The organism is Exiguobacterium sp. RIT594, assembly GCF_003339585.1.
Lineage (GTDB): Bacteria > Bacillota > Bacilli > Exiguobacteriales > Exiguobacteriaceae > Exiguobacterium_A.
Genome location: NZ_QPKF01000004.1, coordinates 115,343 through 170,476 on the forward strand (window position 1 = coordinate 115,343; position 55,134 = coordinate 170,476).

General features: G+C 49.5%; 56 protein-coding genes and 5 riboswitches (1 of these 61 running past the window's edge). Of the genes, 36 read left to right on the forward strand and 20 right to left on the reverse strand.

Annotated features, from left to right (window positions below):
* The 12 genes from DVG79_RS12760 to paaX all read left to right on the forward strand — a co-directional run.
* Nucleotides 1-802, forward strand: the 3' portion of a protein-coding gene (locus tag DVG79_RS12760) for a phenylacetate--CoA ligase family protein (RefSeq protein ID WP_114597063.1). Its footprint begins 494 nt before the window's first position; the window shows 802 of its 1,296 coding nt (coding positions 495-1,296); its start codon lies beyond the left edge, outside the window; the stop codon is at nt 800-802.
* 17 nt (nt 803-819) lie between these two features.
* Nucleotides 820-1,791, forward strand: a complete 972-nt coding sequence (gene paaA, locus DVG79_RS12765) for a 1,2-phenylacetyl-CoA epoxidase subunit PaaA (RefSeq protein WP_114597064.1) — start codon at nt 820-822, stop codon at nt 1,789-1,791.
* A 13-nt stretch (nt 1,792-1,804) separates the two neighbouring features.
* The gene (paaB, locus tag DVG79_RS12770) at nt 1,805-2,149 is read left to right on the forward strand and encodes a 1,2-phenylacetyl-CoA epoxidase subunit PaaB (protein ID WP_114597065.1); all 345 of its coding nucleotides are present in this window, start codon (nt 1,805-1,807) and stop codon (nt 2,147-2,149) included.
* A complete protein-coding gene (gene paaC / locus DVG79_RS12775) occupies nt 2,146-2,931 on the forward strand; it encodes a 1,2-phenylacetyl-CoA epoxidase subunit PaaC (RefSeq protein WP_114597066.1) in 786 nt (261 codons plus the stop codon). Before paaB ends, paaC begins: the two co-directional genes overlap by 4 nt.
* 14 nt (nt 2,932-2,945) lie before the next feature.
* Nucleotides 2,946-3,440, forward strand: coding sequence for a 1,2-phenylacetyl-CoA epoxidase subunit PaaD (gene paaD / locus DVG79_RS12780; RefSeq protein ID WP_114597067.1), 495 nt, complete (start codon nt 2,946-2,948; stop codon nt 3,438-3,440).
* A 15-nt stretch (nt 3,441-3,455) separates the two neighbouring features.
* On the forward strand, nt 3,456-3,779 hold the full coding sequence (locus DVG79_RS12785; RefSeq protein WP_012369301.1) for an EthD family reductase: 324 nt from the start codon (nt 3,456-3,458) through the stop codon (nt 3,777-3,779).
* Nucleotides 3,757-4,533 (forward strand): enoyl-CoA hydratase/isomerase family protein, encoded by a 777-nt coding sequence (locus DVG79_RS12790; protein ID WP_114597068.1) that lies wholly within the window; start codon nt 3,757-3,759, stop codon nt 4,531-4,533. Before DVG79_RS12785 ends, DVG79_RS12790 begins: the two co-directional genes overlap by 23 nt.
* A 14-nt stretch (nt 4,534-4,547) precedes the next feature.
* Nucleotides 4,548-6,056, forward strand: a complete 1,509-nt coding sequence (locus DVG79_RS12795; protein WP_114597069.1) for an aldehyde dehydrogenase family protein — start codon at nt 4,548-4,550, stop codon at nt 6,054-6,056.
* Nucleotides 6,057-6,111: 55 nt separating this feature from the next.
* Nucleotides 6,112-6,981 (forward strand): 3-hydroxyacyl-CoA dehydrogenase, encoded by an 870-nt coding sequence (locus DVG79_RS12800; RefSeq protein ID WP_114597112.1) that lies wholly within the window; start codon nt 6,112-6,114, stop codon nt 6,979-6,981.
* Complete coding sequence (locus tag DVG79_RS12805; protein WP_114597070.1) at nt 6,978-8,186, forward strand: acetyl-CoA C-acyltransferase; 1,209 nt, start codon at nt 6,978-6,980, stop codon at nt 8,184-8,186. Before DVG79_RS12800 ends, DVG79_RS12805 begins: the two co-directional genes overlap by 4 nt.
* The gene (locus DVG79_RS12810; protein WP_114597071.1) at nt 8,183-8,953 is read left to right on the forward strand and encodes an enoyl-CoA hydratase-related protein; all 771 of its coding nucleotides are present in this window, start codon (nt 8,183-8,185) and stop codon (nt 8,951-8,953) included. The genes DVG79_RS12805 and DVG79_RS12810 overlap by 4 nt, the downstream gene beginning before the upstream one ends.
* Before the next feature lie 76 nt (nt 8,954-9,029).
* Nucleotides 9,030-9,914 (forward strand): phenylacetic acid degradation operon negative regulatory protein PaaX, encoded by an 885-nt coding sequence (gene paaX, locus DVG79_RS12815; RefSeq protein ID WP_114597072.1) that lies wholly within the window; start codon nt 9,030-9,032, stop codon nt 9,912-9,914.
* A gap of 51 nt (nt 9,915-9,965) precedes the next feature.
* Here the strand turns inward: paaX and DVG79_RS12820 are convergent, their stop codons facing one another.
* Complete coding sequence (locus DVG79_RS12820; protein ID WP_114597073.1) at nt 9,966-10,484, reverse strand: gamma carbonic anhydrase family protein; 519 nt, start codon at nt 10,482-10,484, stop codon at nt 9,966-9,968.
* A gap of 82 nt (nt 10,485-10,566) precedes the next feature.
* On the opposite strand from DVG79_RS12820, the gene DVG79_RS12825 reads away from it, so the two are divergent.
* The 3 genes from DVG79_RS12825 to DVG79_RS12835 all read left to right on the forward strand — a co-directional run bounded on the left by DVG79_RS12825 (nt 10,567) and on the right by DVG79_RS12835 (nt 12,552).
* Nucleotides 10,567-11,502 carry an NAD(P)H-dependent flavin oxidoreductase gene (locus tag DVG79_RS12825; protein WP_114597074.1) on the forward strand — a complete coding sequence of 312 codons (936 nt, stop codon included), beginning with the start codon at nt 10,567-10,569 and terminating at the stop codon, nt 11,500-11,502.
* Between the two features lie 118 nt (nt 11,503-11,620).
* Nucleotides 11,621-12,049, forward strand: a complete 429-nt coding sequence (locus DVG79_RS12830) for a DMT family transporter (protein WP_114597075.1) — start codon at nt 11,621-11,623, stop codon at nt 12,047-12,049.
* A 23-nt stretch (nt 12,050-12,072) separates the two neighbouring features.
* Entirely contained in the window at nt 12,073-12,552 is a 480-nt protein-coding gene (locus DVG79_RS12835; RefSeq protein WP_114597076.1) for a DMT family transporter, read from the forward strand.
* A 99-nt stretch (nt 12,553-12,651) separates the two neighbouring features.
* On the opposite strand, the gene msrA is transcribed toward DVG79_RS12835, so the two are convergent.
* Together msrA and DVG79_RS12845 are read right to left on the reverse strand one after the other, a co-directional pair.
* Nucleotides 12,652-13,182 (reverse strand): peptide-methionine (S)-S-oxide reductase MsrA, encoded by a 531-nt coding sequence (gene msrA / locus DVG79_RS12840; protein ID WP_114597077.1) that lies wholly within the window; start codon nt 13,180-13,182, stop codon nt 12,652-12,654.
* A gap of 104 nt (nt 13,183-13,286) precedes the next feature.
* Nucleotides 13,287-13,390: riboswitch (SAM riboswitch) on the reverse strand.
* A gap of 71 nt (nt 13,391-13,461) precedes the next feature.
* A complete protein-coding gene (locus DVG79_RS12845; RefSeq protein ID WP_114597078.1) occupies nt 13,462-14,634 on the reverse strand; it encodes a M20 metallopeptidase family protein in 1,173 nt (390 codons plus the stop codon).
* Between the two features lie 77 nt (nt 14,635-14,711).
* On the opposite strand from DVG79_RS12845, the gene DVG79_RS12850 reads away from it, so the two are divergent.
* On the forward strand, nt 14,712-15,005 hold the full coding sequence (locus DVG79_RS12850) for a putative quinol monooxygenase (protein WP_114597079.1): 294 nt from the start codon (nt 14,712-14,714) through the stop codon (nt 15,003-15,005).
* Nucleotides 15,006-15,059: 54 nt separating this feature from the next.
* On the opposite strand, the gene DVG79_RS12855 is transcribed toward DVG79_RS12850, so the two are convergent.
* Together DVG79_RS12855 and DVG79_RS12860 are read right to left on the reverse strand one after the other, a co-directional pair.
* Nucleotides 15,060-17,612: a C40 family peptidase gene (locus tag DVG79_RS12855; RefSeq protein WP_233494600.1), complete on the reverse strand. Its 2,553-nt coding sequence runs from the start codon at nt 17,610-17,612 to the stop codon at nt 15,060-15,062.
* Between the two features lie 176 nt (nt 17,613-17,788).
* Complete coding sequence (locus tag DVG79_RS12860; protein WP_114597080.1) at nt 17,789-18,346, reverse strand: GNAT family N-acetyltransferase; 558 nt, start codon at nt 18,344-18,346, stop codon at nt 17,789-17,791.
* A gap of 263 nt (nt 18,347-18,609) precedes the next feature.
* Between DVG79_RS12860 and DVG79_RS12865 the strand changes: the two genes are divergently transcribed.
* The 3 genes from DVG79_RS12865 (at nt 18,610) to DVG79_RS12875 (ending at nt 20,132) form a co-directional block, all read left to right on the forward strand.
* Complete coding sequence (locus DVG79_RS12865) at nt 18,610-18,939, forward strand: DMT family transporter (protein WP_114597081.1); 330 nt, start codon at nt 18,610-18,612, stop codon at nt 18,937-18,939.
* Nucleotides 18,936-19,253, forward strand: a complete 318-nt coding sequence (locus tag DVG79_RS12870; RefSeq protein WP_114597082.1) for a DMT family transporter — start codon at nt 18,936-18,938, stop codon at nt 19,251-19,253. Before DVG79_RS12865 ends, DVG79_RS12870 begins: the two co-directional genes overlap by 4 nt.
* A 123-nt stretch (nt 19,254-19,376) precedes the next feature.
* Nucleotides 19,377-20,132 carry a general stress protein gene (locus tag DVG79_RS12875; protein ID WP_233494601.1) on the forward strand — a complete coding sequence of 252 codons (756 nt, stop codon included), beginning with the start codon at nt 19,377-19,379 and terminating at the stop codon, nt 20,130-20,132.
* Nucleotides 20,133-20,205: 73 nt separating this feature from the next.
* Here DVG79_RS12875 and DVG79_RS12880 read toward each other — a convergent pair whose 3' ends face one another.
* Nucleotides 20,206-21,030: an aldo/keto reductase gene (locus tag DVG79_RS12880; protein WP_114597084.1), complete on the reverse strand. Its 825-nt coding sequence runs from the start codon at nt 21,028-21,030 to the stop codon at nt 20,206-20,208.
* A gap of 138 nt (nt 21,031-21,168) precedes the next feature.
* Between DVG79_RS12880 and DVG79_RS12885 the strand changes: the two genes are divergently transcribed.
* The gene (locus DVG79_RS12885; RefSeq protein WP_114597085.1) at nt 21,169-22,194 is read left to right on the forward strand and encodes an iron-containing alcohol dehydrogenase family protein; all 1,026 of its coding nucleotides are present in this window, start codon (nt 21,169-21,171) and stop codon (nt 22,192-22,194) included.
* Nucleotides 22,195-22,250: 56 nt separating this feature from the next.
* Here the strand turns inward: DVG79_RS12885 and DVG79_RS12890 are convergent, their stop codons facing one another.
* From DVG79_RS12890 to DVG79_RS12910, 5 genes are all read right to left on the reverse strand, one after another.
* Nucleotides 22,251-23,213, reverse strand: coding sequence for an EAL domain-containing protein (locus DVG79_RS12890; protein ID WP_114597086.1), 963 nt, complete (start codon nt 23,211-23,213; stop codon nt 22,251-22,253).
* Nucleotides 23,214-23,426: 213 nt separating this feature from the next.
* Nucleotides 23,427-23,699, reverse strand: a complete 273-nt coding sequence (locus DVG79_RS12895) for a DUF1294 domain-containing protein (RefSeq protein ID WP_114597087.1) — start codon at nt 23,697-23,699, stop codon at nt 23,427-23,429.
* Between the two features lie 8 nt (nt 23,700-23,707).
* Nucleotides 23,708-24,448, reverse strand: a complete 741-nt coding sequence (locus DVG79_RS12900) for a TPM domain-containing protein (protein WP_114597088.1) — start codon at nt 24,446-24,448, stop codon at nt 23,708-23,710.
* Nucleotides 24,445-25,038, reverse strand: a complete 594-nt coding sequence (locus DVG79_RS12905) for a LemA family protein (RefSeq protein WP_114597089.1) — start codon at nt 25,036-25,038, stop codon at nt 24,445-24,447. Before DVG79_RS12905 ends, DVG79_RS12900 begins: the two co-directional genes overlap by 4 nt.
* 108 nt (nt 25,039-25,146) lie before the next feature.
* Nucleotides 25,147-25,983 carry an undecaprenyl-diphosphate phosphatase gene (locus DVG79_RS12910; protein WP_114597090.1) on the reverse strand — a complete coding sequence of 279 codons (837 nt, stop codon included), beginning with the start codon at nt 25,981-25,983 and terminating at the stop codon, nt 25,147-25,149.
* Between the two features lie 171 nt (nt 25,984-26,154).
* Between DVG79_RS12910 and DVG79_RS12915 the strand changes: the two genes are divergently transcribed.
* Nucleotides 26,155-28,278, forward strand: coding sequence for a heavy metal translocating P-type ATPase (locus DVG79_RS12915; protein ID WP_114597091.1), 2,124 nt, complete (start codon nt 26,155-26,157; stop codon nt 28,276-28,278).
* Nucleotides 28,279-28,339: 61 nt separating this feature from the next.
* On the opposite strand, the gene DVG79_RS12920 is transcribed toward DVG79_RS12915, so the two are convergent.
* The 3 genes from DVG79_RS12920 to DVG79_RS12930 form a co-directional block, all read right to left on the reverse strand.
* The gene (locus DVG79_RS12920) at nt 28,340-29,152 is read right to left on the reverse strand and encodes a ZIP family metal transporter (RefSeq protein WP_114597092.1); all 813 of its coding nucleotides are present in this window, start codon (nt 29,150-29,152) and stop codon (nt 28,340-28,342) included.
* Between the two features lie 69 nt (nt 29,153-29,221).
* On the reverse strand, nt 29,222-29,551 hold the full coding sequence (locus tag DVG79_RS12925) for a YolD-like family protein (protein ID WP_114597093.1): 330 nt from the start codon (nt 29,549-29,551) through the stop codon (nt 29,222-29,224).
* On the reverse strand, nt 29,535-30,860 hold the full coding sequence (locus DVG79_RS12930; RefSeq protein WP_114597094.1) for a Y-family DNA polymerase: 1,326 nt from the start codon (nt 30,858-30,860) through the stop codon (nt 29,535-29,537). Before DVG79_RS12930 ends, DVG79_RS12925 begins: the two co-directional genes overlap by 17 nt.
* A 158-nt stretch (nt 30,861-31,018) precedes the next feature.
* Between DVG79_RS12930 and DVG79_RS12935 the strand changes: the two genes are divergently transcribed.
* Nucleotides 31,019-31,666 (forward strand): pentapeptide repeat-containing protein, encoded by a 648-nt coding sequence (locus tag DVG79_RS12935; RefSeq protein ID WP_114597095.1) that lies wholly within the window; start codon nt 31,019-31,021, stop codon nt 31,664-31,666.
* 58 nt (nt 31,667-31,724) lie between these two features.
* On the opposite strand, the gene DVG79_RS12940 is transcribed toward DVG79_RS12935, so the two are convergent.
* The 6 genes from DVG79_RS12940 to DVG79_RS12965 form a co-directional block, all read right to left on the reverse strand.
* Complete coding sequence (locus tag DVG79_RS12940) at nt 31,725-32,480, reverse strand: MBL fold metallo-hydrolase (protein ID WP_114597096.1); 756 nt, start codon at nt 32,478-32,480, stop codon at nt 31,725-31,727.
* 68 nt (nt 32,481-32,548) lie between these two features.
* Nucleotides 32,549-33,058, reverse strand: coding sequence for an arsinothricin resistance N-acetyltransferase ArsN1 family A (locus DVG79_RS12945; protein WP_114597097.1), 510 nt, complete (start codon nt 33,056-33,058; stop codon nt 32,549-32,551).
* A gap of 142 nt (nt 33,059-33,200) precedes the next feature.
* A complete protein-coding gene (locus DVG79_RS12950) occupies nt 33,201-33,740 on the reverse strand; it encodes a 1,2-dihydroxy-3-keto-5-methylthiopentene dioxygenase (protein WP_114597098.1) in 540 nt (179 codons plus the stop codon).
* Between the two features lie 15 nt (nt 33,741-33,755).
* Complete coding sequence (locus DVG79_RS12955) at nt 33,756-34,376, reverse strand: methylthioribulose 1-phosphate dehydratase (protein ID WP_114597099.1); 621 nt, start codon at nt 34,374-34,376, stop codon at nt 33,756-33,758.
* On the reverse strand, nt 34,373-35,032 hold the full coding sequence (locus DVG79_RS12960) for a 2-hydroxy-3-keto-5-methylthiopentenyl-1-phosphate phosphatase (protein ID WP_114597100.1): 660 nt from the start codon (nt 35,030-35,032) through the stop codon (nt 34,373-34,375). The genes DVG79_RS12955 and DVG79_RS12960 overlap by 4 nt, the downstream gene beginning before the upstream one ends.
* Entirely contained in the window at nt 35,029-36,219 is a 1,191-nt protein-coding gene (locus DVG79_RS12965; protein ID WP_114597101.1) for a 2,3-diketo-5-methylthiopentyl-1-phosphate enolase, read from the reverse strand. Before DVG79_RS12965 ends, DVG79_RS12960 begins: the two co-directional genes overlap by 4 nt.
* 80 nt (nt 36,220-36,299) lie before the next feature.
* Nucleotides 36,300-36,401: riboswitch (SAM riboswitch) on the reverse strand.
* A gap of 208 nt (nt 36,402-36,609) precedes the next feature.
* A riboswitch (SAM riboswitch) is annotated at nt 36,610-36,712 on the forward strand.
* Nucleotides 36,713-36,790: 78 nt separating this feature from the next.
* On the opposite strand from DVG79_RS12965, the gene mtnK reads away from it, so the two are divergent.
* The 14 genes from mtnK (at nt 36,791) to DVG79_RS13035 (ending at nt 54,879) form a co-directional block, all read left to right on the forward strand.
* On the forward strand, nt 36,791-37,960 hold the full coding sequence (gene mtnK, locus DVG79_RS12970; RefSeq protein ID WP_114597102.1) for an S-methyl-5-thioribose kinase: 1,170 nt from the start codon (nt 36,791-36,793) through the stop codon (nt 37,958-37,960).
* Nucleotides 37,957-39,003 (forward strand): S-methyl-5-thioribose-1-phosphate isomerase, encoded by a 1,047-nt coding sequence (mtnA, locus tag DVG79_RS12975; RefSeq protein ID WP_114597103.1) that lies wholly within the window; start codon nt 37,957-37,959, stop codon nt 39,001-39,003. Before mtnK ends, mtnA begins: the two co-directional genes overlap by 4 nt.
* 19 nt (nt 39,004-39,022) lie before the next feature.
* The gene (locus tag DVG79_RS12980; protein ID WP_114597104.1) at nt 39,023-40,105 is read left to right on the forward strand and encodes a sugar ABC transporter substrate-binding protein; all 1,083 of its coding nucleotides are present in this window, start codon (nt 39,023-39,025) and stop codon (nt 40,103-40,105) included.
* Entirely contained in the window at nt 40,102-41,625 is a 1,524-nt protein-coding gene (locus DVG79_RS12985; RefSeq protein WP_114597114.1) for a sugar ABC transporter ATP-binding protein, read from the forward strand. The genes DVG79_RS12980 and DVG79_RS12985 overlap by 4 nt, the downstream gene beginning before the upstream one ends.
* Nucleotides 41,618-42,637 (forward strand): ABC transporter permease, encoded by a 1,020-nt coding sequence (locus DVG79_RS12990; protein ID WP_114597105.1) that lies wholly within the window; start codon nt 41,618-41,620, stop codon nt 42,635-42,637. Before DVG79_RS12985 ends, DVG79_RS12990 begins: the two co-directional genes overlap by 8 nt.
* A 365-nt stretch (nt 42,638-43,002) precedes the next feature.
* Complete coding sequence (locus DVG79_RS12995) at nt 43,003-43,959, forward strand: AAA family ATPase (protein ID WP_114597106.1); 957 nt, start codon at nt 43,003-43,005, stop codon at nt 43,957-43,959.
* Nucleotides 43,956-45,038: a DUF58 domain-containing protein gene (locus tag DVG79_RS13000; protein WP_114597107.1), complete on the forward strand. Its 1,083-nt coding sequence runs from the start codon at nt 43,956-43,958 to the stop codon at nt 45,036-45,038. Before DVG79_RS12995 ends, DVG79_RS13000 begins: the two co-directional genes overlap by 4 nt.
* The gene (locus DVG79_RS13005; protein ID WP_114597108.1) at nt 45,035-47,107 is read left to right on the forward strand and encodes a transglutaminase TgpA family protein; all 2,073 of its coding nucleotides are present in this window, start codon (nt 45,035-45,037) and stop codon (nt 47,105-47,107) included. Before DVG79_RS13000 ends, DVG79_RS13005 begins: the two co-directional genes overlap by 4 nt.
* Nucleotides 47,108-47,144: 37 nt before the next feature.
* Nucleotides 47,145-47,246: riboswitch (purine riboswitch) on the forward strand.
* Between the two features lie 130 nt (nt 47,247-47,376).
* A complete protein-coding gene (guaA, locus tag DVG79_RS13010) occupies nt 47,377-48,897 on the forward strand; it encodes a glutamine-hydrolyzing GMP synthase (protein WP_041261800.1) in 1,521 nt (506 codons plus the stop codon).
* A gap of 301 nt (nt 48,898-49,198) precedes the next feature.
* A complete protein-coding gene (locus tag DVG79_RS13015; protein ID WP_114597109.1) occupies nt 49,199-49,729 on the forward strand; it encodes a hypothetical protein in 531 nt (176 codons plus the stop codon).
* Nucleotides 49,730-50,039: 310 nt separating this feature from the next.
* Nucleotides 50,040-51,014: a YsnF/AvaK domain-containing protein gene (locus DVG79_RS13020; protein ID WP_114597110.1), complete on the forward strand. Its 975-nt coding sequence runs from the start codon at nt 50,040-50,042 to the stop codon at nt 51,012-51,014.
* 183 nt (nt 51,015-51,197) lie between these two features.
* The gene (locus DVG79_RS13025; RefSeq protein ID WP_233494602.1) at nt 51,198-52,214 is read left to right on the forward strand and encodes an acyltransferase family protein; all 1,017 of its coding nucleotides are present in this window, start codon (nt 51,198-51,200) and stop codon (nt 52,212-52,214) included.
* Nucleotides 52,215-52,334: 120 nt separating this feature from the next.
* Nucleotides 52,335-52,436, forward strand: a riboswitch (purine riboswitch).
* 87 nt (nt 52,437-52,523) lie between these two features.
* Nucleotides 52,524-53,876 carry an NCS2 family permease gene (locus tag DVG79_RS13030; RefSeq protein ID WP_012369350.1) on the forward strand — a complete coding sequence of 451 codons (1,353 nt, stop codon included), beginning with the start codon at nt 52,524-52,526 and terminating at the stop codon, nt 53,874-53,876.
* Nucleotides 53,877-53,967: 91 nt separating this feature from the next.
* Nucleotides 53,968-54,879: a proline dehydrogenase family protein gene (locus DVG79_RS13035; protein ID WP_012369351.1), complete on the forward strand. Its 912-nt coding sequence runs from the start codon at nt 53,968-53,970 to the stop codon at nt 54,877-54,879.
* The last annotated feature ends 255 nt before the right edge of the window (nt 54,880-55,134 follow it).

Here is a 55,134-nt window from a genome sequence, read left to right on the forward strand (position 1 = left end):
GATTACATTGATTGAAGATTTTCAGCCACGGGGAATTTGCGGAACACCTTCTTATATGTTGCATCTTGCGGAACGGATGGAAGAAAAGGGACTGGATCCGAAGACGAGCAGCCTGCAGTACGGGATTTTTGGAGCCGAGCCATGGTCGGAAGAATTACGGCAAACCCTCGAAAACAAGTGGGGAATCCGGGCTTTTGACATCTACGGTCTCAGTGAAATCATGGGGCCCGGTGTCGCGATGGAGTGTCAGGAACAAAACGGATTACATCTGATGGATGATTTGTTTATCACAGAAGTCATTGATCCCGTAACGGGTGAACCGCTGCCAGAAGGAATAGTCGGGGAACTCGTTTTTACAAGTTTAAAAAAGAAAGCGCTTCCAATCATTCGGTATCGCACCGGAGACCTGGCATCCGTCACGACAAAACTGTGCGGCTGCGGCCGAACGACGACCCGGATGTCGCGGGTCAAAGGGCGGACGGATGACATGATGATCATCCGCGGCGTCAACGTCTTTCCGTCCGAAATCGAACGGGTGCTGCTGCAACAACCGGGTGTCACACCGCACTATCAAATTCACCGGATTCAACGGGCCGGGCTTGAAGCATTGGAACTGCACATCGAACTTGAACCGGGAACAGTTGCGGAAGAGTTGAAGCGGATCGTCTGTCATGCGATGAAAACAGAATGTCTGATCTCGGTTGACCTCGTTTGTCACCCGCCATACGGTCTTCCGCGCTCTGAAGGGAAGGCCGTCCGGATCATCGACCGTCGCGCAGCGTCTGAGAAGAAGTTTGTTTAAGCAGAGGAGGAACTGAAATGTACGATGCGACGCATCTTTTTGAACCACCTGTCATGACTGAAGAAGAAAAATTGGAACGGTTTAAAGAACGAATTGAAAACGGAGAAAAAATCGAAGCGGACGACTGGATGCCTGATTTCTACCGCGACACGCTGATTAAGCTGATTTCCATGCACGGCATCAGTGAAATCATGGGGGCTTTACCAGAAAAGGAATGGGTGCCAAAAGCTCCGTCGTTACGCCGGAAGCTCGGCATCATGGCAAAAGTCCAGGATGAGATGGGGCACGGTCAACTTCTGCTTCGGGTCGTCGAGGATCTGATGAAGCCGTATGGAAAAACACGGGCCGACTTAATGGATGATTTGTTTACGGGACGCCTGAAATTCCATAACGTCTTCCACATGCCGACCCGTTCGTGGGCAGATGCCGGAACGATCGGCTGGCTCGTCGACGGAGCAGCCATCATTACTCAGACGAATATGCTCGGGGCTTCCTACGGTCCTTATGCACGGGCATTGCAACGGATTTGTGCAGAGGAAGTCTTCCATGCCCAGCACGGTGAGTCGATCATCATGGCACTGGCGGAAGGGACACCGGAACAAAAAGCGATGATTCAGGAATCCCTGGATGAGTGGTGGGAATCCCTCTTGATGTTCTTCGGTCCGGCGACGAAAGAGACGACCGGCACGTCAAAGCAGGACGTGACGATTGCCTACAAAATCCGGACGAAGACGAACGAAGAGTTGCGTCAAAATTTCTTTACGAAATACGTTCCCCGCATCCGTTCGCTCGGACTTGTCATTCCGGATCCGACATTACGATTCGACGAGGAGACAGGACAGTGGATTTACGCCCAGCCGGACTGGACGGAATTCAAGAAAATCATTCAAGGCGGCGGCCCCCGTTCGAAGGAACGGCTCGCCTTACGCCAAACTTCGTATCAAAACAATGCGTGGGTACGCGAGGCACTTGCTGAGACGATCGGCTGAAGGAGGAGAGACCATGACGGAAACGTTTTATCAGGAGTTCGAGATTTTCAGTAAACGGACGCCGAATGCCGCTTTTACGCATCAATTCAGCTTACTGGCACCGAATAAAGAAATGGCCCTGTTGATGGCGCAGGAAAACTTCATGCGCCGGGAGCCGGTCGTCGACATCTGGGTCGTCAAACGGGAAGACATCCGGGGAATGACACCGGATGAAAAACAAATGCTGCAACGGCTGGATAACAAAGATTACCGGACGACGAAAGGGTACGGCTACCTGAAGAAAAAATGGCGTCATTATGAACAACAGATGCTCGACGAAAAAGAAATCATGTCCTGGCAAGGAGGCGATTCCAAATGACGGAAGCAGAACGTTTGGCGTTGGCTTCACTGCTCTATCAATTAGCGGATGACGACTTTTTATACGCCTACCGCGGATCGGAATGGTTGGGACTCGCCCCGCATATCGAAGAAGATGTCGCGTCGTCCTCGATTGCCCAGGATTCGATGGGGCATGCAGCGATGTACTATCAGCTGCTCGAAGAAATCGGCGAAGGAAAGGCTGATGCACTCGCTCACGTCCGGCTTGCGCATGAACGGAAAAACTCGGTCCTCGTCGAACGGGTCAACGGACCGGGCTATTATATGGAAAACCCGGAATACGACTGGGCCTATGCCGTGGTCCGCAACTATTGTTATACGCTTGCGAAAAAGGTTCGGATCGACTCGTTGAAAAAAAGCAGTTATGCGCCGCTCGCGGCCCTCGCCGTCAAGGTCAACATGGAGTTGTATTATCATCTGTTGCACTGGCAAACGTGGTTCACGCAGTTGTATCAATCGACGGAAACCGCCCGTCAGAAGATGGATGCAGCCCTCGAACGGGTGCTCGCTGACTTCGGTGATCTGTTTGACTACGGGGAAGCAGCAGAGATGATTGACGAGATGCGCTTGATTGAAGGTCAAGGGATTTTACTGGATCGTTGGTATCAGGCACTGACACCGGTCCTCGTCGATCTGAACGTCACGTTGCCGGAAATGAACATGACCTACAACGGACGAAACGGGGAACATTCGCCTGATTTGAACGATGCCTTATCGACGCTCGGGGAAGTGTATCTGCTCGATCAGTCAGCGGTATGGTGAAGGGGGAACGGCAGATGACGACAAGTTTAGAACAGGACATCCGGGAAGCACTTGATACGGTCAAGGATCCGGAAATTGATGCGGTCAGCATCCTCGATCTCGGGATGGTCGAAGCGACGGAATGGACGGAGACACCGTTCGGATACGATGTCCGGATTACATTGCTCCCGACATTTTTAGGATGTCCGGCGCTTGATATCATCCAAAAGAATACCGAATTCGCGTTGTTACAAGTGCCTCAGGTCAATACGGTCGATGTCGTTTTTCTGTTTGATCCACCCTGGACATCGGACCGGATTACGGAACAAGGGATTGCCGGTCTGAAGTCGTTCGGGATTGCCCCGCCGCGGGTCGTCGACGGGAAATGGGAAATCGACTGTCCGTACTGCGGATCGACGTTCGTCTCGATTGAAAATCTGTTTGGTCCAACGGCTTGCCGCAGCATTTTATATTGTAAATCATGCAAAAATCCATTCGAGGCGATGAAACCCGTCTCTACTCTCATGTGAAGGAAGGTAATCATTATGGTAAAACTAATCGCGCTTTATACACATCCGGAAAACAAGGAACAGTTTGACGAACATTACTTTAATGTCCATGGCCCACTGACGGCCAAGATTCCCGGTCTGCAACAGATGACGGTCACGAAAATCGTCGGTTCACCGATGGGCGGAGACGGTAAATACTACTTGATGTGTGAAATGGTCTACGAAAGCCATGAAACGATGAAGGCCGGCATGCGTTCACTCGAAGGAAAAGCATCCGGAAAAGACTTGATGGGCTTTGCAGGAGATCTTGTGACGCTGATGATTGGTGAAGAAGTCCATGCTGACGCCACAGTACGTTAAGACAAGTATCGAAGGGCGAATCGGCCGGATTCGACTGAACCGTCCGGAACGTTACAATGCCTTGAACCGGACGATGATCCGGGAAATCGTCGAAGCGATGGAACGGTTTGATCAGGACGAAGCGATTACAGTCATTGTCCTGAACGGGGAAGGAAAATCCTTTTCAGCCGGAGCCGATATCGATGAGATGGTCGACGCAACGCCGATTTCGATGGAATTACTCGATCCATTTGCCGATTGGGACCGGATCAGCCGGTTGCATAAGCCGCTGATTGCGGCGGTTCATGGATTTGTGCTCGGTGGTGGTTTTGAACTGGCACTGGCATGTGATTTGATTTATGCGACACCGGAGACCCAGTTCGGTTTCCCGGAAGTCGGACTCGGTGTCATGCCGGGCGCCGGCGGGACCCAACGCCTGACGAAACGGATCGGGCGGACCCGGGCCCTTGAATGGTTATGGACGGGAGACCGGATGCCGGCATCGGAAGCGGAACGTCTTGGAATCATCAACCGGATCGTGGAAGCAGATCAACTCGAGGCAAGTGTTTTGAAAGTTGCTGAACGGATTGCGGCACAACCGGTGATGTCCGTGCGACTGATCAAAGATGCAGTCGATAAGGCAGGTGACCTGTCGTTGCAAGACGGCATGGATCATGAACGAAGAAATTTCTACTTACTATTCGGGACGAATGATCAGACGGAAGGGATGAAAGCCTTCCTTGACAAACGTCAACCGGCATTCAAAGGAAACTAAAGGGAGTGGGAGCTATGTCAACGGTACATGAAAAAACAATCGAGATGAAACGTTCCGTCTATCATCTGGTCATCAACGGCGAGCAAGTCGAAGGGACATCAGGGGAGACCTTCAAGACCTATAATCCGGCAACCGGCGAAGTCATCGCCGAAGTCGCCAAAGCGTCAAAAGAAGATGCCGATCGTGCGGTACAGGCGGCACGCGAAGCGTTTGATCACGGGAAGTGGAAAATGTGGCCGGTCGGCCGCCGGTCGCAAGTCCTGAACAAAATTGCCGGGATCATGCGTTCACGTTTCAATGAACTGGTGGAACTCGAGATTCTCGATACCGGAAAATCCCTCGCCGCGGCACAAGGGCAGATCACGCAAGCGATTGAAGACTTTGAGTTTTATGCCGGCGCCATCGTCGGTCACCGCGGTGCCGTTAATAACGTGCCGGGACAGTTCCATAACTACACAGAAAAAGAACCGGTCGGTGTCTGCGCCCAAATCATTCCATGGAACTATCCATTGATGATGGCCGCCTGGAAAGTTGCACCGGCGATCGCGGTCGGCTGTTCGGTTGTCGTCAAACCGGCGACACTGACACCGTTGACAGCCATCATCCTCGGCGAGATTTGTCTCGAAGCCGGTGTACCGGCAGGTGTCGTCAACGTCATTCCGGGATCGGGCCGCGAAATCGGCAACCACTTGGTGGAGCACCCGAATGTCGACAAAGTCGCCTTTACCGGTTCGACACCGGTCGGAAAAGATATCATGGGCCGGGCATCGGAAAGCTTAAAACGCGTCACGTTGGAACTCGGCGGTAAATCACCGAACCTCGTGTTTGAGGATGCCGACATCACGGCAGCCGTCGACGGGTCACTGTTCGGTATCTTCTACAACAGCGGACAGTCATGCGAAGCCCGGTCGCGCCTGTATGTCCATGAAGACATTTACGATACGTTCATGGAACAATTCGTCGCCAAAACAAAACAATTGGTACTCGGTAATCCGTTTGATAAAGGGACGCATGTCGGGGCTATCATCGATCAACAACAGCTTGATGTCATCGACGGTTATGTCCAGTCGGCAAAAGCGGACGGAGCTACGATCTTGACGGGAGGTCAAATCGAGAAAGTGGCTGGTTTTGAAGAAGGTTTCTGGTATGCACCGACAATCATTGCCGATGTCACACACGAGATGAAAGTTGTCCAGGAAGAAATCTTTGGACCGGTCGTCGTCGTGATGAAGTTCAAGGATGAAAAAGAAGCCGTTCGTTTAGCAAACGACACGGAGTTCGGACTTGGGTCGGCAATTTGGACAAAAGACGGAGCACGCGCGACGCGGATTGCGAATCAAATCAAAGCCGGTATCGTCATGATCAACTGTCCGTTCTCAGCCTTCCCGGGCACACCGTTCGGCGGCTACAAACAATCTGGTTTCGGGCGCGAACTCTGCATCGAGACACTTGATTTATATACGGAAACGAAAAGTATCCTGTCGTATTACGGCAGTCGTCCACTTAATCCGTTCGGACTGTAAAAACCAAGCGTGCGGACGTTCGTCCGCACGTTTTTTAAAGGAGGAAAATCAGATGATGGTTCAACAGATGGTGGTCGTAGGGTCAGGTGTGATGGGCAGAGGGATTGCATACGTAGCAGCAGCCAGCGGATTTGCCGTGACATTGGTCGATGTCGAGCAACAGTTGCTGACGTCCGCACAACAGGAATTGGAACAGGTTGCCGATAAAGCCATCGTCCGAGGGAAAATGACGACGGAAGAAGTCGGGCAACTGTTCGACCGTTTGCGTTATGCAACGGATTTAAAGGAGTCTGTCAGAGACGCAGATCTTGTGATTGAAGCCGTTCCGGAACGGCTTGAGATTAAGCGGACAGTCTTTGAGACACTGGACCGTTATGCGCCGGCTGGTTGTATTTTTGCGACCAATACGTCGACGATGAGCCCGACCGAGATTGCTTCGTTTACGAAACGTCCGGAACGGGTCATGGCGATGCATTTCTTTAATCCGGTTCACCGGATGCCGCTCGTCGAACTGGCACGGGGGCTTGAAACGTCAGAAGAGACCGTGTCGATTTGTGAAACCGTTGCGCAACAAATGGGGAAAGAGACAGTTGTCATCCGGGAGTTTCCCGGATTCGTCACGTCACGCATCAGTGCCCTTGTCGGCAATGAAGCATTTTATATGTTGCAGGAAGGACTCGGCACACCGGAAGAAATTGATAAAGCAATTAAGCTCGGACTGAACTATCCGATGGGACCGTTCGAACTCGGGGATCTCGTCGGACTCGACACCCGCTTAAACAATCTACGGTATCTTCACGAAAAGTTAGGCGAAAAATACCGTCCGGCACCGCTCCTCGAACAATACGTCAAAGCAGGACGTCTCGGACGGAAAACCGGGCGCGGCGTCTATGATTATTCGGACAGCGGGGTGAAGAGCCGATGAGACGTGTCGCGATCATGGATGCGGTCCGTACACCAATCGGCCGCTATAACGGAGTACTCAAAGACGTCCGGCCGGATGATTTAGGGGCTTGTGTCATCAAAGCGCTCGTTGATCGAAATCCGGAGCTGGATCCGCATTTAATCGAAGAAGTGATTTTTGGAAATGCCAATCAGGCGGGAGAAGACAACCGGAATGTCGCCCGCATGTCTGGCCTGCTTGCCGGTCTGCCGGTCGAAGTTGCCGGAACAACCGTTAACCGGTTGTGCGGTTCCGGACTCGATGCTGTCATCGCCGCAGCCCGGGCGATTGCGATGAACGAAGGGGAGATTTATATTGCCGGCGGAACGGAAAGCATGACCCGGGCTCCGCTCGTCATGGGCAAGCCGGAAACCGGTTTCGCCCGCGGGAATCCGGCGATCTACGATACGACGATCGGGTGGCGGTTCGTCAATGAAAAACTACAAGATATGTACGGAACAGACTCGATGCCGGAGACAGCGGAACATGTAGCGGTCCGCTATGGTATCTCTCGGGAGGCACAGGATGATTTTGCCTATTTAAGTCAGCAACGGGCGAAACAGGCGATGGAGACACATCGTTTTCAAACAGAACTTGTTCCGGTGCAGTATACGACACGCAAAGGACAGGTCGTCGAAGTGAAGACGGATGAACATCCACGTCCCGACACGAGTCGTGAAAAACTGGGCACGCTTAAAAGCCTGTTTCCGAACGGCACCGTCACGGCAGGGAATGCTTCCGGTGTCAACGACGGGGCAGCTGCCTTGTTATTGATGAGTGAAGAAACAGCGGAACGTCTCGGGTTGACGCCGCTCGCCTATTACCGGGCCAGTGCCGTTGCCGGCGTCGAACCGGCTGTCATGGGAATCGGACCGGTTGATGCGACGCGCAAAGCGCTGAACCGGGCAGGATTGACGGTCGACCAGCTGGATTTGATTGAACTCAACGAAGCGTTTGCGGCGCAAAGCGTCGCCTGTATGCAAGAACTCGAATTACCAGCGGAAAAAGTTAATGTCAACGGAGGAGCGATTGCCTTTGGTCATCCGCTCGGTGCCAGTGGGGCACGGATTTTAACGACGTTGATTCACGAGATGTGCCGTACGAATCAGACATACGGTCTCGCGACGATGTGTGTCGGAGTCGGACAAGGCATTGCCCTCGTCGTTGAACGGGAGGGACTCACATGATTCATTTGGAACGATCGGATCACGTCGCCATCATCCGGATTGACCGGCCGGAACGGATGAACTGTTTTGATTATCCGACGCTCGTCGAGCTGCAACAGCTGGTCACGACCGTCCGTCACGATCCGACCATCCGGATTGTCATCTTTACCGGAACAGGGAAGGCGTTCAGCGCCGGCGCTGACTTGAAGGAACGGGTGACATTAAACGAAACGGAAGTCCGGCGCAACGTCGAAGCCATTCGTGACGTCTTCACCGACATCGCCAATTTGCCGCAACCGACGATCGCGGCCGTCAATGGTCATGCGCTCGGGGGCGGCTTCGAATGGATGCTCGCCTGTGATTTCCGGATGATCGTCAAAGGAGCACTGGTCGGATTGACAGAAACCAGTTTCGGCATCATTCCCGGTGCCGGCGGGACACAACGGTTGCCACGGTTGATTGGAGAGACTCGGGCGAAGGAATTGATTTTCACTGCTAAGAAAATTGATGCACAGACCGCTGAACAGTACGGAATCGTCTCGCGGGTCGTCGCAACAGGGGAAGAATTGATGGAAGTTTGTCTTTCGTTTGCGGATGAGATGTTACAAAACGGACCGGTCGCCATCCGCCAGGCAAAAATGGCGATTGATCAAGGACTGGATCATACGCTCGCGGAAGGCTTGGGAATTGAGACAACAGCTTATGAAGTGGTCATCCCGACGGAAGACCGGCTGGAGGCGTTACGTGCCTTCGCTGAAAAACGGACACCGCAGTTTCAAGGGAAATGAGGATGGTCGTCTTCTGAAATAACACGTATACTAACGGTACACAAAAAAACGTTATATTAAAGAGAGAGTGAATGACATGAGTGCGAATACACAATCGATGATTTTTACAGTATACGGAGATTACATCCGCCATTACGGCAATCAAATCTGGGTCGGCAGTCTGATTCGCCTGCTGAAAGAATTTGGTCATAATGAACAGGCCGTCCGGGTTGCCGTTTCCCGGATGGTCAAACAAGGCTGGCTGACATCGCAAAAACAAGGGACAAAAAGTTTTTATTCGTTGACCCCGCGCGGCGTTGAGCGGATGGAAGAAGCCGCGCGACGGATCTATAAATCGACGCCTCATGTCTGGGACGGGAAATGGCGGACCTTGATGTATACGATTCCGGAAGACAAACGGCAAATCCGCGATGAATTACGAAAAGAGTTGTCGTGGAGCGGTTTCGGGAATTTATCGAACGGGGTCTGGATTTCACCGAACCCGCTCGAAAAAGAAGCGGAACGATTGATTGACGCCTACGGTATCACCGAGTATGTCGATTTTTTCGTCGGCGAATATCATGGACCGCAACCGGATCAATCGCTGGTCGAACGCGCTTTCCCACTGGATGAGTTGCAAGAACGGTATGAACGGTTCATCGCCGAATACAGCCGGCGTTATATCGTCCATCAAAGCCGGATTCAGCTTGGCGAGATGGATGAGGAGCAGTGTTTTGTCGAACGGACGACCCTTGTTCATGAATACCGCAAGTTTTTGTTTACCGATCCCGGTCTGCCGCAAGAGTTGTTGCCGGATGAGTGGAGCGGTCATCATGCCGCCTTACTGTTTGAACAATACTACCGGTTGCTCGCGGAACCGGCGAGCCGGTTTTTTGAATCGATCTTTCGTGAAACGCATGATGTGACGCAAAAAAGTGCCGATTATGATGCTTCGCAACATCCCTTGTTCGCAGAACGCTAAAACAAAAACGCTCATCCCGAAGAAACGAGATGAGCGTTTTCGTGCCGATCGTCAATTGTCAGCAAGCTGTTTTCGGAAGGCATACCCTTTATCGACATACGAATCGATCGATTCCTGAATCATCTCAAGATCGGCTGCCGTGAGTTCACGTACGACTTTACCCGGTGACCCGATGATGAGCGAACGAGGCGGGAATTTTTTGCCGGACGGGATTAAGGTGTTGGCACCGATGATACATTCTTCCCCGATTTCAGCATGATCGAGGACGGTTGCTCCCATTCCGACAATCGAGCGCCGACCGATTTTGCAACCGTGCAAGATGGCATTGTGACCGACCGTCACTTCATCTTCGACAATGACCGGTGCACCCTCATAAAGATGGATGGTCGCATTGTCCTGGATACTGCAACGTTTGCCGATCGTAATCGGTCCTTCATCGCCGCGCAGGACGGCATTGAACCAAATCGTCGATTCTTCGCCGACGATTACGTCACCAATCAAAAAAGCACCGGGGGCGACAAAAACATGTGTGGCTAGCTTTGGTGAAACATCGCGGTACGGAATATTCATAAGGACGCCTCTTTTCTAAAAATGAATTAAAATTCAGTCCTACTTAGTATACCATTCTTAACAACGGAAACGGAGGGAGACCATGTCTCGTCTATGTACCACATTACAGATTGATGTGCCGATCATTCAAGGGGGTATGGGGAACATCAGCCATGCCGAACTGACGGCGGCGGTCTCGAATGCCGGAGGTCTCGGAACGATTGGATGCGGAACGATGACGCCTGTCGAGGTCAAACAATTGATTGACGCGACACGAAGCTTGACGTCGCGTCCGTTTGCCTTGAATATCGCCATCCGGGTCTCACCTTATACCGAACAGTTGATTGAGTTAGCGATTGAGGAACGGATTCCAGTCGTGTCCTTGTCAGCCGGTAATCCGGCTCCTTTTTTATCGAAGTTACGGGAGGCGGGAATCCGGACGATTGGTGTCGTTGCTTCCGTCAAACAGGCAATTAAAGCCGAGCAGTCCGGAGTGGACATATTGGTAGCGGAAGGAGTCGAGGCTGCGGGAATCAATTCACCGCTCGAGTTGACGACGATGACCCTGATTCCGCAAATCACAGATCATGTCACGCTTCCCGTCCTTGCCGCGGGCGGCATCGGCGACGGACGTGGTCTTGCAGCAGCTTGGATGCTCGGAGCAGAAGGCGTGCAGCTCGGAACCCGGTTGATTGCGACTCAGGAATCCCGTGTCCATGAGCACTATAAAAAACACCTTGTGCAGGCGGATGATCTCGGGACACGAATCATTGGCCGAGAAGTCGGACAAGTCCGGCGGGTGTTGAACGGACCGTACGTCGAGGCGTTGCAGCCGACATCACTCGCTGCCTTTCAAGAACAGACGAACGAATCGTTTCATATCAAAGGGGCACTGGAAGGCGACGAGACGGCAGGATACGTCAATGCCGGTCTCGTTTCCGGTTTGATTGATGATGTTCCGACCGTTGCGGAACTGTTTAACCGGATGATGGACGATGCGTTCGGGCGGATCGAACGGACATACCGGGCCCTCCAGTAACGTGAATACAAGCGCAGCTGACCGATCAGGTCGGCTTTTTTTGTGTTTCAGGACATTTGTCCTTTAAAAAGATGACAGAATAGGGTCTACTCGTAACTAGAGAAAAAGGAGGATGAAGATGCAAGGAATCGTGTTTGCCTTATTCAGTGGATTGTTCATTGCCTTGCAAGGCATCTTTAATGCCCGGCTCGGTGACGCGGTTGGTCCATGGTTATCCGTGACGATCGTTCATTTCGTCGGTCTGATCGGCTGTTTATTAATTTACGGATTTGTCCGGGACCGGAAAATCGGCGGTTTTCGCACGTTGCCGCTGATTTACGCAAGCGGCGGATTGCTTGGTGTCCTGGTCGTCGTGACGGAACTGACGTCGATTCAATTACTCGGCATGACATGGGCGATGTCGCTGTTGCTCGTCGCCCAGATTTTGTGTGCCTTTGTGATTGATTTGAACGGCTGGTTCGGAGTCATTAAAAAAAGCAGTAATACAGGGCAGTGGGTTGGTGTCGGCTTGATGTTGACCGGCGTCTTGATTTTTTCATTTGCCTGAATGGAATATGAGGAGGAATTAGAATGGGACTCGGAATGTTTTGTGCCATCGTCGCAGGGATGATGATCAGTTTACAGACCGTTTTAAATGCACGGATGAGTCATGCCTTCGGTGCTTGGGCGACGACGACGCTAGTCTTTTTTGTCGGACTGCTCGGGTCGTTGCTCGCATTGGTTTTCTTTCGGGGCGGGGAGGTCGCGGCGCTTACAGAGGTCGAACCGCTTTATCTATTTGGCGGTTTCGTTGGTGTCGGGGTCGTATTTTGTGTCATGCGGGGAATTCAACTGCTGGGACCGTCGATTGCGATTTCCGTCGTCCTGATTTCGCAACTCAGTTTTGCGCTCTGTGTCGATGTCTTTGGCTGGTTCGGTTTACCGAAAGTCGAGTTATCGTTTGGTCAAATCATCGGCCTGGCCGTCATGTTGAGCGGCATTTTCGTCTTAAAACGTTATCAGGTCGTGGACGAGTCAAATCAAACAGATGAAATCAAAGCGATTTCTTAAAAACATCGTCAACCACTCAAAAGAGATCACGGCTTTCACGCAACTTTTACAGTAAAGTGCGTGAAAGGGTGATCTCTTTTAAAAGACGTTTCATTTAAATCAGACGGATACTTCTTCTTTCCAGGCGACGTCGATAAAGGCATCACGGCCGGAGGCTTTCCGGTCTTTTTTGTAGTGGGCCGGATTTTTTTTGTGGAAGTCCTGATGGTATTCTTCCGCCGGATAGAAGGCGTGTGCCGGTTCGATCCGGGTGACGATCGGTTGTTTGAAACGGTTTGTTGCAGCCAGCGCATCACGTGACGCAATCGCTGCAAGGCGTTGTTGTTCCGTATGATAAAAAATCGCCGGAGCATACTGTGTACCGCGGTCCTGGAATTGTCCGCCGGCATCGGTCGGATCCGTTTGAGGCCAGTACAGTTCGAGTAACCGTTCGTATGAGAACAGGGCCGGATCAAATGTAATTTCGACGACTTCGGAATGTCCGGTCGTTCCGGTTTTGACTTGCTCGTATGTCGGATTGTCGACATGTCCTCCTGTATAGCCGGATACGATACTGTGAATCCCCGGCAGTTCCTCAAATGGTGTCACCATGCACCAGAAACATCCTCCTGCAAATGTTGCTTTTTCCATGTCATCTCTCCCTTTCCCTTGGCTTCTTGAGCCGTCATCCTGTCATGTCTGACAGTGAGAAAACGAAAACGACTCCTTTGCTTGGTTGCAAAAGGAGTCGCCGCTTTTTATCAACCAAAGCTTTCGCTTTGCTGGTCGTAGCACCTTGCTGTGCGCAGGTTGCTGGGACGTCATCGATCCAGATCTCTCGGTCCACTCTTGATAAGTGTTATATGAAGTTGATGTAAGTTCGTTATCATTGGGATGATAATACCATTCATAAAAGTGGAAAGTCAATCCTTATGTTTGCAGGGCACGAAGAACGGTCGCTCCTAACGTTTTCGCCCCGATCAGCAAGGACTGCTCATCGATTTCGTACTTCGGATGGTGTTGCGGATAAATCGTCCGTCCATCCGTCTTTGCAGAGCCTGTGAAGAAATAACTGCCCGGTACTTTTTCGAGGTAATAGGCAAAGTCATCCGCTGCCATCATCGGTTTCATCTCGCGAACCTGTGCTTCCGGTAAAAAGCCGGCCGCTTCCCGGACGAGCTGTGTTTCATCCGGATGATTCCAAAGCGACGGATAACCGGTCGTGAAATCAATGGAATACGTGGCGCCAATTCCAGCACACGTCGTTCGCGCGACGAGATCGACCTGTTGGCGTAACTGGTGCCGGAGCTGTTCATTGAACGTCCGGATTTCTCCGACGATCCGGGCTTCGCCGGTGACGATGTTCGGTGCCGTCCCGGCGTGGAACGAGCCGATCGCAACGATAGCCGGTTCAAACGGATCAACGCGCCGGCTGACGAGATGCTGGAGATTACAGACAAGCTGGGCACCGGCGACGAGCGCATCCTGTGTCCGGTGCGGCGCCTGGGCATGACCGCCTTGACCGTGAACGACGATCTCAAATTCATCGATGGCACATAATGTATGACCGCTGTGATAACCGATTGATCCGACCGGAAGATCATTTTCGAGATGCGTGCCGAAGATCGCATCGACACCGTCGAGACAACCGTCCTCAATCATCTGGATGGCACCGCCGGGGAACACTTCTTCACCGTGTTGATGAATGAAGACGACACTACCTGCCAGTTCATCCTGTATGGCATGAAAAGCAGCGGCCAGTCCGAGGACAATCGCCGTATGACCGTCGTGTCCGCAGGCATGCATGACGCCGGGGCGGATCGAACGGAACGATAACTCCGTCTCTTCCTGTAACGGTAACGCATCAAAATCGGCCCGGATGGCGATTGTTTTTCCGGGACGTGTTCCTTTCAGTGTCGCGACAATCCCGCTGCCGCCGACGTTTGCCCGGTACGGAATACCGAGTTCATCGTAAAAAGCAGCGATTTTAGCAGGAGTCCGCACTTCCTGAAACGATAATTCCGGATGGCGGTGAAAGTCGCGGCGTAAACGAATCATTTCGGATTCATACTCAGTTAAGTAGGTGAATAAATTTTCTTGCATCGAAATCATCCTTTTCGGTATGTCTTGAGTAAAAACGGGTACAGATAGAGGTAATCAATCAGAGGAGGAATCAACATATGGGTGAAATTATCGTCAATGCCGTTCTTACAGTCAAAGCAGGGTTAGCTGATCAAGTCTTTCCGATTTTAAGCACAGTCTACAAAGCAGCACAAAACGAGCCGGGCTGCTTGCGTTATACATTACATCAATCGATTGAAAATGAACATCAGTTCATGCTCTATGAAGTCTATCAGGATGAAGAAGCACTGGAAGCCCATATTGCATCGGACCACTATAAAGCATACCGGGAACAAATCGAGCTGTACCTGGAGGACCGTCAAGTGACGAAATACATCGAGATGACATTCTGAAACAAGGAAAGAAGGGCGTATGGATCCGCAAGGATCCATACGCCCTTTTCGTTGTTACATCGATTTAAAGCCGAGGAAATGTTCCCGCCAGCGTGGTTCATAAATCGAATTGATCTGGAGTTGCGATCCGCCCGCATGAATGAAATATTCATTGTCGAGCATGATCCCGATGTGTGACGGTCCGTCCGTGTAGGTATTTTCGAAAAAGACGATATCCGACCGTTTTCCACTGCTGATCGTCGTCCGGCGATTTGTAAAGAAGGCGCCGTACCAGTAGCCGCTGACATTGGTCCGTCCCCCGTACTTCCCGGCTTGGTTCGTTGCATAATGAATCAGTCCTGAACAATCAAACCCGCCGTTGGCTGAGGTTTGCGAACCCCATGTGTACGGTGTACCGAGGTGTTTGGCGGCCGCTTGAATCAACTTTTCTCCGCGAGATGTGTTTTTCTGTGCAATCCGTGTATCCGTCTTGACGCTGACGGCACTAATCGGCAGATAAACAGGTGACCAGCCGGATTGAATGACATAAAAATTGCCGACCCGGTACCGGGGATAAACCCGTTTTCCCTGTTCGATCAATCCAGTGCTTTTTGGACTAGCCGGCGTCGCAAAATAAGACGTCGTTGTTTTGACCGTATAAACTTTTTGCCGGTTAATCGCTTGTTGGGTATAACGCATATCCGGTTTCGTCGTCCCGATGTAGGGATTGATGACATAACCTGTCGTACCGTTCGGTAAGCGGACGTGCCAGAAATCATCGTCAATTGCCTTCAGACCGATCAGCTTCGTGCCTTTATTGAGATAAGCGGCAGGGCGGCTGTACGCGACATCGGCCGAAAACAGCGGAGTCTGATCAAAATGAACATAAAAGACGGTTCCGACTTTAGACGGTGCGACCGGTTTGTTTAAGCCGAGTCTGCTCGAGTCGACAAAGCCAAACGTCGTCCCAATCTTGACCCGTGTGTAGTAGCCGCTTTTGCCGTAAATCGACAGTTGCGTATTCTTTTTCAGGGTGCCGATTTTTCCCGTCAGACTGGCTTTTGGGTGAACGACCACTTTATCATCGAGAACGTAACGGATTCCGGTGACATCATACAAGTCTGGTTTTTTCGTGACGAGATCCGTTGTCTTGACGTAACCGTACACCGATCCGATTTTGACACGTGTATACGCGCCGCTTGTGCCATAAATATCGATGGATTCCGCCCGTTTCATTGTACGGACAATCGTTTTTGCCGTCGTGTCTTTAAAAATCGATGTCGGCTTGCTTGCATACCGGAGACCTGTCTTAGCATAGATTTTTGTTGTGGCGAGTGTACTCGTTAAGACGTACGCATATTGTCCCCGGAATAAAATCCGGCTGTAGGCGCCGCTCGTTCCGTAGACTGTTAACAGGGTGTTCGTCTGATGCTGCTTTAGGACAGGACTGGACGTGTTAGGGGCGGAACGGATCGCTGATGGTGTCTGTACATACAAACGGGCTGTCTTGGCATAGACTTTTAAAGGAGCAAGTGCGCTCGTCAGGACATATGCATATTGTCCGCGGAATAAGATCCGGCTGTAGGCGCCGCTTTTTCCGTAGACCGTCAGCAGGGTATTCGTCTGGTGTTCTTTTAAGACGGGACTCGATGCATTGGGTGCTTGGCGGATTGGAGTAGGAGACTGGACATACAAACGGGCTGTTTGTGCAAAGACCTCCAGATCTCCTAACTGAGCCGTCAGGACAAATCCATAGACACCGTTTAAGCGGACTCGTGTATAAGCACCGGATACACCGTAGATGTCGACTAATTGATTTTGTGCCAATGTCCCAAGCAGTTTCCCGGTCGCCGCAGCGGTTGGGTAGACGTTGGCAAGTTGCTGACTGTACTTTTTGCCGGTTGCTTCATACGAGACGACCGGTTTCGTTCCGAGGTGAGCTGTTAAGACAAAAGCATATGTACCGTTCCATTCGATCCGGGTAAAAGTCCCTGACGTCCCGAACGTCTTGATGGAATCGTTTTGTTTCAACGTGGTGAGCGGTGTTCCAACTGCATCAGCTGTTGGATAAACCGACGTTTTTTCCTGAACGAACCGTTCACCTGTCATCGAGTACACAGGGGTCGTACTTAAATCCGCTGTCAGGACGAACAGATAACCGGTATCCTGTTTAATCCGGGTGAAGAGACCGACCTGACCATAGGTATCAATTTTATTATTTTGAGCGAGTGTCTGAGTGGTCGCCGTTGACGAATCCGCCGTTGAATAAAGGACTGTAACTTTATTCGTATACCGGCTGTCGATTTTCGGATACGTAGGGGTATCCGCTAATTGGTCTGTCTTTACAAAACGATAGACTCCATCGAGCAGGATACGTGTGAAGAGACCTTCGACTCCGAACGTCTCGACTTCAGTTGTTGCGGGCAGGGTAGCGACGGGTTCTTTACTTTCCGGTGTTTCGAAGACCGGGGTATCGGTTTGGGTAAACAATTTGCCGGTCGAAACTTCAGTTTGCTCATCGACGACCGTTTGCGAAACGTCGCCTTCTGCAAGCGTATTAATCGGGAAAGAACTGAACAGCATGACGGAAGCGGCAAGTGTCGTGAACCATTTTTTTGAAAGAGGCATCGTATGTAAAACTCCATTTCTATAGAAATTTAATTTTCGCTCCATTTAAAACTAAGTTTACCATGTTCATTTTTATTGGTGTAAAAAGATATCAAAAAAAGTCAATCATCAACCAAATGATACGAGGAGAGGAGACGAAAAAACGGTACCTCCTGGATAAGGGGTACCGGTCTGGTTTATTTTTGATCGTCTTCGTGATCGACCTGCCACTCCCAATCAAGCATGCCGTAAATGAGGGAATCACGCCAATGGTCTTCGAGATATACCGTTTCGCGAAGCTGACCTTCTTTCGTCATCCCGACTTTCTGCAGGACACGTTCTGAAGCGACGTTTCGCGGGTCACACGTGGCTGTAATCCGGTGTAACTCCAGTTTCTCGAATCCGAATTCGAGTAAAAATGCGGCAACGGATGTCGCATAGCCGTTTCCCCATTCATCCGGCGACAGAATATAACCGATCTCCGCCGTTTTGTGTTCGGTATCGGTGATCACTAGTTCACCGGCTCCAATCACACGATCATCCGGGAAGGTGACGGCGAAGACATACCGGCGGCGCGGATTCTCAAGTTCACTTTCAAGTGCGTCATGAATAAATTGTTTGCTGTCACTTTCGGAGTTGGGTCCCCACGATTGATACTGACTGACAATGGGTTTTGAGGCATAGGCATGGACAGCTTCTAAATCTTCTGGAGTAAAACGACGGATCCGTAGTTGCTCATTGATTTTGTAGCGCATGATGGACTCCTCCTCTATAGTTGACTCTTTATAAGATATTGGCTGTTCAGCCGGATTTTCCTGTTTGACAGGCAAAATCGGGCGTGCTAAAGTCTTGGTATCGAATGAACAGAATAGTAATCCTCTAGGGTTCCGTTCGGCTGGACCAAGGGAGGAACATAAGGGACACCTTATGCAACGGAGGGATAAAAGCCCGGGAGTAAAGCGTTTAGGCGCTTGCTCCCGGGCTTTTTTGTTTGATTCGAAACAGAGGAGGAAACAACATGGCAAAATATTGGTTAAGCATCATCCTGGCATCCTTTTTTGAAGTCGGTTGGGTCATCGGATTAAAACACGCTGCGACCCCACTCGAGTGGGGAGCGACGATTGTCAGCATCATCGTTAGCTTCACGGTGTTAATCAAGGTCAGTAATCATCTGCCGGTCGGAACAGTCTATGCGGTGTTCGTCGGACTCGGAACAGCGGGTACGGTCGTAACGGATATCGTTTTATTCGGTCAGTCGGCATCCATCATCAAGTTGATGTTGATTGCAGTCCTGTTAGTGGGCGTGATTGGTTTGAAATTAGTCAGTGGGGAGGGGGAACAACAATGAGTTGGTTCTATTTGATTCTGGCAGGACTATTTGAAATGTTGGGTGTCGTCCTGATCAATACGTTTAATCAGCAAAAAAACACCAAAAATCTGTTGTTGATGTTCGCTGGTTTTGGTCTCAGTTTTTTATTCCTCACTTTGGCGATGAACGAGCTGCCGATGGGGACGGCTTATGCGGTGTGGACCGGAATTGGAGCAGCCGGCGGGACGATTCTCAGCATGATTTTTTACAACGAAGCGAAGGATTGGAAACGGATTGTTTGTATCGGTTTAATTCTCAGTGCGACGATCGGTTTGAAGCTGGTCGGAGAATAAACATATCATTTAGATTACTTTTCCTGTTCGAGCCGACTGGGTGGCATATTTTAGCTGAAAAAAGGAAATACTCCTTATAAGACAAGTACGTCATTAAAATCGTGCATAAGGGGATGGATGGGTATGAAAACGAAACAGTATATCGGAACGTTTTATAAAGAAGAAGAACTGATTTCTAAAATGGATGAGTTGCATCAGCAAGGTCATCGCGAAGAAGATTTTTATATCATCGTTAAAGAAAAGTCGAATCTTCAACTGGTCCGCAGTCAGATGGACGCGGAAATCGCGACGACGAAACCGTCGTGGATCGACCGGATTCGCGGGAACCAGGGACGTGATCAGGAAGTAAATGATCTGTTTGGTTCACTCGATTTACCGGCGGATCAAGTCGAGGTCCATAAGACGGAAGTCGAAGGCGGCGGATTCGTTCTGTTACTGGAAGTTCAGGACATTCAGTTCGATCCCCACTTAAACACGGACAATACACATCCTGACGTCAAAGTACGTTACGGCAGTTACGAAGAAACGCATACGTCGGACGATGCCAATTCAAATGCCCAACTCGGATCGGGCAATCCGCTTGATGTCGATAAAGACTCAAAAGAAGAACACGCGGAGATTGATTTGCATCGTGCCGGTACCGATAAGATGCCGCAAGACGAAGAGGCCATTCATCATGCCAAGTTAAAAGAAGATCGTGAACCGGATATCGCGATGCGCCGGGACGATGATTTTAAGCGTCCGGAGTGGGAAGAACAAAAAGTCCGTCACGAAGAACAACAGGACGAGAAAAAAAACGACGTCTACCGTCCGAACCGTTCGGCGGATCATTCCGATGATTTGGCAAAACAAGATCACGGAAATGATTTGGACCGTTAATGCACACAAAAAGGCTGACGCTCATGTCAGCCTTTTTGTGTGGGACGATGTTTACATTGATGTGAGCCTCGTCTTATTTTTTATGCATCTCGTCCGGATTCGAGCCTGTCCGCTCATTCCGGTTGAGTTGATCGATTTGTCGCATGTGATCCGGTGATAACACAAAATCAAAGATGTCCAAGTTTTCCTGAATCCGGCTTGGCGTAACGGATTTCGGAATCGCGATGATGTCATGCTGAAGATGCCAACGGAGAACGACTTGAGCAGGTGTCTTACCGTGACGTGCCGCAATGTCTGTGATGACCGGGTCTGTTAAGGCGTCGCGGCCTTTCATTAATGGGCTCCAGGCTTCGACGATAATCCCGTTCTTTTGGCAAAATGCGCGAATCGCTTCCTGACTTAAGAACGGGTGCAGTTCGATTTGGTTGACGGCAGGGACGATGGTTCCTTCTTCCAATATCCGTGTTAAATGCGGGATGTGGAAATTCGATACTCCGATCGCTTTTGTTTTGCCGTCCCGATACAGCTGTTCTAAAGCACGCCACGTATCCATATACAAATCCTCGTCCGGCATCGGCCAATGAATCAAGTATAAATCAACGTAATCGACCCCGAGCTTTTGGAGACTGGTTTCAAACGCGGCCAGTGTCTGCTCATAACCTTGATCTTTATTCCAGACCTTTGTCGTCAAAAAGATGTCTTCCCGTGGAATCCCCGAATCTTTTAAGGCGCGACCGACACCGGCCTCGTTTTCATAAATCATTGCCGTATCAATGGAACGGTAGCCGACCCGTAAAGCTTCCCGCACCGCTTCATATACTTCCTGTTCCGGGACTTTAAACACACCGTATCCGAGTTGCGGCATGACCAGCCCGTTGTTCAGCGTAACAAATTCCATTTGAATTCCCCCTTAAGATGATAATCCTGTCTTACCCAGTTTACGCCTTTCCCTTTCGAAAATCGAATCAAAGGAAGGGTTGAATTGGCGCCAGGAAATCCGTATACTGAGCGTTAACAAATAATGGGAGGGATCAGGATGATTCGTCAAGCCGTTTTACAATACATACACGAAGAACAAGCCGTCGAGCGGCTTTCAGAATTGTTACGGGGGAGAAAAGCGGTGCTGATTCACGGTGAACAGGCATTAAAATCGTCCGCACAGTATTTGCCGGAACTGCCGAAGCTGCTGTTTACAGGACACTGTACCGATCAGCAGGTAGCTAAGCTGGCAGAACGATGTGCCACGTACGAAATGATCATCGCTCTTGGCGGCGGATCCGTTATTGATACGGCCAAACAAGTTGCGGTCAAACGAAATTGCCCGTTGATTGTCATTCCGACGATCGTCTCGAACTGTGCCCCGTGGACACCTCTCAGTGTCATGTATGATGAACGGGGGCGGTACCTTCGTTTTGACACGATTCCTGTCGTCATTGAAGCATTATTGCTCGATCACCGGATTTTAGCAGCTAGTCCATATGATTATTTTGTTGCCGGACTGGTCGATACATTAGCGAAATGGTACGAAGCCCGGGCGCTGAGCGGATCGACTTCTGACCATCCGGTCGTTGAATCGGCCTTACGGATGGCAGAGCACTGTAAACGATTAATTTTGCAGACACCGATCAGTTCAGAACGATTTCAGGAGTATTCGTCCCCGATTCAACATCTGGTGGAGACGGTTATTCCACTGGCCGGAAGTGTCGGTGGATTCGGTGACGAAGCAACACGCGGGGCGATTGGTCACGGCGTTCATAATGCGTTATCTCCGTTCCCGTCGACGCATCGGATTTTACACGGAAGTAAAGTCGGTTACGGCTTGTTGATTCAGGAGTTATTGTTAGGTGAAACAGCGTCCTATAAAGAGTTGCGACAGTATTTGATTGAAAACAAACAACCGACGACGAGTACAGCGCTTGGATTGACGGAAGCGGAGCGAGCCGACTTGGCGCAACGAATTGGTCAGGAACCGCTCTGTCAACTGATTGCGACGGATTGGTCGGAGGCGACCGTTCTTTCGGCCCTAATAAAAAATGATCGGGAAGCAGTACTCATATCTTGATGGACATATAAGATAAAGCCCCTCTCCTCGGTTTCGAGGAGAGGGGCTTTATACGATCACTGTGCTTTTGCCAGTTCTGAGTACGGTGCGGGACGGCCGAGCAGATAACCTTGTCCGAGATCAAATCCAAGTTCGCGGCAGAGGTCGAGTTCTTCTTGACGTTCGATACCTTCCGCAAGAATCTGAATCCCCATCTCTTTTGTTAAATGACGCGCTTTTCGTAAAAAGGCTTCATTTTCTGTGACAGTGTCACAGTTTGAGATGAAGGCACGATCAATTTTGACATAATCCGGTTGGAGTAACGACAACATATCAAGCGTCGAGAAGCCGGCGCCGACATCATCGAGTGCTACTTGGATACCTTGTTTTTTATATTGTTCGAAAACATGTTTCAAGTGATTGACGTCTTCGATTTTTTCCGTCTCGACGACTTCGAACACAAGCCGGCTTGGATCCACGTTATACCGTTCGACGATTTCGAACGTATGACGCAGGCAGTACTCCGGATTGTAGATGGTCGAAGGAAGGAAGTTGATAAAGGTTTTTTGCGTTCCACCGACCAGATGTGTTGCCCGGATCGCTTCTTCACGCGCCCGTTGATCGAGCCGGGAATGAAGCCCCATTTTGGAAGCGGTCGAAAAGAGCAGACCCGGGGACATCGGAATCGATTGATCAGCAGCCCGAAGTAACGCTTCATTCGCAAAAAGTGAGTTGTCTTGAATGTTGAAGATTGGTTGCAGATGACTCGTCATGATACCGTTTTGAATGAAATCAATGGCTTGTCGGCTCTTTAACTGTTCGAGCAAAACAGAAGCTGCAAGTACAGGTGTCACGAGACGTGATCCGTTCGCCCGGCAGGAAACCGGAAAATCCCCAATCTGTAACGTAGAGCTAAGGATTTGTTCCAACTGCTCGAATGAACTGTAAGAAAATACTTCTGGCGTAGGCGATTGAATATGTAAAGAACCGGCCTCGATAAAACGGATTGTTGTTGTACATTCGGCGCAAGGATGCCACATGAATGGGTGTCCACCTCTCTTGGTAAAATACGTCTGTAAAAGATGTATTTATTAAATTAGTTAAAGTCTTTACCCGAAGATAATCTATAAATAAACCTGATATCAACTATTTGTCCTTCTATTGACCAAAGTAAAAAAAAAGACAGGTCCAGTTCATCTTTTGATGAACCATCCTGTCTTTTTTATCGGTTAATCGGTACATAATTTAAAGGATTACGATCGAATCCACAAAATCCAAAGCGTAGCATGCAGTAAAATTGCTAACGGTACAAAGAGTTGGAATTTAGCGGTCCGTGTTTTATGCCGGACGAGTTGCATTGCCAAAAGCGTCCCGAGTGCGCCGCCTAAAAAAGCAATCATCAACAAGGTCGCTTCCGGCGTCCGCCATTCGTGTTGCTGCGCTTTACGTTTATCCCGCCACATCGAAACGAATCCAATGACGGACATGATCCCGTAAAATACAACGATACCTGAAAAAATAGTCATAGCAGTCCTTACCTTTCCGCACCGCCGCCGCCGGAACTTCCGCCGCCGCCTCGGCTGCCACCGCCACCGCCTCCACCACCACGCATGATAGCGGAAAAGATGTTGATGATGGCAAAGAAGAACATCCCGCCGGTGAACTTCATATCGAGGAATAACAAGAGAACGAGACCGGCGCCAATCAGGACTTTTGCCCATGTACTCAAACCGTCGTCCGCACTTTTCTTGACCGGGTCCTGCGATTCAAGCGACTGTTCTTTCGACACGACACTGACGACCGCTTTATAGGTTTCGGACGCTGCTTTGCCGTAATCACCTTGATCCCGGTACGGAACAGCGTACTTGTCGAGGATGCGTCCGGCTGTGATGTCGGTCAGAATGCCTTCGAGCTTATAGCCGACCTCGATCCGGAAGTTCCGGTCTTTTTCGTTTGGTGCCACGACAACGAGAATTCCGTTATCTTTTCCGGCCTGTCCAATGCCTTGAGCCCGGAACGTTTCATTGGCATACGTGCTTAAATCTTGTCCTTTTAAATCCGGCACAGTCTTGAGCACGACCTGTGCCGTCGTATATTGTTCAAGTTCTTGCCCGAGACGAGCGAGTTCCGCTTCTTCCGACGCGGTCAGCAGCTGTGCATCATCCTGGATGAAGAATGCTGCGCCCGTGCGTTCTGACACGGCTTCGGCAGTCGGAGTCAGAAGGAAGAAGACGAGGAACGCGGTAAAAAGCAGGCGCGTTCGTCGCCAAATCATTTCGAATCACTATTGAAGTCGACCGTCGGATTTTCACGGTCACTTTCTGAGATTTCATAATATGGTTTTTTCTCGAAACCAAATGCCGAAGCATAAAGCGAAGTTGGGAAGCTGCGACGTTTTTTGTTATAGACCGTCACGGCATCATTATAATCTTTACGGGCAATACCGAGACGATTTTCCGTTCCTTCGAGTGTATCCATCAACGACTGGAACCGTTCGCTTGATTTTAAGTCCGGATACGTCGTTTGCAATGCGATTAATCCGCGAAGCGAAGAGGTGACTTGTTGATCGGCTTCAATCCGTTGTTCTGTTGAAGCAGCACGTGCTAAGCCGGCTTGTGCTTCAGCGATATCACCATACACTTTTTGTTCCTGACCGGCGACACCTTTGACGGTTTCGACGAGATTCGGAATTAAATCCGCCCGGCGTTTGATTTGATTATCGACTTGCGACCACTTATTTGAAACATCTTCTTCGACATTGACGAGACTGTTGTATTGTCCGATTGCTAAAAATGCAATCAGGACGACGACAGCAATTCCGATGATGAGAGGTAACTTGGAACCTCCACGATTTCTACGAGCCATAACGATGACCACTCCTTTTTTCTGTATCTCAACTATCTATACCCTAATCTGTTGCAATAAGTTTCAAGAAATAAAAAAACCATCAGCGAATCGCTGATGATTTTAAGGTTACATGTAGACGACGACTGCAAGAATGGCTGCTAAGACAAGACGGTAAATCGCAAACGGAACGAGTTTGATTTTGTTGATCAGTTTCAGGAAGAAACGGATCGACAGCAGTGCAAAACCGAACGAAGCGATGAAGCCGACTGCATAAAAACCAAGGTCTCCGACATTGATATATTCCCAGTTCTTGACGAGTGACAAGGCACTTGCACCGAACATGATCGGAACAGCCATGATGAACGTAAAGTCTGCTGCCGTCCGGTGATTCATACCGAGGAAAACCCCTCCGGAAATTGTTGAACCGGACCGTGAGAAGCCTGGCCAGAGCGAGATACACTGGAACAGACCGACAAGGGCCGCCTGACGGTACGAAATTTGATCAAGCGTTGTTGTTTTCGGTTCTTTTGGTCCGAACTTATCAGCAGCAATCATCAAGATCGCGCCGGCGGCAAGACCGATGATGACGGTGTCGATCGAGAAGAGGTTCTCGTCGATGAAGTCTTCGAACAACAAACCGAGAACGGCTGCCGGCAGTAGACCAATCAGGACGTGGCGTAACTTTAATTTGTGTGTACCCGACGCATCATGTTCACCTTCAATTTTGTAAAGACCGATTAAACTGAACAACCGTTTCCAAAAGACGACGATGACAGCTAAAATCGAGCCGAGCTGGATAACGATTTTAAAGGTGTTCGCTGAGTACTTGCCCAGGAAATCTGTTGTCTGAAGCCACATGTCATCGACGATGATCATATGTCCTGTCGAGGAGACAGGGGCGAATTCCGTCATTCCTTCGACGAAACCGAGTAAAAGTGCTTTAAGTAATTCAATGATAGTCATGTTATTCTCCTTCTATATTTTTCTAATTAAAAACATATCATGTTTTATTCTTCTGAGATAGAACTAATCAAAATATCGGGCGCAAGTCTGAGACAAATGTGACTTGTTGAAAAAGAAAAAAGAGAGTAAGCTGTTCTTATAATCAAACAAACGTTTGAATGAGGTGGAGAAATGGAAGCGAAAACAGAACGTCTTCAGATTACAGGAATCGATTGTGCGAATTGTGCTGCGAAAGTGGAGCGGGGTGTTGCGAACGTAACAGGCATTGAACAGGCAGATTTGGATTTTGCCGGTCAGAAACTTTATCTGACGTATGAAAAGGATGCCGCATACGACGAGACGTATCAGGCAGTCGTCGAACGGATTCAGCAACTCGAACCGGATGTACAAGTGATACGGACAGTATCCGCAGAAGCGGTTGATCCGCATCAACAGGCGGAACATGACCACAGTCACCCGCACGAGCATGGTCCATTTTTAAACCGTACGAAAAAAATCCAGTACAGTATCGGGATGATATCGTTCATCGGTGCCTTTTTTGTTCCGGGATCAATTGACCTTCTATTTTTTACGATTGCCTATTTTTTAATCGGTTGGGATGTTCTTCGAACCGCTGTCAGAAATATCCGGCACGGTCAAGTGTTTGATGAGAACTTCCTCATGGTCATTGCGACAGCCGGTGCCTTCTTGATTGGAGAATACCCGGAAGCCGTCGCCGTCATGTTGTTTTATCAAGTCGGTGAGTTTTTCCAACACCGTGCCGTCGATCAGTCGCGAAAATCAATTGCCGCGTTGATGGACATCCGACCGGATATTGCGACGCTTGAAGATGGACGACGTGTGAGTCCGGAACAGGTGAACATCGGTCAGCGGATTCTTGTCCGAGCAGGGGAGAAGATTCCACTGGATGGAACCGTTCTTGAAGGGGAAGCCTTCATTGATACGACGGCTTTGACCGGTGAATCAGTCCCGCGTCGTGTCCGCCCGACCGAGCCGATTTTAGCCGGAACGATCAATACGGACGGTCATCTGTTGATTCAGGTCGATCGACGGTACGGTGAGTCGACCGTCGCTAAAATTCTCGATTTAGTCGAAAATGCGTCACGTCATAAAGCACCGACGGAAAAATTCATCACACGATTTGCACGGGTCTACACCCCGATTGTCGTCGTCATTGCAACACTTCTTGCCATCGTGCCGCCGCTTGTCGTGAACGGAGCGATGTGGAACGACTGGATTTACCGGGCACTGGTCTTCCTTGTCATCAGTTGTCCCTGTGCGCTCGTGATTTCGATTCCGCTCGGCTTTTTTAGTGGAATCGGTGCCGCTTCGAAACGCGGTATTCTTGTCAAAGGCGGAAATCATCTCGAAGCGTTACAACAACTGGATACGGTCGTCTTCGATAAAACGGGAACGTTGACGGAAGGTGTGTTTGAAGTCGTCGAACTGAACGCCGTTCATGGATCAGAAGACGAACTGCTTCGCGTCGCAGCGACCGTTGAGCAACATTCCAATCATCCGATTGCAAAATCGATTCAGCGGATGTATGCCCGGCACGGTTCTGTTTCAACCGCTGTTCAAGACTATCAGGAAGTAGCCGGTTCCGGCGTCGCCGGGCGGTTCGGCACGGATCAGATTCAGGCGGGAAATGCCCGGTGGTTCAACGAACTCGGCTTGACGCCGCTCAATCAGACCGAAGACGGGACTTATGTGCATGTCGCCCGAAACGACCGCTACCTTGGATATATCCGGATTGCCGACCGTATTAAAGATACGACGGTAGCAGCCTTGCGTGAACTAAAAACACTCGGGATTCGCCAGACAATCATGTTGACCGGGGACCGGCGGGAGACGGCGGAACGGATCGGGCAACAAATCGGGATAACGCAAGTAAAGGCAGAACTGTTACCGGATCAAAAAGTGGAACAACTCGAAGCGATCTTAGATCAAGCGAAGGGCCGGGTCGCGTTTGTCGGCGACGGGATTAACGATGCTCCCGTGTTGACGCGGGCGGATGTCGGAATTGCGATGGGGGGACTCGGAAGTGATGTCGCAATCGAGGCGGCGGATGTCGTCCTGATGACGGATGAACCGAAACAGCTCGTCGAAGCGATTCGGATTGCCCGGGCGACACGCCGGATTGTTTATCAGAACATCGCATTTGCACTGGGTATCAAAGGCGTGTTCTTATTGCTTGGTGCCTTTGGTGTTGCGACAATGTGGGAAGCTGTTTTTGCCGATGTCGGTGTAACGGTCCTCGCGGTCTTAAACGCGATGCGGATTTTACGAAAATAAGAATGGATGCACAATAAAACCTCTCCCGCGTAAAGATGGGAGAGGTTTTATTCGTGTTACATCAGCCGAGTGCGACGTCCAAAATCATCATGACCGTGAAGCCGACCATCAGACCGAGTGTTGCCAAGTCGGATCCGTTTTCAGCCTGCGATTCGGGAATCAATTCTTCGACGACGACGAAAATCATCGCGCCGGCAGCAAACGCCAAGGCATACGGCAAGAGCGGCTGAATAAAGAAGACGGCAGCAGCTCCGACCATAGCGGCAATCGGTTCGACGATCGCCGATAATTGTCCGTAATTAAAGGCGCGCCGGCGTGACATGCCTTCTCCGCGGAGCGGAATCGACAAAGCAGCCCCTTCCGGCATGTTTTGAATCCCGATTCCAAGTGCCAGTGTCAAGGCACCGGCAACGGTCGCACCATCCATGTTCAGTGCGGCTGCACCAAAAGCGACACCGATTGCGAGTCCTTCCGGGATATTGTGGAGCGTAATCGCGAGAAACAGTAACGTTGTCTTTTTCAGACCGGTCGAAGGACCTTCAGCGGTTTCGAGCGGAGCGGATAAATGCAGGTGGGGAGTTACGAAATCCAGGAGGCGGACAAAAAAACCACCTGCCAGGAAACCGATTGCGGCCGGCAACCAGGCAATTCCACCATCATTTTCCGTAAATTCAATTGCCGGAGCCAGCAAGGACCAAAACGACGCCGCAATCATGACACCGGCCGCAAAACCGAGCATCATATTCATGACCCGTTTTTCAATCGTCGTAAAGACGAAGACAAGTGCGGCTCCGAGTGCCGTTAACCCCCAGGTCATCATACCGGCAAGCAAGGCTTGCAGGACGACCGGAAGTCCGGTAAACCATTCCATCATACTAATCATTCCTTCTTTCAATTCCCATTCTTAAAATAAGTGCGTGAGGTACAGCAGCTTCTGTCTCTTCTACCCGTTTTCGATCCGGATGATTCGTCCGAGCGGAATCTCAAGCAATGAGGATCCATGCAAAACAAGATAAGCACGTTCCCGATGCACCTGCTCGATGAAACCAGATGTCGTGACATAGCCTCTTTCACTATAGTACGTGATTTCGAGCTCGATTCCTTCTATTAATGCTTGTTCGAGTAAGAACTGCCAAGGATACTGCAGTTGTTCATCGATGATTGGAAAATCGATATGATGTGTTTCAAGATAATAGGCTTTGAGCAACTGGATGTGTTCCGGCATCAAAAAGGGAAGCCACTTGAGATTTCCGCGGTCACGGTAACGTGTCATGTAAATCACCTCCGGGATGGCCGCCGACGAACCGGAGCCGGCGTTTTGCGACACTTGTATCGAGGAAGGAGACAGCGAGCCGGATCGTTCCTTTTCCGTAACGTAAATTGACATGGTCGATGGCTTTTAATAACCGTTTTCGGCGCCAGACCTTTGTATTGTCTTCAAATAAGGACAACTGAAGTGTTCCCTGATCCGGAGTGAGTTGTCCAAGAGCGACGGATAGAAAGCGGACCGGTTCACCGTCCAGCCAATTCGGTTCGAACAATTGGAGGACGTAACGTAACAACAGCCGTTCATCGGATGTCGGATAAGGCAGGCGGAGCTGTTTCGAAAAGCCGTCCCGCGTGACATGGCGCGAATAGCGGACGCCCAGGTGCACCGTCCAACCGACCTGATTGGAAAAACGGACTCGTGCCGCGACATCACTTGCTAATTCAGCCAAAACTAAACGAATCTGTTCGTACTGGTAATAATCGCGCATCAAGGTCACTCCATGGCCGATTGTTCTTTTAGCGTCCGGCGCAGTCTGGAATAAGGTCATCGGATTAATGATGGTCGGAGAACTGTCGATTCCCCAGGAATGGTGCCAAAGTTCTGCCCCGAGGACTCCAAACCGTTCGTGTAAGTCTTCCACCCGTGCTGCGGCCAGGTCACCAATGGTGTTGATGCCCATTACCGACAAGTGTTGCTCCATCATCCGTCCGACTCCCCACATCTTGCGAACCGGAAAATCATGTAACAACCGAGAGACATCTGCATACCCGCATTGTGCGATGCCTTCACGTTTTCCACGTAAGTCGAGCACCAGTTTTGCGATGACGTTGTTCGGACCGATGCCAATCCGGACCGGAATGCCGGTCTGTTGCCAAATTGCTGTCTGGATTTTTTGAGCTGTTTCAACATCTGATCCAAAAAGCCGTTCCGTTCCGCTCATGTCGATAAAATTTTCGTCGATTGAATAGATCCGGATAGCATCGGGCGGGGCAAACTGATGCAAGACATCCAATACTTCAATTGATGTTTTCATATATGCGAGCATCCGCGGTTCAACTAGTATAATCTGCTTTCGCTCCCGGTAAGGCAATTGTTCGATCTGATAGAGTCGACTGGCGGTCTTGATGCCGAGTTGTTTTAAGGCAGGGCTGGCTGCGAGGACAACGGATCCGGAGCGGGTCAAGTCCGATACGACAGCAAGTTTCGTCGTCAAAGGAGGAAGGCTTCGGTAACGGCATTCGCAACTGGCATAGAAGGAGACACTGTCGACACAAAAGATGCGTTGATCGGGAAAAGAGCTTGTCGGGTTCATCGGAAACACTCCTTGGTACTAAAAAGAACATTTGTTCTTATTTTTGATTTGACTATATCATGGTCTCAGTTGGTCTCAAATCAAAAAACCAAAAAAGAGTCAATCTTTGCTACACTAAAAAAGAGAAAAGTGATGTAGAAGGAAAGAAGGGGAAGTACGTGAAAAAACAAATCATTCAATTACCCGAGTTACCACATCAATTGACACCGGAAACCTTTGCGGATGTCGAAATCGATGACCCGTATCTGTACCAAACGCTGTATGAAAAAGAGACATTACCGGTCGAGCTGACAGAGCGGCTCGACGTCAATCAAGTCTGTTTTCGGAACGTCTCGTTTGCAGGACTGGTCTTTGAGCGGGCTTCATTTGAAAACGTCCGGTTTGAACAATGTGACTTCACAGGATGTCAGTTCCAGGACAGCCGTTTTCACCGGGTCATTTTTGAGGAGTGCCGTCTGACCGGAATTCACTTTGAGTCCAATACGGTTGATCATGTAACGATCAAAAACTGTCAGGCGAATTATGCTCAAATTATCCGGACAGCGTTACGTCACGTCGCAGTGGAACAGACGACGATGCGGGAAAGTCATTTCTTTGAAATGAAACCGACCGATTTCCGTCTCCATGAAGTTGATTTATCGGAAAGCCAATGGGTCGAGACGGCGTTAAAAGGACTCGATCTGCGGCACGTCGATCTGTCCGGAATCACGATTGATCCACGTTTCTTACCGGGTGCCGTCGTTACGGAAAGCCAGGCCATCACCTTTGCCCGGTTACTCGGACTCGTCATTCCAAGTCACGATTAACGATTAACAAAATGAAGTCCGCTGTCCAGTACTACCGGGACAGCGGACTTCATTTTGTTTAGAAGGAAATGGTTTCACCGTCATCCGGGATGAGGAAATGCGCGGACAGATGATGAGCGGCCAGAAAATCGGCAATCATATCGCGGCGCAGAAGACAATGGTTGACGGACTCGAGATGCGAGACGATGATCGTGGCTTCAGCCGCCGCCTGATGAACAGCAAGCAAGTCACGCTGGGACATCGTAATCGGTTCGCCGGTCAGGAATTGTGCAGCACCACTGTTGACGATGATGATATCTGGCGCATGTTGTTCAATCGCCGTCGCGACTTCATCACACCAAATCGTGTCACCGGTGATATAGAGCGTCGGTTCGTCCGGATGTTTCAAGACGAGACCGGACACGGTACCCATCCGTTGACCGATTTCACCGACACCGTGCTGTCCCGACGTATGGGAGACACGGATATCACCGAGCGACAGTCCGTCTTCGAATGAAGAGACATTGGTGAATCCGGCTTCGCGGATCGTGGCCGCATCCGTCTCATTTTGCGCATAAAGCGGAATTTGTTTCGGTAACACTTCTTTTGCCGTATCGTCAAAATGATCGGCATGCAGATGGGTGACGAAAATCGCGTCCGGATCAAGTAAGGTCGCGATATCGACCGGTAAGTCGACGAGCGGGTTCGGAACGGCATTCGGAGTTTGACCAAACGGCAGTAAGGTTCCTTTTTCACCGAGAAACGGATCGATTAAAAATACTTGATTGGCATAAGTGACGACGAGTGTCGCATTACGGATTTGTTGAATATCCACGGGCAGTCTTCCTTTCGGGTTGGGAATGTTTCACTGTTCGTTCATTTCCCATTCAGCCGCCGTGTTAATCATATTTGATCATCGATCGTTTTCGGAAGCAATTTTTCCATCGCCAGGACATCGACGTAATATCCGTTCAGCATACCCTGTTCCTTAAACGTTCCGACAATCCGGAAGCCGGACCGGATGTACAGTTTTTGACCGAGTCTGTTAAACGGAAACGTAAACAGAATCAACTTGTGGAACCCTTGCGTAATCGCGTGTTCTTCAATGACATGGAGCAGCTGACGCCCGATGCCTTGTCCGCGGTGGGTCCGGGTGATGTAGACCGACAGTTCACCGACCGATTGATAGACGGGGCGCGGATTGTAGGGGTCAAGTGAGATGAAGCCAAGAATTGTCGTTCCTTCATACGCTACAAACCCGGCATAGCGGGGTGTCCGTTCCTGATACCAGTCCTGCATGAAAGATAATTCCTTGGTATCCGTTTCAAGCGTCGCGATCCGATCTTCGATGCCTTCGTTATAGATGGCGAGAATGTCTTGTAAATCAGCTTCCTGGACAGGACGAATCATCATACACGTGACCTCCAATTCAAAAGAGTCTTTTCTTCATTATATAGGAGGAAACGAAAACAAGCGGTATGTTTGTAAGATAGGAATGAACACTAAAAAAACAGAAAGCCGGATAAACCGGACCATCTGTTTTCAGGAGAATCCTTTAGTTAGTTGTTTCGATCGGATCTTTTTCGTAAATCGGAACCCAACCATCCGTCGTCACGAAAATCCGGACGGCAACGACTTGGCGATCGTCCTGTAGTGTGAAGTAATGCCGTGTATTGACGGGAACGGAAATCAAATCTCCGGGGTTCAGTTCAATGTTGTAATAGCCGACTTCGTCGTCCTGGATCGCAAACACGCCGTGACCGCTGACGATGAACCGGACTTCGTCATCCGTATGGTGGTGCTCTTTCTGGAAGTTGACGAGCAACTCATCCAAGTTCGGTGTCGCATCGGACAGTGAGATGATATCGGCCGTCTGGTAGCCACGGCGTTCCGAGACGTCCGTAATTTCCGGCTCGAACGTATCGAGAATCGTTTGTTTGTCCGCGTCCGTCAACGTATAGGTGTCGACCAGTTCTGTCGGGAGCTTCGAGACATCCCATTGTTCATACAGGACACCACGTGAAGAAAGAAACGCGGACACCTCGTTTTGATCCGTATACCGTTCGTTTGTCTGTTGGAAAAGTACTGTTGCCATTTTAAATTCCTCCTTTTAATGAATCGCCTGTCGGCACGTTTGCAGTTTTAACGTGTAGCTGAATAAAAATTCAAAGGCTTCCAACTGTTTTTTCGCTTCAAAGGCAGTCGGTCCCCAGACGGTGATCCCGTGATTGCGAATCAGGACGGCACCGCTTTCCGTTTTTACATGCCTGGCAAACGTTGCGGCAAGAGTCGGGATATCCGCATGGTTCGCGATGACCGGTACGACGACTTCCGCGTCTTCTTCCCAGCGGCCGAGTGCCTTGATGATTTCCTGACCGGTAAACCGGATTTCCCCGCGGTCTCCGTAGAGTTCTGAAATGACATTGTTGTCGACGGTATGGACGTGAAGCGAGCAGCCGGCCGTCGTCCTGTTAAAAACTTCGACATGAAGTAAGGTCTCAGCAGAAGGATGTCCGTTTTGTTCGCCGATCAATTGACCGGTCGCGTCAACATGGACGAAATCGTCCGGCGTGTCCTGGCGTTTATCTTTCCCGCTGGCTGTCACAAGAAATTCCGTCGGACTGCTGTTCGTTCGAATGGCGAGGTTACCGCTCGTGCCGGGAAACCAGTCGCGTGCGGCGAACTCCTGCTTGATCGCGCGGAGTTCTTCGTATCGTTTCAAAAATGTCATGCATGCACCCCCGTGGTCTGTAAGTGTTTGACGATGTCATAAAACGTTTCAAACGGTGTATAGGGAATACCGTGCTGTTCACAGAGTGTAATCAGATAATCCCGGGCATAGACGTGATCAGCCTGTTTCGCCAGTTCAAAATCCGTCACGGAGTCACCGATGGCGATGATCGTATCGCCGTCCTGCTTCAACTTCCGGGCGATTGACGTTTTGCAACAGCCGCATTGATTGTTGCATGCCGCATCGCAAGCGTGCGGCCATTCAATCCGGACCGTCTCTTCACTGAAGTCACTGCCGTTGCAGTAAATCGTTTCATCTGTCAGTAAACCGGCAAGAATCGGTTCGACAAAAAAGTCAATTCCGCCGCTGACAATCGCAAAGTCGATTCCGTTTGATTTGGCAAAGGCGAGTAAGGTGTCGAAGCCGGGACGGATGACTGCCCGACTAATCAAAAAATCGACATAATCTTGTTTTCGATCTGATGGCAACAATCGGAACATCTGTCCGACCCCGGACCGGATCGACAGCGACCGGTCGAGCACACCTTTTTTTAACGGTTCAAAGCTTTCAGGCGGGGCAAACTCTTTCATTAAGGCGATGATGTTGTCGTGTTCCGTCACCGTGCCGTCGAAGTCACATAAAATCCGAGTCGTCATTTCGTGATCCCCCAGGCGTCAAGGGCGACCCGTAATTCTTCCTGCCGCGTTGCGGCACTTGTCAGCGATTCTCCGGTCAGTGCGGCGTCGAGCGCCTGACGGAATGCAAGGACACCGGCCGCTGCCCCTTGCGGATGACCGTGAACGCCGCCTCCGGCATTGATGACCGAGTCGGTACCGAAATCACGGACGAGCTGAGCGACGAGGCCGGGATGGATGCCGGCGGACGGAACCGGCAGAATCGTCTTCGTTTCTCCAATCCGCGTCGCTTCAACGGCAATCCCGCGGGCTAAATCTTTTGCGAGTGCAACGTTACCATAGGGAGACGGGAACAATGTCAAGTCAGCACCGGCCAGTCGGGGTAACGTTCCAAGCAGAACAGGAGCCGAAATACCGTATTCAGGACTTGCGATCAAGGCACCGCTTAAGGCCGGATGATTAAAAATCGGGACGGAAATGTCCGGATCAGCAGCCAACTCGCGCAGGACATCGAGTCCGTATGTAAATGTGTTGAGCAAGAAAGCCGTGGCACCGGCTTCAATCAGGCGTTTTGCCTGTTCCTTCAAACGAAAGACGGGACCACTTAACGTAATCGCGTACAGCGCCCGTTTGCCGGTCCGTTCATAATGAGCGTCGAGGACTTCCCGTCCGATTCGTGCCCGGTCGAGTGCCGGCGTCAACGGATTGTCATATAGAATCTCATCATCTTTGACGAGATCGATGCCGCCTGCGAGCTGAGCTGCGAGCTGTTCCCGTAAAAAGACGAGGTCCCGTCCGATGACTCCTTTGAATATACTCATCAACAGGGGACGGTCATGGACCTGAATCAACTGACGGACTCCTTCAATCCCGAATTTGGCACCGGGAAAGTCGTTCGTGAATGACGGTGGAAGCTGTAAGTCGGTTAACTTGATCTGTCCGTCGAGCGACAGTTTACCGAAGACCGTCGTTAAGATGGCGGAAAAGTCGCGCGAGACGTTGTGTTCCGGATAACGGATCGTAATGTAACCTTTGCCGTCATGTTCTTCTGTATGAACGACCTGTCCTTTGAAGGATTCGAGCTGTTGTTGTTCCAAGTGATTTAAATCGGTCCACGAACCGACCGTCAGACCGAGCGCGATCTGCTCTGCCCGTTTCGGCAATTGATCGGTCGTCCCGAGTTGGTATGTTGCGGTAATATACGCCATATGAGTTGTCTCTCCCTTATTGAAAAATACAAAAATGGTCCCTCGTCAATGACAAGAGACCATGAAAAATTGCGCGTGGACTCTTATCTGTCAGCGTAATAGCTGCAAGAATTAGCACCGTGCCAAGTGGTCGGTTGCTGCGACATCGTAGGGCTCGTCCCTCCGTCTGCTCTTGATAAGAATTGGATGAAATTGTGAAATCTAATTGCAATTTTTACATGAGATTCGTCACTTGTCAAACTATATTTTGAAAATTTATTTTTTTGAAAATACTTCTTCTATAGACGGTTCCGTTTTTGAATCCGTTTCACTAAAAATTGGAATTGACAGACGGTCAGCAACGCACGTAGTATTCAAATCAACATCAAATCACACGACAACTACATATCACTCTTATCGTGAGTTGGCAGAGGGAATTGGCCCGAAGACGCCGCAGCAACCGACCATCCGGCACGGTGCTACATCCAACAGACATTCGTCTGAGAGATAAGAGGACGGAGTATTCTACTGCGCCTCTTTTCTTTGACGAAAAGAGGCGTTTTTTCGTGTGATCACCAAGGAGGAAACCAAAATGGGATACCAAGCATTTACAGTACAGGACGCGATTGAACGGGTCCGGACACTCGGATTGATCGGCAATGAACCGGTGACGGCAGAGGAAATCGGGGACGGGAATTTAAATCTCGTTTTCCGGATTCAAGCAGGAGAAAAACGGCTGATTTTAAAGCAGGCGTTGCCGTATGCGAAAGTCGTCGGGGAAAGCTGGCCGCTGTCGCTCGAACGGGCCTGGATTGAACAATCGGCCTTAAAAGAATTCGCAAAAGTTGCCGTTCCGTTTGTTCCGCATGTTTACCATGCGAGCAAGGAAGAAGCATTTACGGTGATGGAGGATTTGTCACATCTGACGATCGTCCGGACCGGCTTGCTCGAAGGGGAACAGTATCCGCTGCTCGCGGAACACATCGGTTCGTACCTGGCGCGGACGCTGTTTTATACATCGGATTTTGCCGTCGGACCGGTCGCAAAAAAACAGATTGCCCGTCAGTACTACAATCCGGATCTGTGCGATATCACGGAGAAATTGATCTTCACGGATCCGTTTTATGATGCGGAAACGAATGCGATTGAAGCAGGTCTCGAAGCGGAAGTTGACCGGATTTGGAACGACGCGGAACTGAAACGGGAAGTCGCGAAACTGGAAACCCTGTTCATCACAAAAGGTGATGCGTTATTGCACGGTGACTTACATACCGGAAGTATTTTTGCTTCGGCCGATGAAACGAAAGTCATCGACCCCGAATTCGCATTTTACGGACCGTTTGGTTTTGATGTCGGACAATTCATCGCCCATCTCTGCTTTGCCGCGTATCCGAACTATGCCGAGTTACGGGAATCACGGGTGAAGGATATCGATACGTTTTGGCTGACCTTTGCGTCGACGTTCAAAGCGTTATGGGAACGCGAAGCGGTGGAACCGTTCCGCTCGGCGGACGGTCTTGTCGACGATGTGCTCAGCACGATTTTACAGGATGCACTCGGCTTTGCCGGATGTGAGTTGATCCGGCGGACGATCGGACTGGCTCCGGTCGCGGACCTCGAGAACATCACGGACGTGGGGGAACGACTCGAGCGGAAACGCCATGCGTTACGTTTGGGGACGGCTCTGATCAAACGCCGGACGGAATGCAAGACGTTCACTGATTTACGGAACTTTGATTTGACGGAGGAACTCAGCCGATGAGCCAATTCGTCCAAAGCATCATCTATGACAACGGGGCGGTGACGATCTTGGATCAGACCCGGCTCCCGGAAGAAGAACGATACGAGGTGATCCATGATTTGGCGCAAGCGATCGACGCCATCAAACAATTGCGGGTCCGTGGCGCACCGGCGATCAGTCTGTTCGGCGGCTTCATCCTTGTGCAGGAAGCGTTTCGGACGATAGGGACGCTGGCTGAAGTAAAACAGGAACTGTTGACGGTGTCGGCACAGTTACTCGCAACCCGTCCGACGGCGGTCAACCTGCGAAATGTCCTCGATGAGCTGAATCAGCTGATCGTTTCAGCTACGACGCTGAAAGAACTGCCGGTACGTCTCGAGCAAAAGGCATTGGAACTTTATCAGACGGATGCCAAGACATCCCGTCAAATCGGGGTGCATGCATTGGAATTGTTCGAGTCCGGTGACCGGGTCCTGACGATTTGTAATGCCGGATCGATTGCGACAGCGGCTTACGGAACGGCACTCGCCCCATTTTATCTCGCCAAGGAGCAAGGTATTCCATTATCCGTCTATGCATCGGAAACGCGGCCGCTGCTGCAGGGAGCACGCCTGACGACGTGGGAACTGCAACGGGCCGGAATTGACGTGACCTTGATTACCGACAATATGGTCGCCCATACGATTAAAGAAAAAAACATCACGGCCATCATCGTCGGAGCGGACCGGATTACCCGGAACGGCGATACAGCCAATAAAATCGGAACGTTTCAACTGGCGTTACTGGCCCGTGCTTTCGGGATTCCGTTTTACGTCGCGGCACCCCTTTCGACCTTTGATTTGACGAGCTTGTCGGGAGACGAGATTGAGATTGAAGAACGCGATGCCCGTGAAGTGACGCAACTGGCCGGAAAAGTGACGGCGCCGGCCGGTGTGGCAGTCTTTAATCCGGCGTTTGACGTGACACCGCACGAATTGATCACGGCAATCATTACGGAACTCGGAGTCATCAAGCATCCGTCCGTCGAAACGATCGAGCAGACAATCGGACAACAAATACGTTAATCAGACAGGGGAGATCGAGATGAAAAAATTAGCATTTGCGGTACTTGCACCGGCGGTCTTGCTGGCTGCTTGCGCGAATAGTGAAGCGACACCGGCAAAAAAAATCAGTGGTGTACCGGATGGCGTCCAGGGAGACGTCAAGATTGCCGTCATCCGCAATCTGGCATCCGACGACCATACGAAACAGTTCTTGGATGGTGCCCGGTCAGAAGGGGAAGCACTTGGTTTTCAAGTTAACACGTTCATTTCGGAAGGGAATGACGTCAAGTTCAAGGAACTGGTGGCACAGGCCGTTCAGCAGGATTATGACGGACTGATCATCTCGCACGGAAAAGAAGATTATGCCTACGACATGATCAAACCGGCAATCGACAAAGGGATTAAGGTCGTGACGTTTGATACGGTGACGAAGAAAAAAGACCAGACGTTAAAAGGCATCACAGAGACATTCCAAGATGATCACAAACTGGCGCAACTTTCACTCGATGAAGTAACGAAAGTCAAAGACGATCAGCCGGTCCGGGTCATCAAACTGTGGTTTGGTCCGGGATTTGCACCGCTAGACCGCCGTCAGGAAATCTATAAGACGTATGAAGCCGACGGCAAAATCAAGACTCTTGAAACGGTTGGACCAACGAACTTCCAGGATGTCCAAGGCGATATTGCGACGAAGATGAACGCGATTCTCGCCAAATATCCGAAAGGAAGCATCGATGCCGTCTGGGGAGCGTGGGATGAAGTCGCCAAAGGAGCCTATAAATCCCTAAAGGATAACAAACGTCAGGAAATCCCGTTGATTTCAATCGACGTTTCGAACCAGGACATCAATCTGATGCGTGAAAAGGGCAGTAACTGGGTGTCGACGAGTGCCGTCGATCCACACTTGATCGGACAGACGGATATGCGTCTGCTGGCGAAAAAACTGGCCGGCGAAAATACACCGGACAGCTTTGATCTGGATGCTAAATTAGTCGAGCAAAAGGCGCTCAAAGCAGATACGACGATGTACAATCTCGATACAATCATCAAAGGCTGGAGCACGTCTGAGAAATTCAACGAACCTTGGATGGAAAAACTGCGGAAAGCGAACGCTTCGAAATGACACAGTCCGATGTGACCAACCGGCTCGAGATGCGTGGGATTTCAATCGAGTTCCCGGGCGTCAAAGCGTTGGATGAGGTGGATTTTTCCGTGCGCCGCGGGGAAATTCATGCGCTCGTCGGAGCGAACGGAGCCGGTAAATCGACGCTGATGAAAGTGTTGGCCGGAGCGTACGATTCATATGACGGAACGATTTGGTTTGACGGTGTGCCGCTGACAATCGATTCACCGGCTGCCGCAAAACGGGCCGGGATTGAAATCGTTTATCAGGAAGTCGATACGGCACTAGTCGGTTATTTGACCGTGGCGGAAAATATCTGCCTCGATGTGCTGACGAACGGACAGCTGAAAGGGTTCATCAGACGGCAGCGGTACGAGGAAATAGCCGAACGTGCTTTACGGAAACTGAAAGCATCAATTGATGTCCGGCAACGGGTCAGCGAACTGCGACTGGCCGAAAAACAACTGGTCTTGATTGCCCGAGCCTTAGTCCAGGAAAGCCGGTTCCTGATATTGGATGAGCCGACCGCCCCGCTCAGCGGACGGGAAACGGAGCAACTGTTCCGGATCATTCGTGAGCTCGCAGAGGAGGAACAACTGGGCGTCATCTTCATTTCCCACCGGCTTCAGGAACTATTTGAGATTTGCGAATCCATTTCTGTCATGCGGGACGGCAAGTTGGTGTCACGTCAGCTTCTTGCCGGACAAACAAAGGAAACCGTCGTCGAACAGATGCTGGGCCGGCGTCTGCGGCAATCGAAACGGGAAGCGCGTCCGGCAGGCGCACCCTCACTCGAACTCGATCGGATCACGGTCACCGGACAGCTCAACCAGGTTTCCTTAACGGTCCGTGCCGGAGAAGTAATCGGCATTGCGGGACTCGTCGGTGCCGGTAAGACGGAACTGTGTAAAACGATTTTCGGGTCGCTTCCTGTCACTGCGGGATCGATTCGTCTGCATGGAGAAACACGACACGTCCGTTCGCCTTATGATGCAGTCCGGCTCGGTATAGGACTTGTGCCGGAAGAACGGCGGAAAGAAGGGATTTTAGTCGCGGATCCGATTGATCAAAACATGACGGCAGCCAGTCTCAACCAATTCGTCAACCGGTTCGGATTTTTACAGAAGACAAAAGAACGCACCGCAGCGAAACAAATCGTGCAGCAACTGTCGATTAAAGTCAGCAGTACCGAGCAACGTGCCGCCGATTTATCCGGCGGGAACCAGCAAAAAGTCGCCATCGGAAAATGGTTGCTGGCAGACGCATCCGTCCTGGTGTTGGATGAACCGACGAAAGGCGTCGATGTCGGGGCGAAAGCGGAAATCTTCCAAGTGATTGATCAATTGGCTGCAGAACAGAAAGCCGTCATCTATGCGTCGAGCGAACTGGATGAACTGCTGGCTGTGACCGACCGGATTTATGTCATGTATGATGGGAAAATCGTGTTTGAGACGACCACTGCGGAAACGACCGAAGAACAATTATTGTGGTATGCAACAGGAGGACAGCAGAATGAATGATGTATTGCACGAACCGACGGCAAAGCCGGACACACCACGAACCGCACCGGGAAAACCGGTGTTGCGTTTCTTGAATGACTGGGGCATCGTCCTCGCGATTCTCGCACTTATTCTGTTCTTTGCCATGACGGCACCGAATTTTTTACAAGGGACGAACCTCGTCAACATTTTACGAAGTATCTCGATTGTGACCATCATCGCCATTGGATTGACGGTTTCATTGACGGTCAACGGGTTTGACTTGTCCGTCGGCTCAACCGCAACCTTCGCCAGTTCACTCGTTGTATCGTTTTTTGTCTGGTACAGTCTGCCGCTCGGCGTCTCGATTGGTTTGGCCCTCTTGATTGCCTTGACGGTCGCACTTGTCAACATTCTGTTGATTGTGAAGTTTAAGATTCCGGATCTGTTCGCCACACTTGCGACGATGTTCATTTTTGAAGGCGTCGCAATGACGTATACCGGCGGCGGATCGATCAGTGCCGGTATGCCCCGTCTCGACGGAACACCGACGGTCGGATTGATTCCGGAGTCGTTTTTAAAAATCAGTCAGGCGCCGTGGATCATCCTGATCATGCTCGTCGTCGTCGCCGTGACGCATGTCTTTTTAAACCATACCCGGCATGGACGTTTTTTGTACATCATCGGCGGAAATCCGGAAGCAGCGCATCTGACAGGAATCCGGGTCAACCGGTACCGGGCAATCGCATATTTGATTGCCGGATTACTGGCGGCCGTCGGCGGGATTTTGCTGGCGTCGCAAGTAGGCTCCTCCCAAATTAATGCCGGATCCGGTTATTTGATGCCGGCTGTTGCTGCAGCTTTCATCGGTTCTTCATTTGCCGGACAAGGCAAGCCGAATGCGCTCGGGACACTGGTCGGTGCTTGTCTCGTCGGAATTCTTGAGAACGGGCTCGTCATGTTGTCGGTACCGTATTATTCACTGAACATCATCAAAGGTGCCGTTTTGGCACTTGCCTTGGCTTCGACCTATTACCGTTTCAAAAAAAATTAAAAAAAGGGGTTTAACTTCGAATAGAATCGGTAATATTCAGTATATGAAAGGATGGTGATGCACATGAATGATTATCAATGTATAGGGAACGATCGCATGTCGCTTCGAGAAGAAGAGGATCACCGGACTTGACGGACGCAACATGACAATAGACACGAAGTGATTCGTGTTTTACGTGCAGATTGCACGGCTCAAGAACGGTTTACGATATGTGATCGTTCCTGAAAGCAGGAAGGGGGAGTCGCGAACAGCGGCGCCCCCTTTTGTGCGTATTCAACTATCCCTATGCCTTTAAAAGCATCGACAGATATGAGAAGATATAAAGAGTCAGAAAATTCAACTACTAAACAGCAAGGGGCCAGACGATGCGAACATATACGAAGGAGATTCAAGCGATCATCGACAACGTAGAAAAAGTAATCATCGGAAAAGAGAACGTGATTACACAATCTTTAGCAGCATTACTTGCCGGAGGTCACGTGTTACTCGAAGACGTACCGGGTGTCGGAAAGACGATGCTCGTTCGTGCATTCAGCCGTTCGATTGGTTTGACATTTAAACGCGTCCAATTCACACCTGATCTGCTGCCGTCTGATTTGACGGGGGTTTCGATGTATAACCAAAAGACGAGTCAGTTTGAATACCGGCCGGGTCCTTTGATGGGAAACATCGTCCTGGCAGATGAAATCAACCGGACCTCACCGAAAACACAATCAGCCTTACTCGAAGGGATGGCGGAAGCGAATGTCACGGTGGATGGAGAAATTCACACGCTTCCTAATCCCTTTTTTGTCATGGCAACTCAAAATCCGATCGAACACGAAGGAACGTATCCGCTTCCGGAAGCCCAACTCGACCGGTTTTTGATTAAGGTCAAGATGGGATATCCCGACTTTCAACAAGAAATGAAGCTATTGACGCGGTTCGAACGGGATGAACCGATTGAGACGCTTGAGTCCGTCATCACACGTGACGAATTGTTACGGATGAAAGAGGCGGTGAAAGACGTTCATGTCTCGCAACCGGTGAAAAAATATATCGTCCATCTGGTCCAGGCGACACGGACACATGCATCCCTTTATCTCGGAGCCAGTCCGCGGTCTTCGATTGCCCTGATGAAAGTGGCGCAAGCCTGGGCGTACATGGAAGGGCGGTCATTCGTCTTACCGGATGATGTCAAAGAACTGTTGACACCCGTGCTCTCGCACCGCCTGATTTTAACGGCAGACGCGCGCTATCACGGACAGACGGCAGAACGAGTTCTCGAACAAGTGAAAAAAGAAGTCGCCGTGCCGATTCAGCAGGATGTGGAGTCCTTATGACGAGATGGCAAATCGGTTGGCGTTACGCCGTCTTGCTGATCACACTCACCGCTTTATGGGTCTATGCCCGGATTGACGGCGGGAATGTCGCATCGCTGTTGGTTTATGTCATGGCAGGATTGACCGTGTACTGGACACTGTTTTTGATTTGGCCCGTCACACAAGCGATGGCGACGCGGGAAGTCTCTAATAAAATGCTGATTGCCGGAACCGACATTCCGGTGTCGCTTCAAGTACGACGGAAATATCCGTTCCTCGTCGGGGCCGTCGACGTAACGGAAGCCGTTCCGGATGCACTCAGTGAAGAACCGCTGAATATCCGGCATCCGCTCCGGGCACATTACCGGAAAGTCGAACACATTGATTATTTGATTCCATCGATCCGCCGTGGACTGTATCAAATCCCCGGTTGTGTACTGGAAATACGCGATCCGTTCGGCTTGTTCATGCGGAAAAAGCTCTATCCGGTCGAAACGTACCTGGCAGTCGAACCTGCCCGGTTGGCGGTTCAACTGCCGCACGAAGATGACCGTGGCGACGGCGGGATTTCTCCCGTCTCCCTTGATCTCCGGCAATCGTCCTTTACGGTCGTCGGTGTCCGCGAATACGTCAGCGGGGACCGGATGAATCAGATTGACTGGAAATCGACCGCGAAACGGCAGGGATTGATGACGAAAACGTTTGAACGGGAACAGGAACGCGAAACGACGATTGTATTTGACGAAGGAACGGTCAGTGATGAGAACTTTGAAAAAAGTATTTCCATGCTGGCTGCCGCGACGGATCAACTGAACAAACGTCATCTGAATTACCGGATTCACCTCGTCGGGCACGGTGTGCAGTCCTTATCGTTGCCGCTTGAAGGCGCGAAGTTGACCCACTATCTGATGACGGCGCAACCGAGCCGGACCCGGTCATTCATCGAATCCTGGGAATACTCTTCAAAAGCGTTACGACTGAGCGGAAATGTCCTGTTCATCACACCGGATCTCGAATCCAACAATGAAATGTGGATTTCGAAAGTCCGGCAGGAAGCAAGCGTTCATGTCTACACACCAGAGAGGAGGACGACCGGATGATACGACGCCTGATTTGGAATCTGCTTGCAGGATTACTATTTGCGAGCTTCATGCCGCCGTTACTCGAACTGACGACATTTGAGAGTGTCATTCCGTTCTTGCCGCTTCTGTTGACCCCACTCCTGCTGTCGCATCTGCGGCGCAGCTGGTTTTTACTCGGCAGTCTGCTTGCGTTACTCGTTTCGTTTTACTTTATTTTGATCCCCGGAGAAGCACCGTGGAACTTGTTCCGTGAAATCGCGGGTGATATCAATCGTGTCATCAACGGAGAGTTACCGGGACGTCCGGCATTTGCCTTCTCGATTGGACTGATCAGTTTTTTGATCGGCTATTTAGCGCGGCGGACGTTTCCAAACCGCGGCTTTGTTTTCGGGCTGGCGCTCGGCGTCATCGGCTTCATTGCCTATTGCGACACATGGACGGATTACTCGGGAGAACAGTTCATCATCTATCCGATCGTCCTGGCACTGTTTCTGTTGTATGCGACAGAAGTCAGCGAACGTCCGACGGCGTCTTACGTCCGTCCGCTCAGTGCGTTGCTGATCATCGGAGCGACGGTGGTTGCTGCTGTTCAAAGCCCGGTCATTACGGCGACATGGCAGGATAGCTGGTATGACTGGACCGATGGTTTCGAGAGTGAGGGCACATCGTCGAGCCGGATTCAAAAAGTCGGATACGGCAACAATGACGAGCAGCTCGGCGGTCCGTTCCAAATGGACGACCGGGAAGTCTTTCAGGTCGAAAGTGAAGGCAGCCGTTACTGGCGTGTCGAGACAAAAGACATCTATACCGGAAAAGGTTGGGTGTTGTCGAAATCAGAACCGGAAATCGATTCGCGGGGATTTTTCTCGCACTTCGGAGATGATGTCAAGACACGGGAAGAACGGGCGACATTTGAACTGTCACGGGAGCTGCCGTTCGTGCCATATAACGGTGACAACGTCCGTTTGACTGTGGATAAGCAACGGCAAAATCTGTTGATTGATCCGGAAAATCAAAAGGTCTCGTACCTGGATGATGCGGAACGCCAGCAAAATTATCAGATTCAATACACGTATCCGTTGTTTACGGAAGAATTGCTCCAGACGGATGAGCCGATTACATTGTCGGAGATGGAGCAGGACCGGTATTTACAGTTACCGGATACGTTACCGAATCGTGTCCGCGATCTCGCGGAAGAGATCGTCGCGGACGAAGACAGTCCGTGGGACAAAGCGAAGGCGATCGAAAGTTATTTTGAGCAGGAAAACTTCGAATACAATACGGAAGAAGTCGCCGTACCGGAAGAAAATCAGGATTATGTCGATCAATTTTTATTTGAGACGAAACTTGGCTACTGTGATAATTTTTCGACGTCCGCAACCGTGTTATTACGCGCTGCCGGTTTGCCGGCCCGCTGGGTAAAAGGATTTACGGGCGGCGAATCGGATGTCATCGGGGCAGCCGTAACGAGTTATACGGTCCGCAATAAAAATGCCCACTCGTGGGTCGAAGTCTATATCGAAGGACCGGGTTGGGTACCGCTCGAGCCGACCGTCAGCTTTGACGGAGCCGGACAATATACGATTGATCAGGAAACGAATAATGAGACCGAACAAGCGAATCCGCAACGCGATACGGAAACCGATACCGAAACCGCAACACCGGAACGTCCGCAGGAGAATCTGCTGGATGAAGAACAAACGACGACAGCAGCGCAAACGGAACAACAATCGTTTCCGATTTGGCCGGTTGTCGGTGTAATCGTCGGACTGGTATTCTTGTATCTGTTCCGGAAACCGTTGACCCGGACTGCGGCGATTTTATTTTTCCGCAACCAACTTCATCGTCCGGAAGGATTCAAGCGGATGTACCGTTTCTTATTGCGCCGTCTTGACAAACAAGGTTTCCACTACAAGGATGGTCGGACACTGACGGAACTTGCACATGAGGTTGACGGATATTACGAAACATATGCGATGCGTCCGTTGACGGATGCCTATGAACGGATGGTTTACGGAGGCGAATCGTTATCCGCTGATAAAAAACGTGAATATTTCGAAAATATCATTCGACGGATAGAGGGTTGATATTTTCGAATTGATACAGTTACAATGGGAACAACGTAAATCATACATGCATCTCCTTTGTATATACTCGCGAATATGGCGTGAGAGTCTCTACCGGGTCACCTTAAACGACCTGACTATGAAGGAGCAGACCCTTCGTATACACTTTTTTGTGAAGCGGCCTGCTCTTTTTCCATTTTATCTATGGGGGAAGAGTGGGCTTTTTTCATCGGGGTACGCATGAAATTGGAAAGGCGGGAATAGATTTGGAAGCACATTTGGACCAAGAAATGATCCTCGTCCTCGACTTTGGAGGTCAGTACAATCAATTGATCACACGCCGCATCCGTGATCTCGGAGTTTACAGTGAACTGCATTCGCATAAGATCACTGCAGCAGAAGTAAAAGACATCGCACCAGCCGGTATCATCTTCTCCGGTGGACCACGGAGTGTCTACGCAGAAGACGCGTACCGCTGTGATCCGGAAATCTTTGACCTCGGCATTCCGATCTTCGGAATTTGTTACGGTATGCAATTGATGTCGCAACACTTTGGTGGAACGGTTGAACGTGCCGGACACCGCGAGTACGGAAAAGCGACGTTGACACTCAACGATCCATCGCCGATGTATGCGAATCTCCCGCTCGAACAGACGGTTTGGATGAGCCACAGTGACCTTGTCACATCGGTACCAAACGGTTTCGTCGTCGACGGAACAAATGTCTCGTGCCCAATTGCTTCAATCAAAAACGAAGAGCTGAAGATGTACGGTGTCCAGTATCATCCGGAAGTCAACCATACGATGTTCGGAAAAGAACTCTTGAAAAACTTCCTCTTCGAAGTCTGTCAGTGTACGGGCGACTGGTCGATGGAAAACTTCATCGAAATCGAAATCGCAAAAATTAAAGAAGAAGTCGGCGATAAAAAGGTCCTTTGCGCCCTTTCAGGCGGTGTTGATTCATCTGTCGTCGCGGCACTCATTCACGCAGCAATCGGTGACCAGTTGACATGTATGTTCGTCGACCACGGTCTCTTGCGTAAAGGGGAAGCCGAAAGTGTCATGAAGACATTTGCGGATCACTTCCACATGAACGTCATCAAGATTGACGCGCAGGACCGTTTCCTGAACAAGTTAAAAGGCATCTCGGATCCGGAGCAAAAACGCAAAATCATCGGGAACGAATTCGTTTACGTCTTCGACGAAGAAGCGTCGAAGCTGACGGATATGGACTTCCTAGCTCAAGGAACGCTTTATACGGATATCATCGAAAGCGGAACGGATACGGCCCAAACGATTAAATCACACCACAACGTCGGTGGATTACCGGAAGACATGCAGTTCAAGTTGATCGAACCAATCAACACGTTGTTCAAGGACGAAGTCCGCGAACTCGGAAAAGAACTTGGTTTGTCGGATGAAATCGTCTGGCGTCAGCCGTTCCCGGGACCAGGTCTCGGTATTCGTGTCCTTGGTGAAATCACAGACGAGAAACTCGAAATCGTCCGCGAATCCGATTTCATCCTCCGCGATGAAATCAAAAAAGCCGGTCTCGAACGCGAAATCTGGCAGTACTTCACGGTCTTGCCACCACTTCGTTCAGTTGGTGTCATGGGTGATGAGCGGACATACGACTATGCAGTCGGAATCCGTGCCGTTACGTCAATCGACGGGATGACATCGGACTGGGCACGCATCCCGTGGGACGTGCTCGAGAAGATTTCAGTCCGGATCGTCAACGAAGTTCAGAACGTGAACCGCGTCCTGTACGATGTGACGTCGAAACCACCTTCAACGATTGAGTGGGAATAAGAATTAGATTTGCTGAGGGGATTCGTCTCATGAAACCTGTCGTACCAATGTTTTAAAGGAGACAGGTAAAAGGAAGTCTGTTTCACCTTCAACAATTATATTTAAAAATGAAGCTCTCTTTTGTTCACATGATTTGTGAATGAAAGGGAGCTTTGTTCGTGACTGAAATTATGGAACTGGTGAGTGACGTCAAACTGAACCAACAATTTTAAGGTAGGAAACCACGATATATCGAGATGTACTTCTGGCACTTGATATAGTTATGAAGTGAGTAATGAAATGGAATAGGTGGCGAACCATTATGATCGATTGGACATGGTCTGAAGTTGATCGATTAGAGCATCAAGAGAATTGGAATGAAGCGAAAAAATATCTTTTAAAAGCATGGCAACAAAATCCGACGGACTTAAAAATGACTGTACGACTTGGCTTTTTTTGTTGGTATGTCGTAGTCGAACAAGGACCGCTGGGGATTACAGATGCAGATATAGACACAGGTGAATTAGAGTCTATATTGACTGAAGTGACAAATTTCGGTTTGGCTCATTTTATGGCGGAGGAAGATTTTCTCTGGTGTTTTGGTTATATGATTTCCATGTTTCCGTATTACTTTGGAGACTATGAACAGTGGGAAGAAAAAGGGGATTCCATGTTAAAACGTGCTTATGAATTGTATCCTGAGGAACCTGTGTATAAATATTCTTACTTAGGATCTTTACCGAATACTTATGGAACACGTAAGAATGAATTAAAGCAGGTAAAATCTGTTTTAGAAGATCGATTTAGAGGAGAAGGGCTACTGTCTGAGTACTTTAATAGTGTATTTAGCTAACATTCCAGATGATTTTTAATCCTCACTTTTTTGCATGAAATCTGATGTATAAAAAATGTGAAGAAGTATAGAGGGTTCAATCGAAATATTAGTTTTTTGTTGATTAATGAAAAACATGGAATGCCAGAAGAAAGTCTGTCGCTAAACCAGCGCGGACTTTCTTTTTATTAAAACATGTATAAAAAATGTTTAATTAAAAAAGAAGTAGGGGAAATTCAAAATGTTGGCATTTAAAATTATTTGTAAGCGTTTGATATTTGATTTTGAAATTAGATTTTAAACGCTTTTAATCCAAAAGGAGGAAGGAATCATGAGTAGAGAAGAAAATACATTTATCGACGTGTTTAATACCCAAGCGGAAGTATTAAGCAAAGTGAATGAATTAAAGGCGCAGGGTTATGATGAAAGAGATATGTATGTGGTCGCACAAAATAAAGATTCGTTTTCTATGTTGAAAGACCAGACAGACGTGAACGTAGATACTACGGGTGAAGAGCAGCATCAAGGGTTCATGGGGAAATTCATGGCTGCCTTCTCTGATGATTCTTCTACAGAAGCATTCAGCGGGATGGGGCTAGATCGTGCTGAATCAGAAGAATATCGTCGTCAAGTACAAAATGGGAAATTGGTATTGTACGTAGACAGTGAGTATGGGGATTCTTACGAAAAACACAATCAAAGTTATGGTCAAGGGTATGGCGTTGCTTCAGATGTGAACGGGGACCAAGCATATGAGAAAACTTCAGAAATGGATCGGAATCAGGATTACAATAACTCTTCAGAAATGGATCGGACATCTACCGCTGGATCGGATGTCGGGACAGAGGAGGAACGTATTCGTCTGCATGAAGAACGTTTGAATGTTGATAAAGAAAGAGTTCAAACCGGAGAAGTAAATGTTAGCAAACGTGTTGTCGAAGACCAACAATCCATCGAAGTACCTGTTGAGCGTGAAGAAGTGTATGTAGAACGTCGCCCGGTCAACGAAAGCGAAACAAGAACAGAAGCGTTTGTAGATGAAAATGACTCCATCCATGTCCCACTTTCTGAAGAACGCGTTGTAGTTTCAAAACAAGATGTTGTTACTGAAGAAATTGTCGTCGGGAAACGGAAAGTTCAAGATACGGAAACCGTCTCGGAAACAGTCCGTCGTGAAGAAGCGGACATCAATGATGGTACGAACATCAATGATGGTACGAACATGACAAATGATCTTAATCGAGATAATGATCGAGATAACAGACTTGACCGAGATAACGATCTTGATCGAGATGAGAGAAGATAATTTTATAGTTAATTGTTAACAGAGAGTGGCTCATCAGCTACTCTCTTTTTTGCATGCGATACGATATATCATGTTTTTATCTCTTTTCTTCGAAAAACCGTGTGTTTGAGCATAGACTTTAGTAACGTAAAAAAGAGATGTATCAATTAACCGATGAAAAGTGGAAGGAGGTGGAGGAAGATAATGAATGGACGCGATCGGGTTTACGATCATGCCAAATTAATATTGATTTTTTTAGTGGTTTTGGGTCATATAATCGAGCCCTTTATTTCAAAAAGCCGAGGATTGGAAGGTATATTTAATTTTATATATTTATTCCATATGCCAGCCTTCATTTTCATCTCCGGTTATTTTACAAAGGGGAAGTTAACGTTTAGAACCGGCTTGAAACTCTCTTTGGACTATTTCGTGTTATTCATCATGATACAACTGGTATTTGTAGCGGTTATGAAAGGGATCGGAATTGATCAATACCAATTCTTGACGGTACAACCCGCTTATATTTACTGGTATCTGTTTGCGATGTTCGTCTGGAGTCTAATGCTGCCCGCTGCTCTTTGGCTGGGGCGATCCGTCAAGATCGGAATCGGACGCGTTTTTTTGGTTAGTGTACTGGTGGCTTTGGGAGCCGGCTACATCGACCAAATCGGTTGGGCATGGAGCTTATCACGCATTGTAGTCTTTTTTCCGTTTTTTGTGCTCGGCTATTACTTCAAGAGTCGTGGATGGATCATCTATCAGGTGTTCCCGAACCGCTGGATGGCTTTAGCGGTCATGCTGGCTGGTGCTCTGATGATGTGGATTTGGCCGGATCTTTTTCAGTTTAACTTACTGAGTGGAGCAAATTCGTATGCGAAAATTGGATTAAACGACACTGGTCTAATCGTACGACTTGTTCTATATCTGACTCAGTGGATGATGATCATGGCATTCTTTACCTTGTTGCCGAAAAGACCATTCGTACTTTCTCATCTTGGAACAAAGACGCTGACCATTTACATATTTCATGGATTTATTGTGAAAGGACTCATTGCCTCTTCTTATTTTAATGAGCTTACAATGGGAAAAGTGCTGCTTCTCCCGATTTTGGCAGTAGTTCTTGTAATAGTCTTAGGAAGAGTACCGGTACGCTTTCAGCTATCGCCGCTCATTTTAAAGAACGACAGACGTAATCAGAAAAACGTAGAAAAAGTGAGTTGATCGAAAAAAACGCTTCCAAAACCGAACGTTCGGATTATTTGAACGACTAAATTTCGTTTTTATGGTTGACCGGTGATTTAGAGCGTGCTACGATGTGTCTGTTCTTATTTTAATCATTTACTAAAAAACAAAAAATAATGCCGTATAATTCTGGGGATATGGCCCGGAAGTCTCTACAGGAACACCTTAAAGGTTCCTACTACGGCGTGCACTGATTTCCGGTGTGCGCTTAAAGAAACGGCTTTTACCGCTCAGGTAACTGCCGTTTTTTTCGTTTCTTGAGACGGCTTATTTGGAAAGAGGGCAATCATGAGCACACAGATGAAACCGCAACAACCAAAGCAAAAGGAGAATGCGATTGCGCGTTACTTCGATTTTAATGGACTCGGTACGAATATGCGGACAGAGTTCATCGCCGGGATGACGACGTTCTTCGCGATGGCCTACATCCTGTTCGTCAATCCAAACACACTCGCAGAAGCAGGAATGGATGCGGGAGCGGTCTTCGGTGCAACAGCACTCGTTGCTATCATCGGTTCGGTCACGATGGGCTTACTCGCTAATTACCCAATCGCTTTGGCACCAGGTATGGGACTGAATGCGTTCTTCGCTTACAGTGTCGTCATCGGAATGGGGATCCCATGGCAAACGGCTTTATCCGGTGTTTTAGTATCCGGTCTGGTCTTCATGGTGTTAACAGCGTCTGGTATTCGGGAAACAATCATCAATGCGATTCCAGAACCTCTTAAAATGGCAGTAGCTGCCGGAATCGGTTTATTTATCGCTTTCATCGGTTTAAAAACGGGCGGTATCGTCGTTGCCAATGAAGCAACACTCGTCTCACTCGGTAACCTGGGGCAGGGGACGACATTACTTGCTGTTTTCGGTTTAGTCATCTCAGCCATCTTGATGACACGCGGCATTAAAGGCGCGATTTTCTTCGGGATGATCATCACAGCCATTGCCGGTATGATCTTTGGTTTAATTCCGGTCCCGTCAGGTCTCGGTGAAATCGTCTCAGCACCACCAAGTATCGCACCGACATTCGGTCAAGCATTCTTACACTTTGACGAAATCTTCACAGTCCAGATGGCAGTCGTCATCCTGACATTCTTCTTCGTTGATTTCTTCGATACAGCCGGAACACTTGTTGCGGTTGCAAATCAGGCAGGATTGATTAAAGAAAATAAAGTCCCGCGTGCCGGTCGCGCCTTGATTGCAGATTCAACAGCAACGGTCGCGGGTTCAATTCTCGGAACCTCGACTACGGTTTCTTACATTGAATCAAGTGCGGGTGTCGCAGCAGGCGGTCGTTCAGGAATGACGGCGATTGTTACCGGTTTATTCTTCGGACTTGCATTATTCTTCTCGCCATTACTTGCCATCATCACGGCACCGGTAACAGCACCGGCATTAATCATCGTTGGTGTATTGATGGCTTCATCTCTTCTCCAGATTGACTGGAAGAAGTTCGAGTACGCAGTGCCGGCCTTCTTGACAGTCATCATGATGCCGCTGACGTACTCGATCGCAACCGGAATCGCCTTCGGATTCTTGTTCTATCCGATCACGATGATTGCAAAAGGACGCGGAAAAGAAGTCCATCCGATCATGTACGCCATGTCACTCGGATTCCTTGCTTACTTCATTTGGTTACACTGAGTTTTCTTTTCTAGTTAACGTCTTTCTTCTATATAGAAGAAAGGCGTTTTTTTTATGCAGAAGGGAAAGGGAAATAAGAGGAGGTGTTTCCATGATTGAAAAGATTACAGGTCCTGTCTTTGAATACTTGGCGGAGCATAAAGGGTTGATTGAAACGGCGCGGAAGGTGGGGCTGCCGTTAGGCGGAACCTTTTTTGTTGGAGGGCAGGAAACGGAAGAGACGATCCAAACGGTCAGGGAATTAAATGAAGACGGACGGGCGGTAACGGTTGATTGTCTCGGTGAATTCATCGAAAAGGAACAAGATGCAATCGGGATTGCTGATGAATGTATCAAAGTCATTCATCGGATTTCGGAAGAAAAGTTGAATGCGCAAGTCTCATTGAAACTGACTTCAGTCGGATTAAGGTTAAATCCGAAAATTGCAGTTGCGCAGATGACACGGATTTTGGAAACAGCAGAAACGTTTAATTTGCGTGTCACGATTAATATGGAAGAAGAAGCCGTATGCGAAAGCATCATTCAAGTTTTTGAACAATTGCATCGTCGTTTTTCAAATGTCGGAATTGCATTGCAAGCCAATCTATACCGGACGCGTTTTGATCTTGAACGCTTGCAATCCACCGTTCGTGTCGTCAAGGGAGCATATACCGGTCCGGAAGATATTTATATCGAGCGGAAAGAAACGGTGGATGCGACGTATTTACAACTCGTGAAACAAAATCTTTTGCAAGGCTGTTATACGCAAGTCGCGACACATGACGAAGATATGATTCAAGAAGTCATTCGATTCGTCCACCGACAGGGAATTGGATTCGATCAATTTGAATTCCAGATGCTGCAAGGGATGCGGCCGAGGCGGCAACAGGAATTAGTAGCTGAAGGATATCGTGTCGTCATTTATGTCCCTCATGGTGTCGACTGGTATACGTATCTGATGAAACGTTTAGCGGAACGACCGGCCAACATCGGCTTCACGGCAATGAGCATGTTAAGACTCTAAAGGCTTTACAAAGGGTTTTTAAATCCTTTGTAAAGTTTTTTTAAAATAATGCTTGTGTTTGTCGAATTTTGTTGGTATATTAATAAATGTTCCAGCGAGACGCCTTTTATAAACGGTTTGTTGGGGCTGAAAAATCTTTTCTAAAACGTGGTTGACATAATCGAAAGAACCTGTTAATCTATTGAAGTCGCTAACACGACGCGGAAGAAATGACGAACTTTGAAAACTGAACGATGAGGCAAAAAAACGTATCTT

Coding starts and splice junctions, on each gene's coding strand:
- paaA (WP_114597064.1), top strand. CDS start 820: ATGTACGATGCGACGCATCTTTTTGAACCACCTGTCATGACTGAAGAA.
- paaB (WP_114597065.1), top strand. CDS start 1,805: ATGACGGAAACGTTTTATCAGGAGTTCGAGATTTTCAGTAAACGGACG.
- paaC (WP_114597066.1), top strand. CDS start 2,146: ATGACGGAAGCAGAACGTTTGGCGTTGGCTTCACTGCTCTATCAATTA.
- paaD (WP_114597067.1), top strand. CDS start 2,946: ATGACGACAAGTTTAGAACAGGACATCCGGGAAGCACTTGATACGGTC.
- DVG79_RS12785 (WP_012369301.1), top strand. CDS start 3,456: ATGGTAAAACTAATCGCGCTTTATACACATCCGGAAAACAAGGAACAG.
- DVG79_RS12790 (WP_114597068.1), top strand. CDS start 3,757: ATGCTGACGCCACAGTACGTTAAGACAAGTATCGAAGGGCGAATCGGC.
- DVG79_RS12795 (WP_114597069.1), top strand. CDS start 4,548: ATGTCAACGGTACATGAAAAAACAATCGAGATGAAACGTTCCGTCTAT.
- DVG79_RS12800 (WP_114597112.1), top strand. CDS start 6,112: ATGGTTCAACAGATGGTGGTCGTAGGGTCAGGTGTGATGGGCAGAGGG.
- DVG79_RS12805 (WP_114597070.1), top strand. CDS start 6,978: ATGAGACGTGTCGCGATCATGGATGCGGTCCGTACACCAATCGGCCGC.
- DVG79_RS12810 (WP_114597071.1), top strand. CDS start 8,183: ATGATTCATTTGGAACGATCGGATCACGTCGCCATCATCCGGATTGAC.
- paaX (WP_114597072.1), top strand. CDS start 9,030: ATGAGTGCGAATACACAATCGATGATTTTTACAGTATACGGAGATTAC.
- DVG79_RS12820 (WP_114597073.1), bottom strand. CDS start 10,484: ATGAATATTCCGTACCGCGATGTTTCACCAAAGCTAGCCACACATGTT.
- DVG79_RS12825 (WP_114597074.1), top strand. CDS start 10,567: ATGTCTCGTCTATGTACCACATTACAGATTGATGTGCCGATCATTCAA.
- DVG79_RS12830 (WP_114597075.1), top strand. CDS start 11,621: ATGCAAGGAATCGTGTTTGCCTTATTCAGTGGATTGTTCATTGCCTTG.
- DVG79_RS12835 (WP_114597076.1), top strand. CDS start 12,073: ATGGGACTCGGAATGTTTTGTGCCATCGTCGCAGGGATGATGATCAGT.
- msrA (WP_114597077.1), bottom strand. CDS start 13,182: ATGGAAAAAGCAACATTTGCAGGAGGATGTTTCTGGTGCATGGTGACA.
- DVG79_RS12845 (WP_114597078.1), bottom strand. CDS start 14,634: ATGCAAGAAAATTTATTCACCTACTTAACTGAGTATGAATCCGAAATG.
- DVG79_RS12850 (WP_114597079.1), top strand. CDS start 14,712: ATGGGTGAAATTATCGTCAATGCCGTTCTTACAGTCAAAGCAGGGTTA.
- DVG79_RS12855 (WP_233494600.1), bottom strand. CDS start 17,612: ATGCCTCTTTCAAAAAAATGGTTCACGACACTTGCCGCTTCCGTCATG.
- DVG79_RS12860 (WP_114597080.1), bottom strand. CDS start 18,346: ATGCGCTACAAAATCAATGAGCAACTACGGATCCGTCGTTTTACTCCA.
- DVG79_RS12865 (WP_114597081.1), top strand. CDS start 18,610: ATGGCAAAATATTGGTTAAGCATCATCCTGGCATCCTTTTTTGAAGTC.
- DVG79_RS12870 (WP_114597082.1), top strand. CDS start 18,936: ATGAGTTGGTTCTATTTGATTCTGGCAGGACTATTTGAAATGTTGGGT.
- DVG79_RS12875 (WP_233494601.1), top strand. CDS start 19,377: ATGAAAACGAAACAGTATATCGGAACGTTTTATAAAGAAGAAGAACTG.
- DVG79_RS12880 (WP_114597084.1), bottom strand. CDS start 21,030: ATGGAATTTGTTACGCTGAACAACGGGCTGGTCATGCCGCAACTCGGA.
- DVG79_RS12885 (WP_114597085.1), top strand. CDS start 21,169: ATGATTCGTCAAGCCGTTTTACAATACATACACGAAGAACAAGCCGTC.
- DVG79_RS12890 (WP_114597086.1), bottom strand. CDS start 23,213: ATGTGGCATCCTTGCGCCGAATGTACAACAACAATCCGTTTTATCGAG.
- DVG79_RS12895 (WP_114597087.1), bottom strand. CDS start 23,699: ATGACTATTTTTTCAGGTATCGTTGTATTTTACGGGATCATGTCCGTC.
- DVG79_RS12900 (WP_114597088.1), bottom strand. CDS start 24,448: ATGATTTGGCGACGAACGCGCCTGCTTTTTACCGCGTTCCTCGTCTTC.
- DVG79_RS12905 (WP_114597089.1), bottom strand. CDS start 25,038: ATGGCTCGTAGAAATCGTGGAGGTTCCAAGTTACCTCTCATCATCGGA.
- DVG79_RS12910 (WP_114597090.1), bottom strand. CDS start 25,983: ATGACTATCATTGAATTACTTAAAGCACTTTTACTCGGTTTCGTCGAA.
- DVG79_RS12915 (WP_114597091.1), top strand. CDS start 26,155: ATGGAAGCGAAAACAGAACGTCTTCAGATTACAGGAATCGATTGTGCG.
- DVG79_RS12920 (WP_114597092.1), bottom strand. CDS start 29,152: ATGATGGAATGGTTTACCGGACTTCCGGTCGTCCTGCAAGCCTTGCTT.
- DVG79_RS12925 (WP_114597093.1), bottom strand. CDS start 29,551: ATGACACGTTACCGTGACCGCGGAAATCTCAAGTGGCTTCCCTTTTTG.
- DVG79_RS12930 (WP_114597094.1), bottom strand. CDS start 30,860: ATGAACCCGACAAGCTCTTTTCCCGATCAACGCATCTTTTGTGTCGAC.
- DVG79_RS12945 (WP_114597097.1), bottom strand. CDS start 33,058: ATGATGATTCGTCCTGTCCAGGAAGCTGATTTACAAGACATTCTCGCC.
- DVG79_RS12950 (WP_114597098.1), bottom strand. CDS start 33,740: ATGGCAACAGTACTTTTCCAACAGACAAACGAACGGTATACGGATCAA.
- DVG79_RS12955 (WP_114597099.1), bottom strand. CDS start 34,376: ATGACATTTTTGAAACGATACGAAGAACTCCGCGCGATCAAGCAGGAG.
- DVG79_RS12960 (WP_114597100.1), bottom strand. CDS start 35,032: ATGACGACTCGGATTTTATGTGACTTCGACGGCACGGTGACGGAACAC.
- DVG79_RS12965 (WP_114597101.1), bottom strand. CDS start 36,219: ATGGCGTATATTACCGCAACATACCAACTCGGGACGACCGATCAATTG.
- mtnK (WP_114597102.1), top strand. CDS start 36,791: ATGGGATACCAAGCATTTACAGTACAGGACGCGATTGAACGGGTCCGG.
- mtnA (WP_114597103.1), top strand. CDS start 37,957: ATGAGCCAATTCGTCCAAAGCATCATCTATGACAACGGGGCGGTGACG.
- DVG79_RS12980 (WP_114597104.1), top strand. CDS start 39,023: ATGAAAAAATTAGCATTTGCGGTACTTGCACCGGCGGTCTTGCTGGCT.
- DVG79_RS12985 (WP_114597114.1), top strand. CDS start 40,102: ATGACACAGTCCGATGTGACCAACCGGCTCGAGATGCGTGGGATTTCA.
- DVG79_RS12990 (WP_114597105.1), top strand. CDS start 41,618: ATGAATGATGTATTGCACGAACCGACGGCAAAGCCGGACACACCACGA.
- DVG79_RS12995 (WP_114597106.1), top strand. CDS start 43,003: ATGCGAACATATACGAAGGAGATTCAAGCGATCATCGACAACGTAGAA.
- DVG79_RS13000 (WP_114597107.1), top strand. CDS start 43,956: ATGACGAGATGGCAAATCGGTTGGCGTTACGCCGTCTTGCTGATCACA.
- DVG79_RS13005 (WP_114597108.1), top strand. CDS start 45,035: ATGATACGACGCCTGATTTGGAATCTGCTTGCAGGATTACTATTTGCG.
- guaA (WP_041261800.1), top strand. CDS start 47,377: ATGATCCTCGTCCTCGACTTTGGAGGTCAGTACAATCAATTGATCACA.
- DVG79_RS13015 (WP_114597109.1), top strand. CDS start 49,199: ATGATCGATTGGACATGGTCTGAAGTTGATCGATTAGAGCATCAAGAG.
- DVG79_RS13020 (WP_114597110.1), top strand. CDS start 50,040: ATGAGTAGAGAAGAAAATACATTTATCGACGTGTTTAATACCCAAGCG.
- DVG79_RS13025 (WP_233494602.1), top strand. CDS start 51,198: ATGAATGGACGCGATCGGGTTTACGATCATGCCAAATTAATATTGATT.
- DVG79_RS13030 (WP_012369350.1), top strand. CDS start 52,524: ATGAGCACACAGATGAAACCGCAACAACCAAAGCAAAAGGAGAATGCG.
- DVG79_RS13035 (WP_012369351.1), top strand. CDS start 53,968: ATGATTGAAAAGATTACAGGTCCTGTCTTTGAATACTTGGCGGAGCAT.